At 63.7% G+C, this 56519-nt stretch carries 52 protein-coding genes and 1 pseudogene (1 of these 53 cut by a window edge); 32 read left to right on the top strand and 21 right to left on the bottom strand.

What is annotated here, in order from left to right; translation table 11 throughout:
* Positions 1-661 precede the first annotated feature (661 nt).
* From ACFR9U_RS08730 to ACFR9U_RS08745, 4 genes are all read left to right on the top strand, one after another.
* The gene (locus ACFR9U_RS08730; protein ID WP_247375285.1) at positions 662-1069 is read left to right on the top strand and encodes a hypothetical protein; all 408 of its coding nucleotides are present in this window, start codon (positions 662-664) and stop codon (positions 1067-1069) included.
* 376 nt (positions 1070-1445) lie between these two features.
* Positions 1446-1895 (top strand): DUF5788 family protein, encoded by a 450-nt coding sequence (locus ACFR9U_RS08735; RefSeq protein WP_247375281.1) that lies wholly within the window; start codon positions 1446-1448, stop codon positions 1893-1895.
* Positions 1896-1959: 64 nt separating this feature from the next.
* The gene (gene polX, locus ACFR9U_RS08740; protein ID WP_247375279.1) at positions 1960-3699 is read left to right on the top strand and encodes a DNA polymerase/3'-5' exonuclease PolX; all 1740 of its coding nucleotides are present in this window, start codon (positions 1960-1962) and stop codon (positions 3697-3699) included.
* The gene (locus tag ACFR9U_RS08745) at positions 3699-4190 is read left to right on the top strand and encodes a Mut7-C RNAse domain-containing protein (protein ID WP_247375276.1); all 492 of its coding nucleotides are present in this window, start codon (positions 3699-3701) and stop codon (positions 4188-4190) included. The genes polX and ACFR9U_RS08745 overlap by 1 nt, the downstream gene beginning before the upstream one ends.
* A 65-nt stretch (positions 4191-4255) precedes the next feature.
* Here the strand turns inward: ACFR9U_RS08745 and ACFR9U_RS08750 are convergent, their stop codons facing one another.
* Positions 4256-5029: an enoyl-CoA hydratase/isomerase family protein gene (locus ACFR9U_RS08750; protein ID WP_247375272.1), complete on the bottom strand. Its 774-nt coding sequence runs from the start codon at positions 5027-5029 to the stop codon at positions 4256-4258.
* A 168-nt stretch (positions 5030-5197) separates the two neighbouring features.
* Between ACFR9U_RS08750 and ACFR9U_RS08755 the strand changes: the two genes are divergently transcribed.
* Positions 5198-5680 carry a DUF5797 family protein gene (locus ACFR9U_RS08755; protein ID WP_247375257.1) on the top strand — a complete coding sequence of 161 codons (483 nt, stop codon included), beginning with the start codon at positions 5198-5200 and terminating at the stop codon, positions 5678-5680.
* A gap of 6 nt (positions 5681-5686) precedes the next feature.
* On the opposite strand, the gene ACFR9U_RS08760 is transcribed toward ACFR9U_RS08755, so the two are convergent.
* Together ACFR9U_RS08760 and ACFR9U_RS08765 are read right to left on the bottom strand one after the other, a co-directional pair.
* Positions 5687-6751 carry a DUF5787 family protein gene (locus tag ACFR9U_RS08760; RefSeq protein WP_247375253.1) on the bottom strand — a complete coding sequence of 355 codons (1065 nt, stop codon included), beginning with the start codon at positions 6749-6751 and terminating at the stop codon, positions 5687-5689.
* 91 nt (positions 6752-6842) lie between these two features.
* On the bottom strand, positions 6843-7268 hold the full coding sequence (locus tag ACFR9U_RS08765; protein WP_247375251.1) for a bis(5'-nucleosyl)-tetraphosphatase: 426 nt from the start codon (positions 7266-7268) through the stop codon (positions 6843-6845).
* A gap of 106 nt (positions 7269-7374) precedes the next feature.
* Here ACFR9U_RS08765 and ACFR9U_RS08770 point away from each other — a divergent pair, with 106 nt between their 5' ends.
* Together ACFR9U_RS08770 and ACFR9U_RS08775 are read left to right on the top strand one after the other, a co-directional pair.
* Positions 7375-7698 carry an uS10/mL48 family ribosomal protein gene (locus tag ACFR9U_RS08770; protein WP_247375248.1) on the top strand — a complete coding sequence of 108 codons (324 nt, stop codon included), beginning with the start codon at positions 7375-7377 and terminating at the stop codon, positions 7696-7698.
* 46 nt (positions 7699-7744) lie between these two features.
* Complete coding sequence (locus tag ACFR9U_RS08775; protein ID WP_247375245.1) at positions 7745-9031, top strand: amidohydrolase; 1287 nt, start codon at positions 7745-7747, stop codon at positions 9029-9031.
* 75 nt (positions 9032-9106) lie between these two features.
* Here ACFR9U_RS08775 and ACFR9U_RS08780 read toward each other — a convergent pair whose 3' ends face one another.
* On the bottom strand, positions 9107-9652 hold the full coding sequence (locus ACFR9U_RS08780; RefSeq protein WP_247375243.1) for a type IV pilin domain-containing protein: 546 nt from the start codon (positions 9650-9652) through the stop codon (positions 9107-9109).
* Between the two features lie 235 nt (positions 9653-9887).
* On the bottom strand, positions 9888-11300 hold the full coding sequence (locus ACFR9U_RS08785) for a geranylgeranyl reductase family protein (RefSeq protein ID WP_247375240.1): 1413 nt from the start codon (positions 11298-11300) through the stop codon (positions 9888-9890).
* A 188-nt stretch (positions 11301-11488) separates the two neighbouring features.
* On the opposite strand from ACFR9U_RS08785, the gene ACFR9U_RS08790 reads away from it, so the two are divergent.
* On the top strand, positions 11489-11824 hold the full coding sequence (locus ACFR9U_RS08790; RefSeq protein ID WP_247375237.1) for a 2Fe-2S iron-sulfur cluster-binding protein: 336 nt from the start codon (positions 11489-11491) through the stop codon (positions 11822-11824).
* A gap of 8 nt (positions 11825-11832) precedes the next feature.
* Here ACFR9U_RS08790 and ACFR9U_RS08795 read toward each other — a convergent pair whose 3' ends face one another.
* The 3 genes from ACFR9U_RS08795 to ACFR9U_RS08805 form a co-directional block, all read right to left on the bottom strand.
* Positions 11833-12990: a DUF5305 domain-containing protein gene (locus tag ACFR9U_RS08795; RefSeq protein WP_247375235.1), complete on the bottom strand. Its 1158-nt coding sequence runs from the start codon at positions 12988-12990 to the stop codon at positions 11833-11835.
* Between the two features lie 136 nt (positions 12991-13126).
* Entirely contained in the window at positions 13127-14263 is a 1137-nt protein-coding gene (locus tag ACFR9U_RS08800; RefSeq protein ID WP_247375232.1) for a signal peptidase I, read from the bottom strand.
* A gap of 200 nt (positions 14264-14463) precedes the next feature.
* Positions 14464-15048, bottom strand: coding sequence for a hypothetical protein (locus ACFR9U_RS08805; RefSeq protein WP_247375228.1), 585 nt, complete (start codon positions 15046-15048; stop codon positions 14464-14466).
* A gap of 538 nt (positions 15049-15586) precedes the next feature.
* On the opposite strand from ACFR9U_RS08805, the gene ACFR9U_RS08810 reads away from it, so the two are divergent.
* From ACFR9U_RS08810 to ACFR9U_RS08840, 7 genes are all read left to right on the top strand, one after another.
* Positions 15587-16216 (top strand): DUF7344 domain-containing protein, encoded by a 630-nt coding sequence (locus tag ACFR9U_RS08810; RefSeq protein WP_428222010.1) that lies wholly within the window; start codon positions 15587-15589, stop codon positions 16214-16216.
* Entirely contained in the window at positions 16213-16707 is a 495-nt protein-coding gene (locus ACFR9U_RS08815; RefSeq protein ID WP_247375223.1) for a hypothetical protein, read from the top strand. Before ACFR9U_RS08810 ends, ACFR9U_RS08815 begins: the two co-directional genes overlap by 4 nt.
* Before the next feature lie 242 nt (positions 16708-16949).
* Positions 16950-18641 (top strand): AMP-binding protein, encoded by a 1692-nt coding sequence (locus ACFR9U_RS08820; RefSeq protein WP_247375219.1) that lies wholly within the window; start codon positions 16950-16952, stop codon positions 18639-18641.
* A gap of 173 nt (positions 18642-18814) precedes the next feature.
* A complete protein-coding gene (locus tag ACFR9U_RS08825) occupies positions 18815-20092 on the top strand; it encodes an MSCRAMM family adhesin SdrC (RefSeq protein WP_247375216.1) in 1278 nt (425 codons plus the stop codon).
* A gap of 152 nt (positions 20093-20244) precedes the next feature.
* On the top strand, positions 20245-21264 hold the full coding sequence (locus ACFR9U_RS08830; protein ID WP_247375212.1) for an ABC transporter permease: 1020 nt from the start codon (positions 20245-20247) through the stop codon (positions 21262-21264).
* A gap of 43 nt (positions 21265-21307) precedes the next feature.
* Positions 21308-22018 (top strand): ATP-binding cassette domain-containing protein, encoded by a 711-nt coding sequence (locus ACFR9U_RS08835; RefSeq protein ID WP_247375209.1) that lies wholly within the window; start codon positions 21308-21310, stop codon positions 22016-22018.
* Between the two features lie 110 nt (positions 22019-22128).
* Positions 22129-23085: a ferritin family protein gene (locus ACFR9U_RS08840; RefSeq protein WP_247375206.1), complete on the top strand. Its 957-nt coding sequence runs from the start codon at positions 22129-22131 to the stop codon at positions 23083-23085.
* On the opposite strand, the gene ACFR9U_RS08845 is transcribed toward ACFR9U_RS08840, so the two are convergent.
* Complete coding sequence (locus ACFR9U_RS08845; RefSeq protein WP_247375204.1) at positions 23082-24548, bottom strand: amidase; 1467 nt, start codon at positions 24546-24548, stop codon at positions 23082-23084. The two genes, ACFR9U_RS08840 and ACFR9U_RS08845, sit on opposite strands and share 4 nt — an antisense overlap.
* Before the next feature lie 187 nt (positions 24549-24735).
* Between ACFR9U_RS08845 and ACFR9U_RS08850 the strand changes: the two genes are divergently transcribed.
* Complete coding sequence (locus tag ACFR9U_RS08850) at positions 24736-25419, top strand: hypothetical protein (protein ID WP_247375201.1); 684 nt, start codon at positions 24736-24738, stop codon at positions 25417-25419.
* A gap of 76 nt (positions 25420-25495) precedes the next feature.
* Here the strand turns inward: ACFR9U_RS08850 and ACFR9U_RS08855 are convergent, their stop codons facing one another.
* A complete protein-coding gene (locus tag ACFR9U_RS08855; protein ID WP_247375199.1) occupies positions 25496-26524 on the bottom strand; it encodes an NAD(P)/FAD-dependent oxidoreductase in 1029 nt (342 codons plus the stop codon).
* 234 nt (positions 26525-26758) lie between these two features.
* Between ACFR9U_RS08855 and ACFR9U_RS08860 the strand changes: the two genes are divergently transcribed.
* Positions 26759-27358 (top strand): DUF7110 family protein, encoded by a 600-nt coding sequence (locus tag ACFR9U_RS08860; protein ID WP_247375195.1) that lies wholly within the window; start codon positions 26759-26761, stop codon positions 27356-27358.
* Positions 27359-27418: 60 nt separating this feature from the next.
* Here ACFR9U_RS08860 and ACFR9U_RS08865 read toward each other — a convergent pair whose 3' ends face one another.
* A complete protein-coding gene (locus ACFR9U_RS08865; protein WP_247375193.1) occupies positions 27419-27670 on the bottom strand; it encodes a hypothetical protein in 252 nt (83 codons plus the stop codon).
* Between the two features lie 145 nt (positions 27671-27815).
* Between ACFR9U_RS08865 and ACFR9U_RS08870 the strand changes: the two genes are divergently transcribed.
* On the top strand, positions 27816-28784 hold the full coding sequence (locus tag ACFR9U_RS08870; RefSeq protein WP_247375190.1) for a phosphoadenosine phosphosulfate reductase family protein: 969 nt from the start codon (positions 27816-27818) through the stop codon (positions 28782-28784).
* Positions 28785-28948: 164 nt separating this feature from the next.
* Here ACFR9U_RS08870 and ACFR9U_RS08875 read toward each other — a convergent pair whose 3' ends face one another.
* Genes ACFR9U_RS08875 through ACFR9U_RS08885 form a run of 3 tightly spaced genes read right to left on the bottom strand, consistent with a single transcriptional unit; the run spans position 28949 to position 31364 of the window.
* Complete coding sequence (locus ACFR9U_RS08875) at positions 28949-29341, bottom strand: DUF8147 domain-containing protein (RefSeq protein WP_247375187.1); 393 nt, start codon at positions 29339-29341, stop codon at positions 28949-28951.
* Between the two features lie 44 nt (positions 29342-29385).
* Positions 29386-29805 (bottom strand): VOC family protein, encoded by a 420-nt coding sequence (locus ACFR9U_RS08880; RefSeq protein ID WP_247375185.1) that lies wholly within the window; start codon positions 29803-29805, stop codon positions 29386-29388.
* A gap of 59 nt (positions 29806-29864) precedes the next feature.
* Positions 29865-31364: a DUF790 family protein gene (locus ACFR9U_RS08885; protein WP_247375182.1), complete on the bottom strand. Its 1500-nt coding sequence runs from the start codon at positions 31362-31364 to the stop codon at positions 29865-29867.
* An 89-nt stretch (positions 31365-31453) separates the two neighbouring features.
* On the opposite strand from ACFR9U_RS08885, the gene ACFR9U_RS08890 reads away from it, so the two are divergent.
* On the top strand, positions 31454-31870 hold the full coding sequence (locus ACFR9U_RS08890) for a hypothetical protein (protein ID WP_247375180.1): 417 nt from the start codon (positions 31454-31456) through the stop codon (positions 31868-31870).
* Between the two features lie 61 nt (positions 31871-31931).
* On the opposite strand, the gene ACFR9U_RS08895 is transcribed toward ACFR9U_RS08890, so the two are convergent.
* The gene (locus ACFR9U_RS08895; RefSeq protein WP_247375177.1) at positions 31932-33266 is read right to left on the bottom strand and encodes a DEAD/DEAH box helicase family protein; all 1335 of its coding nucleotides are present in this window, start codon (positions 33264-33266) and stop codon (positions 31932-31934) included.
* Between the two features lie 112 nt (positions 33267-33378).
* Between ACFR9U_RS08895 and ACFR9U_RS08900 the strand changes: the two genes are divergently transcribed.
* The 8 genes and pseudogenes from ACFR9U_RS08900 to ACFR9U_RS08935 all read left to right on the top strand — a co-directional run bounded on the left by ACFR9U_RS08900 (position 33379) and on the right by ACFR9U_RS08935 (position 43242).
* Positions 33379-34116, top strand: coding sequence for a nucleotide exchange factor GrpE (locus tag ACFR9U_RS08900; RefSeq protein ID WP_247375173.1), 738 nt, complete (start codon positions 33379-33381; stop codon positions 34114-34116).
* A gap of 180 nt (positions 34117-34296) precedes the next feature.
* Positions 34297-36213: a molecular chaperone DnaK gene (dnaK, locus tag ACFR9U_RS08905; protein ID WP_247375170.1), complete on the top strand. Its 1917-nt coding sequence runs from the start codon at positions 34297-34299 to the stop codon at positions 36211-36213.
* A 552-nt stretch (positions 36214-36765) separates the two neighbouring features.
* Complete coding sequence (locus ACFR9U_RS08910; RefSeq protein ID WP_247375153.1) at positions 36766-37164, top strand: DUF5518 domain-containing protein; 399 nt, start codon at positions 36766-36768, stop codon at positions 37162-37164.
* A 152-nt stretch (positions 37165-37316) separates the two neighbouring features.
* Positions 37317-37772, top strand: a pseudogene (locus ACFR9U_RS08915) (bacteriohemerythrin); the annotation flags it as partial.
* 75 nt (positions 37773-37847) lie between these two features.
* Positions 37848-39362: a globin-coupled sensor protein gene (locus ACFR9U_RS08920; RefSeq protein WP_247375130.1), complete on the top strand. Its 1515-nt coding sequence runs from the start codon at positions 37848-37850 to the stop codon at positions 39360-39362.
* A gap of 82 nt (positions 39363-39444) precedes the next feature.
* On the top strand, positions 39445-40599 hold the full coding sequence (gene dnaJ / locus ACFR9U_RS08925) for a molecular chaperone DnaJ (RefSeq protein ID WP_247375111.1): 1155 nt from the start codon (positions 39445-39447) through the stop codon (positions 40597-40599).
* 257 nt (positions 40600-40856) lie between these two features.
* Positions 40857-41561, top strand: a complete 705-nt coding sequence (locus ACFR9U_RS08930; protein WP_247375109.1) for an acyl-CoA synthetase family protein — start codon at positions 40857-40859, stop codon at positions 41559-41561.
* A gap of 169 nt (positions 41562-41730) precedes the next feature.
* The gene (locus tag ACFR9U_RS08935; RefSeq protein ID WP_247375106.1) at positions 41731-43242 is read left to right on the top strand and encodes a globin-coupled sensor protein; all 1512 of its coding nucleotides are present in this window, start codon (positions 41731-41733) and stop codon (positions 43240-43242) included.
* A 21-nt stretch (positions 43243-43263) separates the two neighbouring features.
* On the opposite strand, the gene ACFR9U_RS08940 is transcribed toward ACFR9U_RS08935, so the two are convergent.
* Positions 43264-45276 carry an AMP-binding protein gene (locus ACFR9U_RS08940; protein ID WP_247375103.1) on the bottom strand — a complete coding sequence of 671 codons (2013 nt, stop codon included), beginning with the start codon at positions 45274-45276 and terminating at the stop codon, positions 43264-43266.
* 229 nt (positions 45277-45505) lie between these two features.
* Positions 45506-46369, bottom strand: coding sequence for a DUF7551 domain-containing protein (locus ACFR9U_RS08945; RefSeq protein WP_247375100.1), 864 nt, complete (start codon positions 46367-46369; stop codon positions 45506-45508).
* Between the two features lie 119 nt (positions 46370-46488).
* Between ACFR9U_RS08945 and ACFR9U_RS08950 the strand changes: the two genes are divergently transcribed.
* Positions 46489-47070, top strand: coding sequence for a GNAT family N-acetyltransferase (locus ACFR9U_RS08950; protein WP_247375096.1), 582 nt, complete (start codon positions 46489-46491; stop codon positions 47068-47070).
* Positions 47071-47086: 16 nt separating this feature from the next.
* Here the strand turns inward: ACFR9U_RS08950 and ACFR9U_RS08955 are convergent, their stop codons facing one another.
* Positions 47087-48814 carry a sensor histidine kinase gene (locus ACFR9U_RS08955; RefSeq protein WP_247375094.1) on the bottom strand — a complete coding sequence of 576 codons (1728 nt, stop codon included), beginning with the start codon at positions 48812-48814 and terminating at the stop codon, positions 47087-47089.
* Positions 48815-48952: 138 nt separating this feature from the next.
* On the opposite strand from ACFR9U_RS08955, the gene ACFR9U_RS08960 reads away from it, so the two are divergent.
* Together ACFR9U_RS08960 and ACFR9U_RS08965 are read left to right on the top strand one after the other, a co-directional pair.
* The gene (locus ACFR9U_RS08960; protein WP_247375090.1) at positions 48953-50632 is read left to right on the top strand and encodes an acyl-CoA mutase large subunit family protein; all 1680 of its coding nucleotides are present in this window, start codon (positions 48953-48955) and stop codon (positions 50630-50632) included.
* An 82-nt stretch (positions 50633-50714) separates the two neighbouring features.
* Entirely contained in the window at positions 50715-51236 is a 522-nt protein-coding gene (locus tag ACFR9U_RS08965; RefSeq protein WP_247375088.1) for a hypothetical protein, read from the top strand.
* Positions 51237-51248: 12 nt separating this feature from the next.
* Here the strand turns inward: ACFR9U_RS08965 and ACFR9U_RS08970 are convergent, their stop codons facing one another.
* Positions 51249-51977, bottom strand: coding sequence for a GNAT family N-acetyltransferase (locus ACFR9U_RS08970; RefSeq protein WP_247375069.1), 729 nt, complete (start codon positions 51975-51977; stop codon positions 51249-51251).
* Positions 51978-52191: 214 nt separating this feature from the next.
* Between ACFR9U_RS08970 and ACFR9U_RS08975 the strand changes: the two genes are divergently transcribed.
* Together ACFR9U_RS08975 and ACFR9U_RS08980 are read left to right on the top strand one after the other, a co-directional pair.
* The gene (locus ACFR9U_RS08975; protein ID WP_247375066.1) at positions 52192-53400 is read left to right on the top strand and encodes an Nramp family divalent metal transporter; all 1209 of its coding nucleotides are present in this window, start codon (positions 52192-52194) and stop codon (positions 53398-53400) included.
* Between the two features lie 111 nt (positions 53401-53511).
* Complete coding sequence (locus ACFR9U_RS08980) at positions 53512-54213, top strand: maleate cis-trans isomerase family protein (RefSeq protein ID WP_247375047.1); 702 nt, start codon at positions 53512-53514, stop codon at positions 54211-54213.
* A 39-nt stretch (positions 54214-54252) separates the two neighbouring features.
* Here ACFR9U_RS08980 and ACFR9U_RS08985 read toward each other — a convergent pair whose 3' ends face one another.
* A complete protein-coding gene (locus ACFR9U_RS08985) occupies positions 54253-55860 on the bottom strand; it encodes a hydantoinase B/oxoprolinase family protein (protein ID WP_247375025.1) in 1608 nt (535 codons plus the stop codon).
* A protein-coding gene (locus ACFR9U_RS08990) for a hydantoinase/oxoprolinase family protein (protein WP_379814343.1) crosses the window boundary here: on the bottom strand, positions 55857-56519 show its 3' end. It continues 1383 nt past the right edge of the window; only the last 663 of its 2046 coding nucleotides appear in the window; its start codon lies beyond the right edge, outside the window — the gene reads right to left on this strand; it ends in the stop codon at positions 55857-55859. The genes ACFR9U_RS08985 and ACFR9U_RS08990 overlap by 4 nt, the downstream gene beginning before the upstream one ends.

Raw genomic sequence — 56519 nt, forward strand, 5'->3', positions numbered from 1 at the left:
AGCTCCGCTCTGACGGCGAACCGCGCTCACTGCGTCGTCGGACTACGTTCGACTGCCTGCGGGACCTTCGGTCCCGCTCCGTTCGCGCGGATGCTGGTGGTCAGTACAGTTTGTCAAGAGAGCAATCTCGTATAGTAAGTTCGGAGGCCCAGGCCTCGTGGTCATGATTGGTCTTAGCCTACGGGGTCCGCGAGCGTCCGATCACACCCGGCGTGGTTCATCAACCGCGAGATGGCTATCACCTGGCTGCGGGCGAATCGGTCGGCTCGTCACACCCGGAACGGACGCCGATTTCTCCCTTGACGTCCGTCCCGTGTCCTTTTGGCCGGCGTAACTGAAAGTGAGTCCCCTCACCTGTAATGTCGACAGAAATAATTTATATCTCGGTTATACTTTAGGGAGTATGTCCCCTCCACTTTCACGACGAAGATTTTTCATTGGAATTCCTCTGGTAGGACTGGGTCTTTCGGGCTGTCAACGACCGGATCAATCTAATAATAACACAAACCGTACTGTGTCTGAGACGCATAATACACCGACAATGACCCCGGTTCCACGTTCCAAGTTTTCATTCGACTGGAGTGCGGCCCTTCTTCACCGAGCGGACGAATCACACCCTGCTCGAATCAGACTCAAATTGGGCAATTCAGCCGATTTCCCAGTGGAGCTTGAGTTTGGGCCGACACCTCCGTTCTCGTCGGCATTGTCTGATAGCTCAGGGTCTTCCGATCAACTGTTCCTCTATCATCCAGAGATGGGGTCAAATACTCCGCCATCAACCCCGGTTGATGGCTGTTGGCAACTGGAATCTACCCGGGAAAGAATAAAGATTGACTCTATTGCCACACCGTCGAACCTTGGGCCAGGCGATGCTGTCAGTAACAAATACGATATCTACAATATGCCCGAGAACGGGGCGTGTTTCCCAGATGGGAAATACGTCTTCGAGAGTTGGGCGTTACTCCCCCAATCAGACTATCCGTATCTGAAGCTCCGGCTCGTAGTAACTATAGAACGAAACAAGCTAGAGTCAATATCGACAAAGGAACCGGTAATCGAGGGAAGGTAATTCAACAGCTGAATATCATAACTTCGGCTACCTAAACCCGGTCGACGTCGGGAGCGCTGGACAGCCGGCCGGGGGAACTGCTCGGTATGCACGCACAATGAGCACCGGGTCTGCTGCCCGCTCGGTCAGTGCAGGTGAGCTATTAAGCGGCAAGCATTCGCGCGAACAGCGAGGGACCGAAGGTCCCTCTGGAAGCCGGCCTATGGCCGGCGACGCAGTGAACGCGATTCCCTGAACGCGTGGCGAAGCCGAGCGTTCAGCCTTTTTAGCGTAGCTTTTTGCGGCGAGTGGTGCCCGCAGGCCGGAGGCCGAGGACACCCGAGCCGGAAAAAGGTACAGCGAGGGAATTTTGCTCCTGGGACGCTCACGGTGATGTGTGAAGGAGTACGAGCGCAAACAGCTCATCGAGCGCATCGATAAGGAGGGTGCGACGGTGGGCGCGGACATCCCGGAGTCCATCGACGTGCAGGGCGAGGAGATCGACCTCCGGGAGTTCGTCTTCGAGATCAAGCGACGCGACACCGTGCCGTCCGGCGAACGCGACCGCGTCGAACAGGCCAAGAAGAACCTCCGACGCGAGCGCCTGCAGCGCCGCCAGCGGATCGAGGACGGCGACATCACCTTTGCGGAAGGTGAGGAGGTCGCGACGGCGATCATCGGCATCGATCGCGCGCTGAACGCGCTGAACAATCTCGGTCCGACCGACCTGGAGCGCGAACAGCAGGCCCAGCAGGCCGCCGACCGCAAGCGCTGGATGAAGTTCCTCAAGAAGGCGCTCGGGAACGAGGACAGCGAGAAAGGCATCGGAACCGGCCGGGGTCGCTGACAGCGAGAGCCAGACAGATGACTGCACGCTATGTCCACCGCCGAACGGCGAGCACAGGTGTACCATGAGTCGTAACGAGGAGATCGCCGGCCTGCTCGAAGAGTTCGCCGACCTCCTCGAGGCCCAGGACGTCGAGTACAAACCCCGTGCCTACCGGCGGGCAGCGGAGAACATTCGTGGCTCCCCTGCGGACGTCGAAGGCCTCGCTATGGACGGCGAAGCCGCCGTCAAGGACGTCGAGGGCGTCGGCGACGCCATCGCCTCGAAGGTCGTCGAGTACGTCGAGACCGGCGAGATCGAGGAACTGGAAGAACTCCGAGCGGAGCTCCCCGTCGACATGGGCGCCCTGACCAGCGTCGAGGGCGTCGGTCCCAAGACCGTCGGAACGCTCTACTACGAGCTCGGCGTCGAGACGCTCGAAGACCTCGAGACGGCCGCACGAGCGGGCGAGATTCAGGAGGTCAAGGGATTCGGCCCCAAGACCGAACAGAACATCCTCGACAACATCGCGTTCGCCCGCCAGGCGCACGACCGGGAACTGCTCGGTGAAGCCCGTCCGTACGGCGACCGTGTCCGCGACTACCTGGCGGACGTGCCGGCGGCCGAGGAGGTCGAACTCGCCGGCTCGATCCGGCGCTGGCGGCCGACCATCGGCGACGTGGACGTGCTGGTCGGGACGAACGACGCCGAGGCCGTGATCGACGCGTTCACGGACTGGCCACAGGCCGATACGATCATCGAGGCCGGGACGAGCAAAGCCAGCCTCCGTGCCGACGGCTTTCAGGTCGACCTCCGCGTGGTCGTCCCCGAGGAGTTCGGGGCCGCCCTCCAGTATTTCACCGGGAGCAAGGATCACAACGTCACGTTGCGCAACCGCGCTATCGACCGCGATCTGAAGGTCAACGAGTACGGGGTGTTTGACGTGAGCGAGGTCGACGCGGACGACGACCAGCGAGCGGGTGAGCGCATCGCCGGCGAAACCGAGGAAGGAATGTACGACGCCGTCGGCCTCCCGTGGATTCCGCCCGAAATGCGCGAGGATCGCGGGGAGATCGACGCCGCTGCCGCCGGCGACCTGCCGGCCCTCGTCGAGGAGGACGACGTTCGCGGCGACCTCCACACCCACACGGAGTGGTCGGACGGCCAGAACACGATCCGGGAGATGGCCGCGGGCGCCGTCGAGAGAGGGTACGACTACCTCGCCGTGACGGACCACGCCACCGGTCCCGGGATGGTCGGCGGCGTGGGCCTCTCGGACGCGGAACTGTCCGACCAGATCGACGAGGTCCGCGCCGTGGACGAGGACGTCGAGATCGACCTGCTGGCGGGCGTCGAGGCAAACATCGGCGCGGACGGCTCGGTGTCGGTCGGCGACGACGTGCTCGAAGCGCTCGACGTGGTCGTCGCGTCGCCCCACGTCAGTCTGGACGGCGACGGCACGGACCGACTGGTGACCGCGATCGAACACCCCGAGGTGGACGTCATCGGGCATCCGACGGGACGGCTGCTGAACCAGCGGAGCGGGATCGACGTCGACGTCCAGCGGGTCGCCGAGGCTGCAGCAGACCACGGCGTCGCACTGGAAATCAACAGCGATCCGCGGCGACTGGACCTCGACGGCGGCGCCGTCAAAGTCGCCCTCGAAGCGGGTGCGACGATCGCCGTCGACACCGACGCCCACCAGCCGGGCACGCTCTCGTACGTCAGGTATGGGGTCCACACTGCTCGACGTGGCTGGGCAGCAGCTGACGACGTACTCAACGCGAGCGAAACGGCCGAACTCCGCGACTTCCTCGATTCGTGATGGGCCACGAGCAGACGGACGAGGCCGACACGCCGGTCCGAGCGACCGACCGACTCTTACTCGACGTGATGCTCGGGAAACTGGCGCGGTATCTGCGGATGTGCGGGTACGACGCCGCGTACGCGCTGGATCGGGACGAAGAGGCAGACGACCGCTTGCTGGCGATGGCCCGAAGTGAGGGGCGCACGCTGGTGACTCGCGACCGGGGACTGGCGAACAGGACCAGCGACTCAGTGCTGCTGACGGCGCGCGACGTCGACGATCAGTTGCGCGAACTCAGCGACGCCGGGTACCGTCTGGCACTCGCTGACCGGCCGGCGCGCTGTGGTCAGTGTAACGGGATCGTCGAACGCGTCGACGATTCGGAGGCGACGCCGGGGTACGCGCCAGACACCTCGGAGACCGCCGTCTGGCGCTGCGTCGACTGCGGGCAGTACTTCTGGAAAGGCAGTCACTGGGACGACGTCGGAGAGACCCTCAGGACGTTGTAAATTCCCCGGTCGTCACCACCGACGCTCCCGACGCGTTCTGTGACTCACGGGCCGTCCAGCGTGTGTTACTCGAACTCCGGTTCGCGGTCCTCGACGAACGCTGCCATCCCCTCTCGCTGGTCGTGAGTGCCGAAGAGACCGCTCCACAGGCGCTGTTCGTACTGGAGCCCGTCATCGAGGTTCATCCGCTGGGTCTGGTTGAGCGCTTCCTTCGCGGCCTGGAGGGCGAAGGCGGGTTTCTCGGCGAGGTCTTCGGCCATCTCCTGGACGAACGCGTCCAGTTGGTCGTGGGCGACCACGTCGCCGACGAGCCCGTACTGGTCGGCGTCCTGCGCGTCGATTCGCTCGGCGAAGAAGATGAGCCGGCGCGCGAGTTCGTCGCCGACCAGGCGGGCGAGTCGCTGGGTGCCGCCCCAGCCGGGGACGATGCCCAGGTCGACCTCCGTCTGGCCGATGACCGCCCGTTCGCTCGCGACCCGGAGGTCGGCCGCCAGCGCGAGTTCACAGCCGCCGCCGAACGCGTAGCCGTTGACCGCCGCGATGACCGGCGCGGGGAACGTCTCGACGCGGTCCATCACCTCGTGCCCGAGCCGGGCGTACTCCTGGGCCTCGGGTACGGTGAGGTCCTGCATGTGTTCGATGTCTGCCCCGGCGACGAACGCGTCGTCACCGGCTCCCGTTACGACGAGCACACGCGTGTCCCGCTCGGCGGCTTCGTCGAGTGCCTCGTCGAGTGCCACGAGTGTCTCCCGATTCAGGGCGTTCAGCCGGTCCGGACGGTCGACGGTGATCGTGGTGATACCCGCGTCGTGATCGAAGGAGACTGTGTCCCAGTCCATGTCGGTGACTGCGACGAGCGAGGGGATAAACGCTGGCCTGGGTGTCGGTACCCTCATGGGAGGTCCCGGTCGTCTCTGTCGGTGTTCCCCTGACGTGACCGCGGGGCCGACTGTCACCCCTGGTGAGATTCAGAACACCGAAATACGTGCTTGTTGTACCCCGGACCGATGACCCTCTCGGATGAGGCCCGTGAGCGGCTCGAGGACATCGTCGCTCTCCAGCCGACGAAAAACGCGGAGCTACAGGACCGGTGGGAACTCGACAGCGGGAGCGAGGTCCACCAGTACCTTGAATCGGAACTCAAGGAGTACTACTACCGCAACGAGAACAGCCTCATCTGCGCCACGGAGGAGGCTGCCGCGCTCGTCGGCGCGGAGACAGAAACCGAGGAGGGCAAGCGCATCGTCCGCCTGCCGGAACTCCAGGCGGCGATCCTCGACGCGATCGCCGGGCCGGACGACGACCCAGAAAGCGTCGTTTCCGTCCTCCACTCGCTGCAGGAGGCCGGTCTCGATCCCGACGTGGACGACGTTCGATCCGGTCTCCGGAGCCTCTCCGACAAGGGTCTCTGCGAGCGCGTCCAGCGCACCGTCCCGACGTTCCGTCTCGCCGTGTCGCGCGACGAGCTCGCCGTCGAGGAACTCGACTGAGTTACGCTACTTCTCCAGGCCAGGTCGCTCGCGGTGGCGCTGTCGGTCGAGCAATCGTTTGATCGCTTTTCCCGGCCCGCCCTCGATCGGCCAGCCGCGCTGTCGCCAGGTCGGCGGCTCGGGTTCCCACGCGGAACAGGACCCGGAACACTCGGCCGCAGTCGGATGACAGCCTTTCGCACCGCACCACGGGAGCACGTCACCGTCCGCCGTCGCGAGCTCGAAGTGACGGCAGTCCGGTCGCATGGTGTCGGCGTAGGCGCGCCACCCGCGCTCGTAGGCTCGCTCGGCGATTTCGAGTCGCTTGTCGGTTTTCCACTCCGGGTCTGCGTACTCGAAGCGGGCCGCGGAGGCGTCGTGGTCGCCGCCGGACGGCCGCTCGGTGATGCGCGTCCCGGGGTCCTCGACGGTGAGCGTCCGTGGATTCCACGCGACCTCGGCCGTCGACCGCTCTGCGTCGACGGTCAGGATGCCAGCCTCGACGGGGATGTCCTCCAGCAGTGCCGGTTCGACGGTCGAGCCAGTGGCAGTGGTGGCGACCCACACTTCGTCGGCGAGCGCGAGCGCCACGTCGCGTTCGAGTTGCGGCGCGAGGTTCCGTGCCGCGCTGGCGTCCAGGTCCGGTTTGTTCTCGATAGCGACGATCCGTTCGACCCAGTCCGGGTAGCGCCAGTTCCGGCGGAGTTCGATCCGGCCGTTAGCGCCGCGCCGCGTCTCGACGATGCCGCGGTCGCTCGCCCGGTGGACCGCTTCTCGAACGTATCGCCACGGGTACCCGGGATACGGGAGCGCGTCGCGGTACCACTCCCAGTCGGCGGGCGCGTACCGGACGACGTCGAGAAGGTCCGAATCCAGTGCGTCGGCGCCGAAGTTGGCGCGCTGCCGAAGCGCGTCACGGTCGGCTTCGATGACGATGGTGTCCCAGCGACGGCGCTTGACGCCGAGTTGGCGGGCCACGATCGCGGTGGTGTCCGCGTCGAGCGAGTCCGCCGGTGGCCACTCGCGCTCTGCCCACTGGCAGACCTGCAACTCGAAGGTGAACTCGCTTTCCGCCGGGGACGATCGAGTCACGTGTGGATCTGGAGTGCCCGGGTTGTAACGTTTTCCGGCGCGGTCGCTAGCGACCGCGGGCGGTCACGCCACGAGTCGACGGTCCGAGCGGCTAGAACTCGGTCTCCTCGTCGATGAACTCGTGGGCTCGCTCCAGGATGGCGCGCGGGCCGTCCTGCGTGACCGTGTTGATGGCTTGTTCGTAGTCGCGCCACTGCATGTCGCGGTGTTCGTTCGAGAGTTCCGCGCTCGCTTCGAACGACTTGGCGATGAACAGGTGGACTGTCTTGTGGATCGTGTTCCCGTTGGCTTCGAACACGTAGTCGTAGTCTTCACGGAAGCCGTCAATGAGCCGGAAATCGCTGATTCCGGCCTCCTCTTTCACTTCGCGGATGGCGGTCTGCTGCAGTTCCTCGTCGCCCTCGACGCCGCCCTTGGGAAACTCCCAATCGCCGGGTCGGCTCTTGAGCAGGAGGTACTCGCGTCGGCCACGCGTATCGCGAAAGAGGATGGCTCCCGCGCTCGTGGCCTCTATCATTATCCCAATCTATTCGCGGGTTACTTAAGAGAATGTCGGAGGCCACCGTGGGCCTGTAGTCGGCAAAAGAATCCTTTTTGCCGACGGGCGTTCTCGGTCGTGGTAGATGCCGTTCGTCACCAAGCTCACGCTCAAAAGCGGCGATCGCCACAGCCTCGACGACGTGGTCGACACGATCAAGGAGTCCGCCGCGCGCAAGGGCGTCGAACTGAAAGGGCCACACCCGCACCCGCCCGACGAGAAGAACGTTCCGCAGCTCAAGGGACTGGTCGACGAACACGCGCAGTTCGACTCCTGGAACTACACCGTCTACACTCGGACCATCGAGATCGTCGGCCACGACGAGTTCGCCCGCTCGGTCGCCGGCCGGGAGTTCCCCGACGGCGTCCACGTCTCCGCCGAGATCGAACAGCAGCGCCAGATGAACTGAGCTTCCGGGGCGAACCGTTACCTTCCTGCGCTCGCTTCCCTCTCCTATGACTCCCGAGACCGAGCGCCTCGTCTCTCTGCGCCGCGAGTTTCATCGCCGACCGGAGCCCGCCTGGCGCGAGTTCTGGACCACCGCGCGCATCGTCGAAGAACTCGACGCCATCGGCGTCGACGACCTGTTCGTCGGGCCCGACGTGCTGGACGCCGAGGCCCGTATGGGCACGCCCGACGCGGACGACCTCGAGGCCTGGATCGACCACGCCCGTGAGGCCGGCGCATCCGACGACCTCCTCGACCGTCTGGCCGGGGGGACAACTGGCGCCATCGCCGTCCTCGACGGTGAGGACCCGGAGGGCGGGCCGACGATCGCCCTTCGCGTCGACATCGACGGCCTGCCCAGAGCCGAGTCCGACGCCGGCGACCACGTGCCAGCAGCCGAAGGATTTCGCTCTGAAAACGACGGCGCGATGCACGCGTGCGGGCACGACGCCCACGCGACCATCGGGATCGGCGTCATCGAAGCCCTCAAAGAAAGGGGATTCACCGGTCAACTCAAAGTCCTGTTCCAGCCCGCCGAGGAGGTCGTCGGCGGTGCCGCGCCGATGGCCGAAAGTGGCCACATAGACGACGTGGACTACCTGCTCGCGGTGCACATCGGACTCGACCACCCCACTGGGGAGGTCGTCGCGGGAATCGAGGGGTTCCTCGCCGTGAGTCACTTCCGTGCGGAGTTCGCCGGCGAGCCGTCCCACGCCGGCGGCCACCCGGCACAGGGCCGCAACGCCGTCCAGGCCATGGCCGCTGCCGTCCAGAACCTCTACGCGATCCCCCGCCACGAGGCGGGTGCGACCCGCGTGAACGCCGGCGACGTCGGCGGCGGGACGGCCGCGAACATCGTTCCCGAAGACGCCTACATCGAAGGCGAGGTCCGCGGCGAGACGACGGCACTGATGGAGTACATGCGCGAGAAAGCCGACCGCGTGCTCCGAAACGCCGCCGAGATGCACGACTGTTCGGTCGAGATCGAGACGAAAGGCGAAGCGCCGAGCGCGACGAACGACGCAGCGCTGGTCGATCTCGTCGAGGCCGTGGCTGGCACCACCGACGGCGTCGAGTCCGTGCTTCGCCACGACGACCTCGGCGGGAGCGAGGACGCGACCTACCTCATGCGCCACGTCCAGGAACAGGGCGGGAAAGCCGCCTACGTCTGCGTCGGGACCGATCACCCCGGCGGCCACCACACGGCGACGTTCGACGTGGACGAGGCGTCGCTCCCGATCGGTGTCTCGGTGCTCGCTGACGCGATTCGGCAGGTCGGTGAGCACCGTCCCTGACGACGCATCACTGGCTGAATGCGGCGACCAAGCTTCTTCTCGCCGACCCGATCGACGGCGAACTGCGAGCCAGTCTCAGGCCGTCGGTGACGTCCAGTCCGCCAACGTGAAGGATTTGCTGTCGTCCGGGTCTTCCCAGACGACCTGTGCCGAGGCGTGCTTCAGCGAGAAGGCCTCGTCGTCGAGGCTCTTACTGTACTCGCTGTCGAGGCTCTTTGCGGACACGTTCACCGCCATCCCAGCGGAAACGTCGGAAACGGAGCCCTGCTGGAGATCGTTCCATCCCACCCTCGGGTCGACAACTCCGACGCCCCCGTCAGCTGGCTTCGGAGTCGAGACGTCACTCACGGCGATCGCGATGGTGTCCGCGTTCACCGTGTCGCCGCCGTTGTGCTCTATTTTCAACGTGTGATACGGTACCTCGTTGCCGCCGATCACGTCCGTGTCCGCAGTGTACTCGAACGTGATCGCTGCCTTCGGTGTACTCGTGTTGTCGCCCGCCAGCCCCAGGAAAAACGACCCTGCCGTCGCCGCGAGCAACACCGTAATCGCAACCATGAGGATGACGCCAACGACTGGCGACACCGCTGTATCGTCTGTGATGAGTTTCGTGATGTCCATCTTCCTTCCCCCAACGTACGACCGGGTCGGCGACCCCCGTCGCCCTCCCGACCTGCGTTGCTGCGATTGCAGCACTGGAGCCGCGTTCCCCGCCGTATGTCTACTACGATAACGCCTCTCTACGTCGGTAAGTTTTGAGCAGTGTCATCCCGGCCCTTTATCCACGTTACACGTCTCGACACGGGCGCAACTTTTAATACTGAAAACAGGAACCCGAGCGTTCTCTGGTGGATTTTCAGTACTTCGGCTCTGCACCAGTGGTTTCGTAGATCTGATCCATCAGGTCATCCCGCTGCGACTGCCAGGTCTCGAATCCAGCGGGGCTGTCCGGGTAGTCGCCGTAGTGGTCGAGCAACTCGTCGGCGAGTTGCTTCGTCTGATAGAGGTCGTAGATGGTCTTCCAGTGACCGAAGCTCTTGATCGCCGTTTTCAGTTTCAGGAACGGTCCGATCTCGGCCGACCCCGAGTAGAGCGCCTCGGAGATCTGCTCGGCCGGCATCGCGGACATCAGCGCCATCAGATCGTCGAGCTCGTAGGCCGTCGTGAAGATGTTGTAGACGTCGAGCGCGGCGTAGCGGCCGCCGAAGTGATCCATGATGCGGGTGTTGTAGTCCCAGACGGCTTCCTCGGTCACGGCGCCGTCGCTGAGCGCGTCGATCGCTTCTTCGGCGGCGTACTGCCCGGCGTAGGCCGCGCCAGCGATGCCCCCGCCAGTGGTCGGGTTGACGTGTGCGGCGGCGTCCCCGACGGCGATGTAGCCCGGTGCGACCGCCGAGTCGTAGGGCCGTCGGGTCGGCAGCGCCGCGCCGAGTTTGTCCTTGACCGTGGCGTTCTTGAACTCGGGTCGGTTCCGGATGTCCCGTTTGAGGTCCTCGACCAGTTCCATCGGCTCTTCGTTCATCTGGAAGCCCAGGCCGACGTTGATCTCCGTGGGCGTCCGCGGGAAGTACCAGAGATACCCCGCCGACCGCTGGGTCGGCTTGAACACGAGCGCGTCGGACCACTCGACCGGTTCGTCGACCTCGACGACTTCGCGGTACGCCGAGGAGAACTGGGAGTAGCTCACGTTCGTGTCGAAGGTCGCGTCTTCGAAGTCGACCTTGTCCTGGAGCAGCGACAGCGACCCGGCCCCGTCGATGACGACGTCTGCTTCGTAGGTCACCGGCTCGCCCTGTCTGACGGCCTCGATCCCGGTGACGCGACCGGTTTCGTCCTGGGTGACGTCCTTGACGACGGTGTCGTAGTGGAACTCGGTGCCGGCCTTCTCTGCGCCCTCGATGATGAGGCGACCGTACTTCCAGCGGTCGATGACGGCGAGTTCGCCCGGCACTGGGATGTCAAGGACGGCGTTCTCTGCCGGGATCTCGAAGCGACCGTGGTCCACGTCCGTGTTCGTGAACGCCGGCTCGATCTGCGATTTCGGGATGCTTTTCGGGAAGTTGGATGCACCTTTCAGCGCGTCGCCGCATGCGATGTGCCCTGCCTCCGCTTCCGGTTTCCGTTCGACGATGACGACGTCGAGGCCCTCGTTGGCGATGGTGGCCGCGGCGTAACACCCCGAGGTCCCAGCGCCCACGACGACGACGTCGTACGTGCGGGTCCCGCCGCCGGCAGTCGGCGTGCCAGCGTCGGTCTCCTGTGTAGCCATGTCGAGTTCTGGTAACCCCATGGAGAAAACTCTTTATTTGCCTGGTCGCCCCCGAACGCGTGCCCGTTACGGCCGGCTGTTCACGGAAGAACGGCGACGGACCCGGTGATCGCAGTCGATATTCTGTCGCAGTTTATAGGTCAAATCGGGAATAAAGAGTTTTGTTTGGGCCTGTCATATCGCTCGCCATGACCGACTACTCCGTCGAGTTTGTGGGGACGGGCGAGACGATCACCGTCTCCGACACAGAGACGATCCTGCGCCGATGCATCGAAGAGGGGATCGCGCAGGAGTACTCCTGTCGCGTGGGGATGTGTCTCGCGTGCTCAGCGAAGATCGTCGAAGGTGACGTCACGCAGCCGGCCGCACACGGGCTGACCGACCAAGAGAAGGAAGAGTACGCGCTCACCTGCATGGCCCGACCCCAGTCCGACCTGAAACTCGACCGCGGGAAGTACCCGCCGAGCATCGAGGACGACGTCCCCGAAGCGAGCGCCGACGAGGCCGCCGCGGCCGACGACTGAAGCGATCTTTAGTTCTTTGTTCCGTCTGTCGCACCCTCTTGAGTGGTGTTTGTTACGTCGTTGGGCCCGTCTGCGTCGTTTTCTGCTTCATCGGTCCTTTTTTCCCATGCTTCACGGGAATCGTCAGTTCGAAGCTCATATCCTCGACGTTCGTACGATGACCACGACGCCGACCCCGGTTCGGGTGGTGCGCTGTAGCGGTACACCAGGTCTTCGACGGTGACCACGTACTCGCCGTCACCGTCTTCGATGACGCGACGGTTGCTGTCGATGGCGATGTCGACGAGTCCTTCGAGCGACTCCACGGGGACCACGGTTCCGTCGAGCGCATCCGCCGGTAACTGCGCACGCGTGATCCAGTCCTCGAACTCGGCACGGGCGCTCTCGTAATCAAGGTACGCCCGTTCGTGCTCGTCCAACTCTAACATCCCCCGGAACCGGCCAATTCCGAGAACGAGCAGGCCACTGAGGCCGACGACTGCCAGAGCCGGGCCACCGAGACGACGGAGCGGTCCTGGTGTTTTCGTCACCGTGACCGTCCGTTTCTGTTGCGTGGTGTTCGTGACAGTTCCCGGGTCCGCGATACGATAGATCCCTCCGTCCGGTGAAATACCGAGCGTATACTGCTGTTCGCGGGCAATCTGTTTTCCATTGACTGTGCCGTCGGTTTCAATATCGGCGACGACTTTCGTCTCAATGGTACCAGGCGTATCGCCGACCATCTTATCAAACTGTTCAGACCTGTTCGCCACCTCTGTCACGTTCTCGGAGAAGGTGAGGTTGAGAGACTCTCCCGGTGCGAGTGATGCGGTCCCCTGATCTAGTTGTTGAGTGTCCCGCCAATACTCAACAGTCGTATCCTCGGACTCGGAGTCAACGGATGCAATGATGAGTGTGAGTGTGCCGTCGACAGTCACGTTCCCGTCTCTCGATGCGGTGTAGCGGTAGCTGAACGTCCCGTTGAGTGTCGGCGTGAGTCTGCTGAAGTAGACACTTCGATTAGACAGCGTCGCCCCCTGCGGGAACACTGGATTCGACCGATTAACTGTTGCCTGGTGCGTAAATTCTCCAGTGTAAGTGGCTTCCGACCCTGGTTTCTGGTTAATTTCCGTCCCCTGTTCACCGTATGCCGTGTAGGTTATCTCTGCCCCGACGGTCGCGACCATAAACAAGATGATCGCGATGGTCGCGAACTGCGAGTCAAGGACTGCCCGTATTCGTCTCCCCCACCTGCCCATTGTTCATGCTGTATATGAATGTTCATATTGTTAACTTATTTTGTTCCCTCATCGTTCCTGATGCTTAGTCAAGAAGGTCTCTCGTTGGTGAGTCAGTGCGTGCCCGAGATCGAAGACGACCGGTTCCGAGAACGGCGATTCCGCCAAGGTAGAAGCCTCCCCCAAGAATTCCATCGATAACGAGGATCGGAAGCCACGGATGAATCCCGTACAATGTCCGGATGGTTGGCGCTGGAAGGATAGCGAGATAACGGTGCTGGACGAGGAACTCCCGGTAGTAGCCCGTCTCCGGTGGTGTCGAAAGGGTCACTGAAGCATTGACAGTCGTCTGCGGCGAAAGTTTGAGCTCTGTTGGTTCCACGGTGACTCCGTCGGTTGCTGATTCGAAGAATACCATTACTGGAATCAGTCCCGAGTTCGATACTTGGTAACCGACAGTTTCGTTCGTCCCCTGTTTGATGACACTCGGTCCTGGCGAGTCTGATTCGGCACTTACGATGCCGAATTTCTCTTGTCCAGCGGGAATGACCATCGCAGCCGTCGCTGAAATCACGATCAAAGCTGCGAACACTGCAATAAGGAGCTGCACACTTGTTCCCGAATTTCTGGACCGTTGTCTTTCTCGCGGCCGCTCCTCACTTCCACCGAGCCACAGATCTAGTAAGTAAGCGACGACCGATATTCCGAGCAAGATATATGCGAGTCCCTGGGTTCCGAGCAGTGATCTGGTTCCTAAAGCTGCGGCCAGTTCTCTCTGAACTGTTTCCAGTACTGTTTGTGAACTGGTGATGAGTGTTCCAAGATGTGGGATTGAAACCACTCTTCCACCCGACTGCCAGACAACTGCCACAACTTGTGCATTTTTAACGGGTGGCTCTTCGTTGTCTTGATCCGTGAACGGGTTGCCATCACCCTTAGTAATATATCCCTCTTTAGTCTCCCTGACAACTCGATGGGTTGTGAGCCCGCCATCGTGGAGTTCTTCGGCCTGAAAGACGACAACATCACCTTTCTCAATGTCGCCTACAATCGCTGAGGGTATCGCAATGAAGCCATCTCCCGGATTTAGTGTTGGCTCCATGCTTTCGGTCTTCACAAAGCTAAGCAGTACCGGCTGGCCAAGTATCTGGCCGACGAGTAATGCAGCTACGAATACAACTATGCACAGCTTCAGTGTGGCCCCCACCACCTCCCGTACCATGATCACATAATTCAATCAGCGCTCAAAAACCACTTACGGTTGATAAGATAACTCGTCAAGAAATTTTTCGCTCATCTCTATTACAGGCGACGAGATGCTTTCGATGCTAAGGAGTCTTCTCGCTACCTTGCGCAGGCTGACTTCAAAAGAAAAAGCTTAACAAAACGTTACCACCGAGTGAGTCTCAATTGATTAATAGACTAGCTCTCGCTCCCAAGAGGGTTGTCCTCATCTGTGACGGCGAATGTGATTTCTCCACCGGGCAAGTGAGCCTTGTCGCGAGTATCAATCATAACACCCACAAGTGTTGATTTACCCGACTCAAGACCCCCTCCACTTGCGTTGGTACTATCGTATCCCCCGAAGTCATCCCAACTGGGGTAGAAACTGTCTTCGGGATAATTACCACTGTATTCTTCGTACACCTCTTTTGGAACAAATTCCCATCTGTTGGGATTGTTCAGTCCGGTCTTATCGATGGTAATGTCAATGTCGTTCGGACCGTTATTTGTCATTCTGAACACTCCGTTAAAAGTGGTCACAGCATCTGCGTTCACGCCCTCACCACCGTTATCATTGTTAGCGAATTTCAGTTGAAGCTGTTTACCGTTGACTTGGGCGTACGGAGAGGTACCCTCGAGGCCGAGGTACGCTGACTTGTCGCCAGCAACATTAACTTGAACAGATCGGGTTGCTTCAACGCTCCCCCACGCACCTGTCCCTACTGCAGCTGCCGAACCGGCAGCGAGCGATCCTGCGCCAATTAGGAATTTGCGTCGTTCCATAGTCGTACTCTCACGCACCCACCCCCAAGGCGGGCTGCGCTCACCATGCTATCCGACCGGGATGGTGATTGTATTAACACGATTGAACACCGTTCAAAACGTGGCGGAAGCTCTTCTATGGTGGCCTATCTGTGTTCTGGCACAGCTATCGCCTCTGCAAAACCGGCCAGAGGACACCATAACATCCAATTACACTGCTATAGGTGGGGAATAACTCGACTTCCAGGAGAAACTAAGCAGTAGTATCGTATCACCGGCCGAAAAACGACCGCCTCTATATCTGAAATCAATTAGGGACTTGATTATTTTCCTGAATTCGCGCATCTAAGCCGTATGAATCCCCTCAAACCTCTTTTTCAGGTCAAACTATCGAAGGGTATATCAATGCTGTTGGATTACTAACTAGTCGCGAACGATAGTAGGTGGCATCCAAGGGTAGTGATGGGGCTCCGATAACAGCTGGCTATGTAGCCACTGCTGGCCCCATCGTCTCAGAGGGGAGGTTCCGACCGACTCATCGGTCGTGCAGGAGCTAGAAATGGGGGTAACCGTGAGTGACGCAGTACTGGAAAAAACAGGGACAGAGGGTGAACCGACGTTACAAGCCGAGGGCGCTCGTACGGCGGGCGAAGTCGTTTCGACGGACGAGGCGTTCGAGCTGTTGAGTAACAGGCGCCGTCGGTACACGCTCCACCATCTAAAACAGAGTGGTCCGCGCGTGCAGCTAGGCGACCTGTCAGAACACATCGCTGCCTGGGAGAACGGAACGACCGTCGAGGAAATAAGCGCAAACGAACGCAAGCGCGTGTACACGTCGCTCCAGTCACATCACCTGCCGAAGATGGCTGAGCGCGGGATCATAGAATACGACTCTCGCGCGGGCGTCATCGAACTGACCGACCAGGGCGACGAACTGGACGTTTATCTTGAGGTGGTCGCCGGACGTGACATCCCGTGGAGTCAGTACTACCTCGGACTGTCAGCGGTCAATGCGACGATAGTCGCCGCCGTCGCCGTCGGAGTCTGGCCGCTGAGTCTGTTGTCAGATATCGCCTGGGCAGCGTTCATCGTGACGACCGTGTTGGTGTCCGCGATCGCACACGTGTATCGTGATTCGTCGATGCAACTCGGGACGAACGAGAAACCGCCAGAACTCCGAGACACATGATCCGACTCAAACGCCTCAGTTTCGTGCTGATCCTCTCCGCCGCTCTGCTCACAGTGGGGACAGGCGGGTTCAGCGCCACGAGCATCGACCGCAGCACCGATATCTCGGTCGTCGAAGACGAACGCGCGTTTCTCGGACTCGAAGCCCACGGACGGGAACTCCCTTATGGCACCACGAGCGAGGAAACGACCCACTCGGACGTCCGACTTCTCACCATCGAAAACCAGTTCGAGAGCGACATCACCTCCCTTACGGTAACAGACGCGTCCCACGGGACGCCTCACGTTATAGGCTCGATAGAGACTCCAAACCGTCTTGAAGTTGGGTCCTCAACGACGATTTCCGCTGCTGTGGTCTGTAGCGCCAGCGGTGACGGGACCGTCGATCTTTACATCAAAGCGAGCACTGGTTCGACGACAGTCGAAAAGACGAAATCCGTCTCGGTCACCTGTTCGCTGCAACAGACGCCTGCGAACGCGAGCGAAAACTGATATTATCCAACAGACATGCACGTGAAGACGCAAGATAACTGCTTGTAGGTCGACTAGTCGCTGCTGTCCACGTGGTACTACTAACGACAACTAGTTGTATCCATACTCGGCCGGTGGGTGCGTCTGGAACCCTGGTGAAAATTCAAATCGGCATTTATCCGCGGCTTTTCGAGTAATATGCGTGGTAAATGGTGACGGAACCAACCAGGTTTAAGCAGTAGGATTCACGACATTATAGACAGATGTCAGACGCATCCGAGATACCGGAGCAGCCGTGGTTCAAGGAATACGAGCAGTTCGGGGTACCGAAGACGCTCGAGCCGTATCCCGACGAGCCGGTTCATCAGTTCCTCTACGAGACAGCCGAGGAACATCCCGACCAGGGCGTGGTGCAACTTGGGGAAAAGCACCCGTACACCGAGGTCGTCGATCACGTCGACCGACTCGCCACGGCGCTCCGCGAACGTGGGGTAGAGAAGGGGAGCCGTGTGGCAACGGTACTTCCGACATCAGCGCAGTTCATCATCGCCGAGAACGCCATCTCGCGAGCGGGCGGGGTGCACATTCCGAACGACTTCCTCGACGCCGAGGAGGACCTGATCTATCGGCTCGAACAGGGTGACCCCGAGGTGCTCATCGGGCAGGACAAGCACCGCGACCTCATCCTCTCGCTCAAAGACGAACTCGGCCTCACTGACGTCATCCTGACCGAGGTCGAGGACTACGGTCCGAACCCGCCGGCAGAGTACGACGAGGTCGAGGGCGTCGAGTGGCTCACCGAGGTCATCGTGGACACCGAGCCGAACCCGCCGGACGTCGAGTTCGACGTCGAGGAGGACGTCCACACGCTGCTGTTCACCGGTGGGACGACCGGACTCCCGAAGGGCTGCCAGCTCACGCACAGGAACCTCGTCGCCAACACGCTGCAGGGCGTCGCCGTTCAGTCTCGGATGGCGGACATGATGCGCGGCAGCGAGGCAGCGGTCATGTCGCTCCCGATGTACCACGCCTACGGCTACTCCGTGGCGCACTCGCTGGTCGAACTCGGGCTGGACCTCCTGCTCGTGCCCGACGCGCGGGACACCGAGATGATGACCGACCTCATCGAGGAGTACGAGCCGCTGGTGATGCTCGGGGTCCCGACGCAGTTCATGAACATCGTCAACGAGGACTTGGAACAGGACGTCATCGGCCTGTCCGGGTCCGCGCCGCTCGCCGACGAGACCAAAGAGGAGTTCGAAGAGAAGTCCAAGGGCATCTCGCAGGGGTACGGGCTCTCGGAGATGTCGCCGATCACGCACTTCAACGTCCGCGGGCTGCAGGACATGCTGCTCGGGCAGGACACGGCCGAGGAAGGCTTCGACAAGCCGACGATCGGCGTCCCGGCGCCCGACACGGAGATCAAACTCCGCGACGTCGACACGGACGAGGAGATCCCGATCGAGGACGCCATCGAGGAGGAACGCGAAGGCGAACTCCTCATGAAGGGGCCACAGCGCATGAAGAGCTACCTCGATCAGGACAAGGACCCCTTCGACGAGGAGGGCTACGTCTCGACCGGTGACGTCGCCAAGGTCGATCCGATGGGTCGGTTCTACATCGTCGACCGCGTGAAGAACATGATCAACGTGTCCGGCCTCAAGGTCTACTCCGAGGAGGTCGACGAGGTGCTGTTCTCCCATCCGGGCGTCCACCGGCCGGCGACCATCGGCGCGCCCGACCCGGACCGTCCCGGCAGCGAGATCGTCGTCATCTACGTCGAACCCGATCCGGACTACGACGGCGACCTCACCAAGGCGGACATCGAGGCGCACCTGGAAGGAAAGGTTCCGCGTCAGGCTATGCCCGAAGAGGTGCACATCGTCGACGAGATCCCGCTGACGGACATCGGCAAGACGGACAAGCAGCAGCTCAAGGAACGACACGAGGACTGAGCGCGACGCTCGCGCGTCGCGGGTTTCGCCCGTTATATTTCGGCAGTAACATCTTTATTCGTCCACATGCAGCTATCAGGTATGCAGCACATCCGTTTCTCAGATACGTTTGCCGTCCCGTCCGCTCCCCACCCGCAGTGGTGTGACGCTCGCTTCCGAACGGAGGTGGCGTGATGGCGATCACCGAGACGCTCCTCGCGAATAAACTGCAGGTCGTGATCGCTGGCATGGTCGTCATCGGCGGTGCCGGGGCGACGTACGTGGTACTCGACGGTGACCTTCCGTTCCTGGGTGAAGACCAGATGGCCGACAAAGTCCCCGAGGACGTCGACGTGGTGATGTACATGGATCCCGACGTCGCCGAAGACCAGACCACGAAGGAACTCGTCAACAGTCTCATCAACATGTCGAAGGAACAACAGGGTGAGCTGTACACGGGGCCGGACAGTTACGAGGAGATGATGGCGAACACCTCCTCGAACACGTCGCTGGAGATGGACAAGCTCAACAGCGTCATGATGTACGGGAAGTACCCTGACGCGAGCGAGTCCGCGAGTACAGGTCTCCCCGACGACAGCTACGCCGGGTTCGTCATCGACTCGGAGTGGAGCGAAGAGAAATTCATCGACGAGACCGATTCGAACGGCACCGAGTACGCGGAAGACGACTACGAGGGCTACACGATCTACAAGCAAGAGAACGTCTCGGAGGACGAGGACCGGGGCTGGATCGGCGTGCTCGCAGACGGCCAGTACGTCGTCGGATCGGAGGACGCGGTCAAGGACGCCATCGACGTGGACCGCGGTGAGATGGACGCGTTCGACGGCGACCTGCGGACCGCCTACGACGACACGCAGAGCGGTGAGAACACGTACATGAAGTTCGCTGCGACGTTCCCGGACGAGGAGAAACTGAACCAGACTGGAACGGGCGTGACGAGCGACCAACGGTTCGAGTCAGTCAAGAGCATCTCGGTCGTGTCCGGGTCGTACTACACGGCAGAGGACGATATCGGGATGCAGATGCGCATGGAGACCGGCGACGAGAGCGACGCTGACGACGTCGCCGCTCTGGTCAAGGCCGGCGTCGTCGGAGCCGAACAGTTCACACAGTCAAACGAGACAAAAGCCCTCCTCAACGACGTGAACGTCGAACAGGACGGGACGGCAGTGAAGATGACCTTCGAGAGCGACGTCGACACGATCGTCGACGCGTGGAAAGCCGCGATGGAGGAGTGGGGCGGGATGTACGGGAGTAGCTACGGAACCGACTTCGACACCGACACTGACTCCGGCTACGACTACGAAACCGGCTCGGAGTACGACCTCGACTACGGCTCTGACTCCGAGACCGATTCCAGCTACGAGAGCGAATCCGACTACGGATCTGAGTCCGGGTTCGGCGACGACGTCCCGACGGAAACTGCCACGCCTGTCGGGAGCGGGACCTAAGTGACACGGGTTCGGGTCTGCCGCGATGGAGGCGCCCGGTCCTGATTCCGAGCGCAACACCAGGCTGAAGTCCCCTGGCTTCGTCCCCAAGCGTAGTCTCGATGAATATTCTGTCGCTCTTACGGAAGGAGGTGCTCTGGAGCCGGCACCGAATGGTGACGCTCCTCTTTTTGCTCCTCTTGCTGCCGGGCTTTTTCGCTCTCACGACCGTCGTCTTCGAGACGGTCGTCCCCGAGGACGCCCCGATCGCCGTCGTCCCGGAGAACGAGACCGTCTCCGAGGACGGCCTGACGATCATCGAGGGTGGCGCAGCCACGTTCTCCGACCCGCAGCGCTACGAGAACAAGTCCGCGGCGATGACCGCACTCCGACGGGAGTCGGTGTACGCGGTCCTGGAGGTGCCGCCCGGCATTCTGGACGAGAACACGGAGAACGCCACGTTTTTCCTGTACATCGACGGGAGCATGGTGCCGTTCAAGGAGCCGTCGAAGGCCATCCGGAGTATCATGGCGTTCTATCTCGACCGGAACCTGCCGGCCGACATTTCCGTCGAGCGGGAGGTAGTCGGCCAGCAGCACACGCTCTCGGAGTATCTCGTGCCCGTGTTCTTGATGGGGATCGTCATGCTGTTCGCGTTCACGTACCTCCCCTACAACCTGGCCAGGGAAGCCGACGTGCTCGAACGGTTACTGGTCGAAACCTCGATGGACGCGGTGGTCGCGACCAAGATCCTCTACATGACGCTGCTCATGCTGGTCCCGATCTCGGCGTTCTACGGGGCGGCGTGGCATCTGGGCTACACCGTGACGTTCCTGTCGCTGGCGGTCGTCGGCGTCTTCCTGTTGACGTTCGTCTACCTCTCGGCGATCAGCGCGAGCATCATGATCCTGAGCGACTTCAGCACGCTCGGTCGGTTCGTCAACGTCGCGGTCATGTTCGCGTTACTGACCTTCTCCAGCATCGTCTACCCGGTCGGGTTCTTCTCGCCGCTCCGCAAAGAGATCGCTCGCCAGATCCCCCTGCACTACTCGATGATCGTCGCGCGAAGTCTGACGCTGAAGGACCTGCACGTCGGACTGTTCGCGGACTGGCTGCTCGCGCTGCTGGGGTTCACTGCGGTGACTGTGCTGCTGTTGAAACTCTCCATCGAACGCTACAAACGGACGATCTGAACATGGGAGACGAGCTACCACCCCCGAGAACGGAGGTCGTGCAATGGCAGTAGTCGAACTCCGGAACGTGACCAAGCGCTACGACGACGTGACGGCCCTGACGGGGGTGGACCTCACCGTGCAGCAGGGCACCTTCCACTGCCTCGTCGGCCCGAACGGGTCCGGGAAGACCACCCTGTTTCGGACGGTGTTGGGACTGACGACGCCAACGAGCGGCGAGGTGTCGCTCCCGGACGGACGGATCGGCTGCGGGTTCCAGCGGGCGAACTTCTACCGGGGACTGACGGTCGCGGAGAACCTCTCGGTGTTCAGTGCGCTGGTCGGCGCGACCGACGACGCGTGGCGGGCGGAACTGGTGACGACGCTCCGGCTGGATCGCGTCATGGATCGGAGCGCGGCCGAGCTATCCGGGGGGTTCGCGAAGAAACTCGACCTGGCGCTGGCGCTGCTCGACAAGCCGGACGTGCTCTTCCTGGACGAACCGCTCGGCGACCTGGACGACGTGTCGAAGAACCGCTTGCTCGACTTCCTCGGCGAGTACCGCGACGCCGGCAACGCCGTCGTCGTCTCGACGCACCATCTCACCGAGTTCGACCCGCTGGTCGACCACCTCACGGTGCTCTACGACGGCGACGTCGTCGTCGACGCCGACCGCGACGCTCTCTCGCTCGGCGAGCGCGACACGCTCCACGAACTGTACGTCGATCGCATCATGGCACTGGAACGCGGCGAGTCCAGCGCAGACAGCGAGTGACGGCCGCAGTCACGTCTCCTCACTGATGCCTTTCTTCGACGGAATAAATGGCCGTAATTTTTAGGGGGTAACAACTACCCTGTGGCCGTGGTGTTTGTGGACGACCCACAATGACACAGGTGGAGGACACCAGTCGATCGATGCGACTGGACAGGGAGTCGTTCGCACAGGGGTACTTCGAGAACGCGGTGTATCGGCACTGGGGCCCGTACGAGGACGTCCCGGAAGCGGATCTCGAAGCGGACCTGGAGAAGTTCGTCGAGGACGAACCGACCGAAGCGGAGTTCGACGAGTTCAGGACGACCATCGCGCTGTTCGGGGCGGGCGAGGAGGCGGTGACGGAGGACCTGATGCCGCTGGGGCTGGCGCTCGACGACATCGACAAGCAGATGTTCGTCTCCAGCCAGATCTACGAGGAAGCCAAACACACGCAGTTTTTCGATCGGTACTGGCGCAACGTCATCGACCCGGTGGCCGAAGAGCTGGGGTACGAAGTGACGTCGCCGACCGACCAGCGCTACTTCGGCGAAGCCTACGTCAAACTCTTCGACAAGAACGAGGCGGCGATGAACAGACTGCTGGAGGCGGACACGCCCGAGAACCGCGCGAAGGCGTACTGCCACTACCATCTCGTCATCGAGTCGGTGCTGGCTCAGACGGCCTACTTCGGACTTCAGTCGTCGTTCAGCGACTCGGGATCGGACGAGGTGGCGCTCCGGGAGTTCCCGAACTTGAACGGTCTCGTCGGCGGCATCACGAAAATTCGCAGCGACGAGGGCCGCCACGTCGGCTTCGGGATGAACGAGGTTCGGCGGCTGATCCACGACGAGGGCGTCGATCCAGAGATCGTCCAGGACACGCTCCAGAGCCTGATGCCCCACGTCGCCGGCATCGTCCAGAGCGCAGCGAACGTCGCGACCGACCCCGTGCCGCTCGTCGAGTACTCGCGAGACAAACTCACCCGGCGCGTCGAAATCCTGACCGAGTCGGACGCGGCGGTCCCGCCGGTCGACGAACTCGTCAAGATCGAGGGCGCCGACGACGCCGGGGCCGCCAGCGACGACTAATTCCCTCGGGCGCCCGGGTAGTCGTCGGCCCAGGGATTCGCTTCCTCGAACGCGGCCGCGATGGCGAGGAGGTCGTCCTCGGCGTACCGCGAACCGACGAGCTGGAGGCCGATGGGCAGTCCGTCGTCGGTCAGTCCAGCGGGCACTGACATCACCGGGTGACCGGTCATGTTGAACGGCCAGGTGAGTCCCCAGTCCATCGGGAGCCCGCCGGCGGACTCGCCCTCGATCTCGGTTGGGTAGGGTTCGTCGTGCGTCAGGGGCGGCGTCGCGAGTGCCGGCATCACCAGCGCGTCGTGGTCGGCCAGCACTGCCTCGACGGCGTCGTAGAGTTCCGTCCGAATCGTGTTCGTGTCCAGGTACTCGTCGGTGTCGTAGCCCTGCCCCATCGTGACCGTGCTGACGAACGAGGGAGAGAGGTCGTCGGCGGCCGCGCCAGTCACGTCGATCCCGTGTTCTCTTTTGAGGATGCGGGCGCCGCGGGCGAACTGCGGAGCGGCGGTCGTTCCGTACGCATAGGTCAGGTCGCCCTTGTCCGGCCCTCCGAACGTGATGTCTGCGACCGAGACGCCGGCGTCGGCAACCGCATCGACGGCGTCGCGGCAGACCGCCCGGACTGACTCGGCCACGGGAAAGGTGTCGAGGTCGGGCGTGAACGCCAGGCTGTACTCGTCGGCTGGCCGGTCGGTCGCGGCCTGGTAGTCCACGTCGGGGGCCGGGACGCTGAAGGGGTCGACGTCGTCCTTGCCGACCATCACCGAGAGCATGAGCGCCACGTCGTCGACCGTCCGGGCCATCGGGCCGAGCACGCCGAACGGGGTGTGGGAACTGAATGCGTCCGGACGGTCGTCGTGCGGAACCAGCCCGTAGGTCGGTTTCACCGAGACCACGTGACAGCAGGCCGCCGGATTGCGGAGCGACCCGCCCATGTCCGATCCCGTCGCCAGTGCACAGAGTCCGTCTGCGAGGGCGGCCGCGCTCCCGCCCGAGGACCCGCCAGCGTTGCGTTCTCCCTCGGGATCGAACGGCGTCGGCGTCGGGCCGAGGAGTTCGTTGTCCGTGCGCATCGTATGGCCCAGTTCAGGGGTGTTCGTCGTTCCGAGGACGATCGCCCCCGCGGCTTCCAGCCGCTCGACGACGAGCGCGGTTTCGGTCGCGACGTTGTCGGCCAGTGGTTTCAGTCCCTTCGTGTTCGGGACGCCCGCTTTTGGCTGGTGAAGGTCTTTGATCGCGATCGGGACGCCGTGGAGCGGTCCGAGGTCGGCCCCTTCTTCGATCGCCTGTTCGGCTTCACGCGCCCGTTCGCGCGCTTCGTCCTCTAACACGGTAACGTAGGCGTTCAATTCCTCGTTTCGGTCGGCGATACGGTCGAGGTACGCGTCGACGAGATCGACGGGCGAGCGCTCCCCCCTTCGGACGGCCCCGGCGAGGGCCGTCGCGGACTGGAACTGGATGTCCGTCATGCTGCTAGCCCGGGCGTGGGTCATTGTAATCGTTACCCAACAACAGACTCGTTTGCGCCAGTTCCGAACGCGAGGTTGCCGATCTGTTTCTCGCTGGTGTCCGGTCGTTGTAATAAACGTCCTTCGATAGGAGGGGTTGGTTCAAACGTCGTTCTCCTGGAAGAAACTGACACGACGGGGAACGATAATGTACGATACGGGGATCTTCGCGAAAAGCACTGGTGCATCGCTCGGTGTCGTTGCTGTCGTAGGAACGCTCTTTCTGAGCACGGGCGTGGCGTTTGCAGTCCCGATCTCGGGCATCGGCGGGTTCCGAATCCAGGCAGACAGGATCGCCGGCGACGACTTCATCCTCTACCCGGGAAGCGGCGACGCCGAGAACCACTCGAACTATCCACAGGGTGTCGCGGAACTCCGCGAGGTCGAGATCGAAGAGTTGCGACTCGGCAAGCGATTCAACCTCGATCAGTACGGCATGCGGGGGAACGCGCGCCTGGTGATAACCGCCGGGTCGGACGGCGCCAACGTGACGACTGGCCAGTTGCTCCTCAAGACGCCGGCGCTGAGCGCGGAGACCGTCGTGTTCAACGGTATGACCGTGTCCGAGCGGAACGTGCCGGACAGCAGGCACGGATTCAGCCGGATAATCACGCTCCGAACGCACGACGAACCGACTCGCAACGGGACGAACGCCGACCTTCCTGGTGGCACGCGACAGATCGAACTGACTGGCGGGTCGAATCCCGGTCTCCAGATGCGATACGCGGACATCCGCGCGACCTACCTGGCGACCAATCGGATTACGCTCCCGAACCTCGGACTCGAAGTCCAGTACGACCCCGACGAGGACCGCATCTACGAGTACGGGTGACGTGCGGACAACTTCGAGTTTCTCGTGGTCTCTTCACACTGACCATCGGTCTGAGACGGAAGGAGAGAACGGGTGTTTAGTCGTCCGCTGACGCCTCGCTATCGCGGCGGTGGGCGCGCGCTCGGCCGCGGAGTCGATCGGACATCCCCGGTGCGTCGGCGTCGTCGATCCCGCCCTGTGCTTCGATTTCGTCGAGCGACATCGGGAACGTTCGGAGGCCGTAGTGGATGTCGATGCCGGCCTTCGCACCCTGGCCCATGGCGACCGGAATCTGGTTGTGGCCGGGGACGACGTCACCGACTGCCCAGACGCCGTCGACGCTCGTCGCGCCGTGGTCGTCGACTGCGATCGTTCCGTCGTCGTTCAAGTCGACGCCGAGTTGCTCGGCGAGGTCGGTGTTGTACTCGGAACCGTACATCGCGAAGCCACCGCGATACTCCTCGAAGGTCCCGTCCTCGAAGACGAACCCTTCGAGCCAGCCGTCGTCGCCGTTCTCGACGGCCTCGATGTCGGCGTCGAACACCTCGACGGGATGGGCTTCGACCTGCCGTGCGGTCTCCTCGCTCCAGGTCGGCTCGTGCCCGCGCGTGAGGATGTCGACCTCGTCGGTGAAGTTGAGCATGATCATCGCGACCTTCGCGGCGGCCTCGCCGTGACCCATCACGTAGACGGGCTCGTCGACGAACATGTAGGCGTCGCAGTGGAGACAGTAGTGGAGGCCGCGGCCCGTGCGCGGGAGCGGCGGCTCGGGGCGCTTGTCGCTGAATCCCGTCGCGAGGACGACCCGGTCGGCGACGGCGGTGACGTTCCCGGCTTCGAGCCGGAACCGACCGTTTTCGGTCCGTTCGGCGCTGGTCACGAAGTCCTGGTGGTAGTCCGCGCCGTAGCCCTCGATCTGGTCGATCGCTGCCTGGAGCAACTCGTTGCCCGAGACGTCCTCGGTCGTGCCGATGACGTTGTGCGTCTCCTGCATCATCGCCGCGCGTCCGCCACCGCGGTTGATGACTGCCGTGTCGTGTCCCAGCCGCGTCGTGTAGAGTGCCGCAGTCAACCCGGCGGGGCCTCCACCAACGACGACGACCTCGTACTCCTTGGTATCGGTCATACGTATCCTAGAACGGTGGCCGTACTAAACTTCTCCCGTAACCTGCACGTTACCGCTTTCGCTACCCCTGGTCGACTCCCCTCGAGGCCACCGAAAACAGGGCCTCTCTGTGTGGCTGGAGTTAACACGATACACAGTTTACAGGCTTCACAGGAAGGACAGGCCATATATGGTAGGGGTGCGTATATCCCAGTGAACAGCCCGGTGTCAGCCGACCGCCACTCATTCCAAATCATGACCAGCCGCGTATACAGACTTCATTCGACACTTGAATTGCCGCTGGAAGACGTCTACGAGTATTTCGAGGATCCTGAACTCCCCGTGGAGATGCAGGACATCGACATCACTCGTCGCAACAACACGCTCATCATCAGTGCTGTCGCAGCCGACGAGAGCATGAGCAAGTACACGCCGACGGCACAGCTCAAAGCCAGCATCACAGAAAATCGGGTTTACGAAGAGGAACCCGAAGACGGTCCGGGCGGTCCGGGTGGTCGGAGTGGTGGTGGCACAGGCCCGCAGTGGGGCACGCTCGAAGAGGAAGAAGAGGAAATCGAGTCAGAGCTCGTCGAGTACGCTTGCTTCAAGGGCGATCGCGAGACCGTCCTCCAGAACACAGCACTTCAGTACCCGATGTTCGAGGTCCTCTGTGGTATCGCAACGATCGCAGAGAAAGGGACGCTCACGGCCGTTTCCGCCGTCGATGGCGAACTCCGAGCCACTCGCATCGTCGACGGCGAGAGACGACCCGCCTCCATCAACGTCGTCGAGGAACCGAAAGACGACGAACAGGGCGGCGGCGTCAACTGGCGCGACAACAAGTTCATCAGCTAACTGCAACGGACTGATCTCGTCCATCTTCTGTGCATCAAGAGCCCCAGCGGTGGCGCTCGCTCAGGAAGGCCGATGCCGGAAGGAGACCACTGTTCCCATCCTGTCCTGCCCGTCGACGGATTCGGTGGTGACGTTCAGCGCGAGCATGTCCTCGTCGTCGACGACGGCCGTCGCGATCGAGCGCAGGGCCGACGCCTCGGCGTCCTCGTCGAGCACGACCACCCGGATCGTCTCGCGATTCGCACTGATCTCGGCGACGTCGTACCCTTCGTCTTCGTAGGCCGTTCGCAGCTCGTCGTGCAACTGGCTCATACCCAGAGTGACTATGGCTAGTGCCTAAAACCCACAGGCCGACGTGGGGTCCGGGACTGCCGAGACACTCGTGTCGTGCGATAACACGGCACTCGACTGGCAGGCCGAAAAACACTTACCGCACCTAATTATATCTCATTACACCATGTCAGAGTTCCCGGAGTACCTGGACGTGGATTACGAGGACGGCGACGGCGAAGACCCGGCCGACTATCCGACCATCCAGGACAAAGTCGAGAAGGCGATCGAAGTCACCCGCCAGGGACTCGAACAGTACGAGAACCCGGCTGTCATGTGGACCGGTGGGAAGGACTCGACGCTCACGCTGTACTTCATCAAAGAGGTCGCCGAGAAGTTCGACCTCGACGTCCCGCCCGTCGTGTTCATCGACCACTTCCAGCACTTCGACGACCTCCACGACTTCGTCGAGAAGTGGGCCGACGAGTGGGACCTCGACCTCATCTACGCGCGCAACGAGGACGTCGGCGAGTACGTCGACGAGCACGACCTGACGCCCGGCGACGACATCGAGATCAGCGACCTCTCCGAACACAACCAGCACCACATCCGCGACCTGCTCGAGTACGAGGAGGACACGTTCCCGTTCCTGCTGGACACCTACGTCGGCAACCACCTGCTCAAGACGGTTGCGCTGAACGACGCCCTCGAAGAGTACGACGTCGACGGCGTGATTTCGGGCGTCCGCTGGGACGAGCAGGAAGCCCGCGCCGACGAGACGTTCTTCTCGCCGCGCCACGACCCGGACATCTACCCCCCGCACGACCGCATCCAACCGATCCTGCAGTTCGCCGAACCGGACGTCTGGGACGCCTTCTGGCACTTCGTCGTCCCCGACACCGTCCCCGAGTTCCCGGACGACGGCTACGTCCCGCAGGCCGACGACGACCTGCCGAACGACCTGACCAAAGACGACATCCCGGTCAGCCCCAAGTACTTCGCCGGCTTCCGCTCGCTCGGCAGTGAAGTGAGCACCGACAAGTCCGCCGAAGAGCCTGCCTGGCTGCAGGACATGGAGAACACGACCGAGCGCGCGGGCCGCGCCCAGGACAAAGAGGACCTGATGGAGCGCCTGCGCGACCTCGGTTACATGTAGTACCTTTTTACTTCAGGGGGTTTCCTCGCTCGGCCTTAGGCGCTCGCTGCGGGAACCCCCTTCGTAAAAATCTACGCTAAAAACTGCTGCCGGTTCGTGCCTCCGGCACTCACCGGCAGTGAACCGGCGCGCTTCGCGCGCCGGATGCTTGCTGACGACAGCACCTATCGGCCGTGAGCTACAGCACCATTCGCCTGTCCGCTGTCGAACCAGAAATACGCAGCCGTGGCTGCGACGAGGCCGACGATGACACCGGCGACCAGAGCGATGACTGTCCCGGTGCCGAAGCCGCCCGCTGCACCAAAGAGGACGACGAGGAAGGCGACGCCGAAGGTCCCCAGCGAGAGGGCGACTCGACGGCGTCCGGGTCCGGCCGCGGGACCGAGCCCGAGGGTGACGACGGCTGCCGTCGTCACGCCGGCGACGAGCCCAACCGGAATCCCGACGAACAGCGAGAACTCGACGTACGGGGCGGCGAGTTCGGTCGCGAGGACGCCGACGACGAGGAACGCGGCGATGCCGCTCGCCACGACGAGCGCAACGTTACGGAGGCGCATACAACGGATAGACAACGCGCAACAATGACGTTTTGCCTGCGGTTCTACGTTTCCAGTATCTCCACGAGGTTCTCGTCCGGGTCGCGGACGAACAGGATGCGCGTCCCGCTCTCCGTCGTTTGCGGCTCGCTGATCGTCTCGACTTCGTCGGGCAGGGTCTCGTAGAACGCGTCGAGGTCGTCCACCGCGAGTCCGACGTGTTTCGCGCCGGGTTGGTTGACGTCGCCGCCCGTCGCGTCTTCACCTTCGGGCTCGTACTCGACGAGTTCGATGCGGGCACCGTCGCCGTCGAGGTGGGCGAAGTCCGCGCTGGCGTTCGCGACGCCGACGCCCGTCGCGAACTCCTCGCCACCGACGCTGAAGCGGGCGAGTACGTCGAGTCCGAGCACGTCACGGTAGAACGACACGGCGCGGTCGAGGTCGCTGACGGTGATGCCGACGTGGTGTGCGCTGAGGTCCTGCATATCTGTCCCTCCCGGGGAAAGCCGGAAAACCACTTCGTCTCCACTCGCCGCGGCGATACCTACTTCTCCCGGACGGTCCCACCGCTGAGACCCTCCCACTCGACGCGGTACCCGAGCTGAGCGAGCACCGCGCTGGCGTCGTCGATACCGTATTCGTCGAGCGTCGCCTCGACTGTTCCGAGATCCATTCCCGCCTCGATACTGTCGTCCAGTGCGTCCAGCACGGCCGGCTGAATCAGGGTTCTGCCGACCACCTCGTGCTCGGGAAAGTTCTTGCCTTCGAGGGCACTTTCACTGACGCCGAGGCGGTCGGCCAGCGTCTCGATGGCGATCGCGTCCGCGTCGGGCGTCACGTCGGCCGGCAAATCGGCAGCAGCGTGTGCAGCCAGTTCCTCTTCGTACTGTCGGAGCGCGTCACGGACGTCTTTGAGACGGACGCGTCCCGAGTACGGAATCGCACGGTGATCGCGGGCTTCGATGTCCTCCCCGACTCCGAGGGTCTCGTCGACGGCGACCAACATCTCGACGTCCTCCAGGTCGGCCAGCCGCGCGAGTTTCTTCTCGACGTACTCGGGCGTCCAGAAGCCCATGATCTCGAAGTAGATGCGAAAGTCGGCGTGTCGGTAGTCGAACGCGAAGTCCGGGATGACGACGTGCGCGCCGGCTTCCAGCGGTTCGGGCTCTCGCACGAGATCCCAGTCGAGGTCGAGCGACTGGAACCGCGCAGCGAAGTCGGCCTCGACGTCGCTGTCGTAGGTCACCTCGGTCACCGGTTCGACGCCCGGCACCGACACGTCCGCGTCGGTAAGCGTCATCTCCCGTTCGGTTCCGCGGTCGTCGATGGTCGCCGTCAGTCGCCAGTCGGCAGTCTTGGCGACGGTCCGGAGCAATCTGGCGAATCGGGTCCCGTACCGGCGGGTTCGACGAAACAGTGCGTCGGGTCCTGTCACCACGACCTCGCGGTCGCCGTCCGTCCGTCGGATCTCGTACAGCAACCGGAGTCGCTTGACCGCCGAGACGACTCCCTTTGGATCGGACGAGCGTACCCGAACTTCGGTCGCGTCAAAGAGGGCGGTCTGGGCCAGCGAGAGGTTGTACTGGGCGAGCAGTTCGTCGGGGCTCCAGCGCACGTCGAGACTCGTGAGGACCTGCCGCTGTTCGCGATCGGCGTAGAGGGCCGCTGCCACGTCACTCGCCGCGGTGCCGAGCCGGTCGGCCGCCCGTGAGAGTGCCTGCTCGCGGTCCGTCTCGGACGCGACACCGACCGACTCGGCGGCTGTGAACGCTGCTTCGCGAGCACGTCGCGGGTCGACGGGGGCCCGCGTCTCGAACGTCGCCTCGCGGTCGAGCAGTTTTGCGAATCCGCGGACGAGTTTGAAGTCGTCGGCGTCTCGTTCGAGGTCCGTGAGCGCGTCGTCGAGGTCGCTTCGCGGGTGGTCGACGTGGCCCTGGTACGTACCGATGACGCGGGCGGCGAGCGGGCGGTCGCTGTCGCCGGCGAACTGCGGCTGAAAGCCACCCCCCGCGCGGGACACTCTGAGCAGGTCCTTCGTCAGCACGGGCGCTACTCGGGTCTCGACGGGCAAAAGCGGACGGAAGGCACACGCGAGAGAGAAGATTCATACCGTCGCCGCGACACCCCTGGCGTATGCAGCGTCGACAGGTCGTCCGCTCGCTCGGCCTTCTGGCAGCGGGGGTAGCGGGCTGTTCGGAGGCGCCCGCACCGGCGCCGTCACCGCCGACTGGGACGCCGGCTGAGCCCGACGACGACGGCGGTGGTGGCGGGCTGACGACGCGCCGTCCCCTCCAGGTCCGCAACGATTACGCGATCAGTGAGAGCGCCGACGGTAACGTCCGCATCGACCTCACCGTCACGAACCCGGCGTCCGTCGACCGCATTGCGACCATCCGGGTCACGGCCAGCCTGGACGGCGACGAGATCGAACAGGAACAGCCCCTCGACCTCGGGAGCGGCGAGAGCACTGATCTCTCCTTCGTGTTCTCGTTCGACTACGACGCGTGGCGAGACAGCGCCACGTCGCTCGATTTTGCCTTCGACTACTGACTTCCCTCACCGACGCCGCTCGGCCACTCTGCTCCCGGCCGACCACGTACTGTGAGCGTCTTCACCGACGCCGCTCGGCCACTCGCTCCTCCGCCGTCTCACGACTCACAACCTCGTACAGGAGCGCCCGCTTCCCGTCCGCCTTCGGCCGAAGAATCCGTCCGAGCCGCTGGGTGAACTCCCGCTCGCTGCCGCTCCCCGAGAGCACCACCGCCACGTTCGCGTCCGGTACGTCGACCCCCTCGTCGAGCACGTTCGCCGTCACGACTCGCGAGTACTCACCGGCCCGGAACCGCTCGATGATCTCTCGCCGCTCAGCGGTCGGCGTCTCGTGCGTGATCGCCGGCAGCAGGAACCGCTCCGAAAGTCGATACACCAGGTCCGTCGACGCAGTGAACACGATGATCCGATCCTCGCGGTGCCGGGCGAGGATCGACTCGAGTTCCTCGACTTTCCGGTCGGCGCTCAGCATCACGTCCCGCGCCCGCTGCTTGGCGAGCAGCGCCTCTCTCGCCCGCGGATCGGTGCCCGACCGCTTGACGAGTTCCTGGTAGTCGCTGCCGCTCCGGAGCTGGATGTTCGACTGCGCCAGGTAGTCGGTGAACACCTCCTGATTGCGCTCGTACTCCGCGCGCTCCTCGGTGGTGAGCGACACCTCGATCCGCTTGATGTCGTAGTCCGCCAGGTGCTCGCCGGCCAACTCGTCGACGCCCACGCGGTGGACCAGTGGCCCGACGAGGTCTGCGACGGCTTCGTGGGCGTCGTCCGGGCGCTCGAAGGTGGCGGTCAACCCCATCCGCGCGGGTGCGGCGAGCAGCCGTGCGATCTCCCGATAGCCCTCGCCACCGAGGTGGTGGACCTCGTCGAAGAGCACGAACCCGAACGTATCACCCACCTCGTCGGCTCGCAGGTACGCCGAATCGTACGTCGAGACCGTGACGTCCTCGCGGCGCTGCTCGCCGCCGCCGAACTGCCCGATCGGGACGTCGAACTCCGCTTCGAGTTCTCGTCGCCACTGCTCCAGGAGGTCGATCGTGGGGACGACGACCAGCGTCGGCGTGGCCAGAGACTCGATGGCTTTGATCCCGATGACTGTCTTCCCGCTGCCGGTCGGAAGTTCGAGCACTCCCCGCTCGTCGTTGTCCCGCCAGGTCGACAGCGCGGTCTGCTGGTACCCCCGGAGTTCGTACGTCGAGGCGAGGTCGAGCGGTGGGAGATCGAGGACGCGGTCCTCGTAGGGGACGCCGCGTTCGTCGAGAGCGTCGCGGATGTCGCGATAGCGGAACCCGGGCGCACGGGCAGTTTTCGATCGCGGGTCGCGTTCGACGCCCGGTAGTCCGGTCGGCACGTCGCCGGCGAGACGGATGGTCCCTTCCTCGTAGGCGAGCCTCAGCACGCCCGTTCGTTCGGGAGTCGGTCAGATGAGTGTGTCGAGGTCCGCCGCGTACCTGCCAGTGGGAAGAGCCGCTTTCTGAACCCTTTTACCCGTCCCGGGCCTTCCCGGGAACATGAGCGAGCCGGACGCCTCCGAGACGGCGGACGATCAGACGGAGCCCGACGACGACGGTACAGCGAACGACGAGCAGTCAGCTGCCGAGGCGTCTTCCGGAGATGCGGACGCGCTCGACGACATTCTCGACGACGCGGACGTTCCCGAGGACGCATCACTCGACGAGATCGCTGACGCGGACGCCGCTGCCGACGCGGACCTGATCGAACGCATCCAGGACACCGACGCCGAGCAGTTGGCGACTGAGATCACCGCACTCCGGACGAAAGTCGCCTCGCTGGAGCAACAACTCGACACGACCGAGCAGGAAAAGGACGACCTCGAATCCCGGCTCAAGCGCACGCAAGCGGACTTCCAGAACTACAAGAAGCGGATGAAGAAACGCCGGGAAGAGGAGAAACAGCGCGCCACCGAAGACCTCGTCGAGCGGTTGGTCGAAGTTCGCGACAACCTCGTGCGCGCGTTGGACCAGGACGAGAACGCCGACATCCGCGACGGGATCGAAACGACGCTCCGGCAGTTCGACGAGGAACTCGAACGCGAGAACGTCGCCGAGATCAAGCCCGAACCCGGCGAGGAGGTCGACCCCCAGCGCCACGAGGTGCTCCTCCGCGTCGAGAGCGACCACCCGGAGGGAACGATCGACGAGGTTCACCGCCCCGGCTACGAGATGGCCGAAAAGGTAATCCGGACCGCACAGGTCACAGTTAGCGACGGGCCTGGATCGGACGGTTAGTCGGCCTGGAAACCGACGCCTAGCGGTCCGAAGAACGATTGATTTGCGGTACCTAATATAAGTCCCGGTCAGATCGCTGGACGGCGGTCGAAAACGCCGGACACGGCCGAACTGGGCCGTGGTCGGTCGTCACGAATCTAGCAACTTTTAACCGATTCAGACCGGTAGGGGATGATAACAATGGCGAGCAACAAGATTCTCGGTATCGACCTCGGTACCACCAACAGCGCCTTCGCGGTGATGGAGGGTGGCGACCCGGAAATCATCGTGAACAGTGAGGGAGACCGGACGACGCCCTCGATGGTGTCGTTCACCGAGGACGGCGAGCGGCTGGTCGGCAAGCCCGCGAAGAACCAGGCCGTCCAGAACCCGGAACAGACTATTCAGTCCATCAAGCGCCACATGGGCGAGGACGGCTACTACGTCGAACTCGACGGCGAGGAGTATACGCCCGAGCAGATCTCGGCGATGATCCTCCAGAAGATCAAACACGACGCCGAAGAGTACCTCGGTGACGAGGTGGAGAAGGCCGTCATCACCGTTCCGGCGTACTTCTCGGACCGCCAGCGCCAGGCGACCAAGGACGCCGGCGAGATCGCTGGCTTCGAGGTCGAGCGGATCGTCAACGAGCCGACCGCCGCGTCGATGGCCTACGGACTCGACGACGAGTCCGACCAGACGGTGCTCGTCTACGACCTCGGTGGCGGGACGTTCGACGTTTCGCTGCTCGACCTCGGCGGCGGCGTCTACGAGGTCGTCGCGACCAACGGTGACAACGAACTCGGTGGGGACGACTGGGACCACGCCATCATCGACTATCTGGCCGACGAGTTCGAGGAAGAACACGGGATCGACCTCCGCGAGGACCGCCAGGCGCTCCAGCGCCTGACCGAGGCCGCAGAGGAAGCCAAGATCGAACTCTCCTCCCGGAAAGAGACGACGGTCACCCTGCCGTTCATCGCGGCCGACGACGACGGCCCGAAGGATCTCGAACAGAAGATCACGCGCGCGACGTTCGAGTCGCTGACCGAGGACCTCGTCGAGCGGACGGTCGGCCCGACCGAGCAGGCGCTCGAAGACGCCGGCTACTCCAAGGACGACATCGACGAAGTGCTCCTGGTCGGTGGCTCCACCCGGATGCCCCAGGTTCAGGAGAAAGTCGAGGAACTCGCGGGCCAGGAACCCCAGAAGAACGTCAACCCCGACGAAGCGGTCGCCCTCGGCGCGGCGATCCAGGGCGGCGTGCTGGGCGGCGAGGTCGACGACATCGTCCTGCTCGACGTGACGCCGCTCTCGCTCGGGATCGAGGTCAAGGGCGGCCTGTTCGAGCGGCTCATCGAGAAGAACACGACCATCCCGACCGAGGAGTCGAAGATCTTCACCACGGCCGCGGACAACCAGACCTCCGTGCAGGTCCGCGTGTTCCAGGGTGAACGCGAGATGGCCGAGGAGAACGAACTCCTCGGGGAGTTCCAGCTGACGGGCATCCCGCCGGCGCCGGCCGGAACGCCCCAGATCGAGGTCGGCTTCTCCATCGACGAGGACGGCATCGTCAACGTCGAGGCAGAGGACAAGGGCTCGGGTAACTCCCAGTCCATCACCATCGAGGGCGGTGCCGGTCTCTCGGACGACCAGATCGAGCAGATGCAGGAAGAAGCCGAGCAACACGCCGAGGAAGACCAGGAGCGTCGCGAGCGCATCGAGGCGCGCAACGACGCCGAGGCTGCGGTCCGCCGCGCCGAGAAGCTCCTCGACGAGAACGAGGACGCCGTCGACGACGACCTCCGCGAGTCCATCGAGGACGCCATGGACGAGGTCGAGGAGACGCTCGAAGACGAGGACGCCGGCAAGGAGGAACTCCAGGAGGTCACCGAGAACCTCTCCGAAGAACTCCAGGAGATCGGCAAGCAGATGTACCAGCAGCAGGCCCAGCAGGCCGCTGGCGGCGCAGGCCCCGGCGGTGCCGCGGGCGCTGGTCCGGGCGGCGCTGGCCCCGGTGCCGGAGCAGGTCCGGGCGCGGGCGCAGCGGGCGCCGGTGCGGGTGACGAGGAGTACGTCGACGCCGACTTCGAGGACGTGGACGACGAGGACGAGTAACGCAAGTCGTCTTCGTCGGCTCGGAAGACGAACGCAGTGACGTCTTCCGGTGTTTCGAAAACCGACCGAAGGGAGGTTTTCGAGGGAAACGAAGACGAGGACTGAACGGACGAGTCTTCGTCGGCTCGGAAGACGAACGCAGTGACGTCTTCCGGTGTTTCAGAAAGCGAGCGTGAGCGAGCTTTCTGAACGGACGAGAACGAGTAACGCGAGTCGTCGCTCTCGTCGGCTCGATAGACGAGCGAAGCGAAGTCTATCGGCGTCTCGAAAACCGACCGAAGGGAGGTTTTTCGAGGGAATTGAAGACGAAGAGTAACAGACGAGTCCTCGCCAACACGTCAGAGATTCGCTCTGACGGCGTCTCGGAAAGTAACGCGACCGGAATCGCGCGCCCTATCTCTCTGCGCCTAACGGGCCGTGATGCGCCGTAAGTAACTGACTGCTTTTGGTAGCGTCGTCGAGCCAACCTGCCGCGCTCGTTACGGCTGACTGGCTGGCAAAACTATCAATTTAAAAACAATGTCTTTTGCTTGGCGGGTGGTATCGTCGCCCATGGACATCAACTGGCGTGCGGTGTTCGTCGGGTTCCTCGTGGCCGTAACGCTCGGACTGATCGTTTCGTGGCTGGTGCCGCCCACACAATCGACCGCGTTCGTGCACGTACTGCCGGGGTTGATCGGCGGCGCGGTCGCCGGATACATGGTCGCCGGGGTGGGTGACGGAGCCCTTCACGGCGGATTGGCGACGGTCTTCGGTGGGCTGCTCACCCTCGTCGTCTTGACCGTGTTTGCGGCCCTGTTCACTGGCCTGGTCTTCACCCTGGGGGCGTTCATCGTCGGTCTGGTCGTTCTGTTCGGCCAGGCGATTCCCGGTGCGATCGCCGGTGCCTTCGGTGGCTGGGTCAGCGGTCGGGCCGAGGCCCGCGAGACCCCGGCGACCGAGGCACGCTGAAGGAACTGAAGTCGCCCTTCGCGATCTCGACGAGACCGGCCGGAGCAATGGCACTCAACTCTCGCGCCGGGGTGGACGGCGTCGACTGCGTCGAGCAATTCTCACACTTTGAAAATCGGCCTCATTCACTATGGTCTGTATCTCCGACTGACCTGTCGAGGGATCTATCAGTGGCGCTCATCGAGTGGAACGAGACGAAGTACAGCACGGACATCGATCGCTTCGACGACCAGCACAAGCGACTGTTTTCGCTGCTCAACGACCTCCACGAGGCCATGGAGGAGGGGCGTGCCCAGGAAGAACTCGGGGACATCCTCAAGGAACTCGAAGAGTACACCGAGTATCACTTCGGGGACGAAGAGGAGTTCATGCAGGACTGTGGGTACGCGCGGGACTGCTCGGAGTGTTTCCACAACCACGAGGAGATGCACCAGAACTTCGCGTCGAAGGTGACCGAACTGCGAAAGAAGCACGAAGACGGCGAGTTCATCACGATGGAGGTACTGGAGTTCGCCCGCGACTGGCTCGACAGCCACATTGCGGGCGACGAGCAGGATCAAAGCTACGGCGAGTACTTCCAGCAGGAAGTCGACGAGTACGAGTTCGAGTGACGGATATCGAGTGGCTTCGAAGCCGCGTACGACCCCAGAAATACAACGACAGCAGGAATTTCTGTTCAATCTATGGAACAATCCTCAGACGAGATGCACGTTTTCGGGCAGGGCGGGCTCAACGACGAGGTAGACGTCGACGACCTCGTCGACAGCATCGGACTCGACCCGGAAGAGATCGCGTGGCGAAAGGACTTCATCGACTTCGACGAGGGCGACGTGCGCCGTCTCCGTTCGCTCGAAGAGACGTTCCGTGAACACGACGACGAAATCGCGGACCGGTTTTACGACAACCTCTCCCAGTACGACCGGGCGACTGACGTGATCGGCCGCTCGCCGAAGGGGATCGAGGAGCTAAAGCAGACCCAGCGCGCTTACTGGACGACGCTCACGACCGGCGGCTACGACACCGAGTACTTCCAGAACCGCGCTCGCGTCGGCAAACTGCACGAGTTGCTCGATATGCCCGCGAACCTCTACATCGGGCAGTACGGCGTCTACTTCGATCTGTTGCTCTCCGTGTTGACCGAGCAGGTCCAGGAGAACGTCGCATCCCAACTCCGCGAGGCCGGCGTCTCCGAGGATACCATCGATGACGTCGCCGCGGAGATCGACGACGGATCCGACCGGGTCCTCTCGGCGCTCAAGATCATGAACCTGGATCTGCAGGTCGCGATGGACACGTACATCGACAGCCATTTACAACAGATCGAGGCGGAAGTCGAGCGTCGTCGCCAGATCGCCGAGGAAACCCAATCGGCGGCGCAGGACCTGCAGGAGTTCGCGACCGAGGTGTCCGAGAGTTCCCAGCGGATCAGCGATCTCACGAACACCGAAGTGGGGAACATGGACGAGATACGATCCGAGATGGCGAATCTGAGCGCGACCATCGAGGAGATCGCCGCCACGTCGAACGACGTCCACGAGACGAGCGAGCGAGCCCTCGACGCCGCCGCCGACGGACAGGAGTCGGCGTCAGCGGCGGTCGACGTGATGGAAGACATCGAGGACTCCGCCGCCAAAATCGATGCGAAAGTCAGTGATCTGGAGGCCCAGACTGAAGAGATCGGCGAGATCGTCACCATCATCAACGACATCGCCGACCAGACGAACATTCTCGCGCTCAACGCCTCCATCGAGGCCGCTCGCGCGGGCGAGGCCGGCGAGGGGTTCGCCGTCGTCGCCGACGAGGTGAAGAACTTGGCCGAGGAGTCCCAGTCGCAGGCCGATCAGATCGAGTCGATGATCTCCGAGATCAAAACCGACATCCAACAGACTGCGGGCACCATCGAAACGACGGCGACGGATCTCGAGACGGGCATCGAGCAGGTCGAGAACGCCATGGCCCAACTCGACGAGATCGTCACGGTCGTCGAGGAAGCGGCCAACGGCGTCCGCGAGGTCGCCGACGCGACCGACAGTCAGGCGGTCACGGCCGAAGACGTCGCGACGATGGTCGACGACGCGACCGACCGCATCAACGAGATCAACGACGAGATCGAGGAGATCGCGCGAGCGAACGAACAACAGACCGCCAAGGTGTTCAAGGTCACCTCGGATCTCAAACAGCTCAGTGAAGACATCTGACGCCCGTGATGAGCGTCAGTCGGCCGTCCGATGATCGACCCGTTCTTTTCAAGTACCTCAATCGAATATGGATCGGTAACGAATGAGCGAGGACTTCTACGAGGTACTCGGTGTCTCCCGAGACGCCAGTGAAGACGAGATCAAGCAGGCGTACCGGGAGAAAGCTCAGGAGTATCATCCTGACGTTAGCGACCACGACGACGCAGAGGAGAAGTTCAAGAAGATTCAGCAGGCCAAGAAAGTACTGACCGACGAGGAGAAACGGCAGGCATACGACCGGCTGGGCCACGACCGCTTCGAGCAGGCACAGAAGCAGGGCGGCTTCGACGGCGGTGGCGGCCGCCGCGGTGCAGGCGGCGGCAATCCCTTCGGCGGCGGTGGCGGGGGCGGCCCCTTCGGCGACATGGGCGACATCTTCGAGCAGTTCTTCGGCGGCGGCGGGTCCCGAAACGGGCCACGCCAGGGCGCAGACCTGCGAACGTCGCTGGAGATCGACCTCGAAGACGCCTTCAACGGCGCCGAGAAGGAGCTGACGCTCACGCGACCCGAGAGCTGTCCGGACTGTGACGGCAGCGGCCATCCCCCGGGCGCCGATTCGGAAACCTGTCCGGAGTGTAACGGACGCGGACAGGTCACGCAGGTGCAGCAGACGCCCATGGGACGGGTCCAGCAGACGACGACCTGTCGACGCTGCAGCGGGGACGGGACGCTGTACGACGAGACCTGTGACACCTGTCGCGGCGACGGGACGGTCCGCAACGAGGCGACGCTGTCGGTGGAGGTTCCCGCAGGAATCGAAGACGGCCAGACGCTTCGAATGGGCGGCGAGGGCGCACCCGGCGAGAACGGCGGTCCCAACGGCGATCTGCTCATCGAGGTGTCGGTGGCGGACCATCCGGAGTTCGATCGAGAGGGCTCCGATCTCTACTACCAGCACGCCATCTCGTTCCCCCAGGCGGTCTTCGGTGACACCGTCGAGGTGCCGACCATCGACGGGACCGTCGAACTCGAAATCCCGGCGGGGACACAGAGCGGCGAAGTGTTCAGACTGCAGGGCAAAGGGATGCCGCAACTGCGACGGCGCGGCCAGGGCGATCTGTACGTGCGCGCCCAGGTCGTCACGCCCGAAAGTCTCAACGAGGAACAGCGCGAGGCGCTGGAGGCCTTCGCCGAGGCCGGCGGCGAAGAGATCGACGTCGATCAGGGCTTCTTCGAGAAAATCAAAAACAGCTTCTGACCGCCGGTCCTCCGACCGCCAGAATTGAAAGGTTCCTGACTGGATTCGTTCCCCCGTCATACCGCCGAGAACACGTCTCGTCGCCAGAATGTATTATTTACCTTCAATTACGCTTAATATTATCGCGGCCGTATCTAAATTCGGCGCGGGGTCGGTATCGGTCGATCGACCGCTACTTGTAACCCCACCCCCTTCCCCTCGGCGGCCTCGCGCCGTTTTTCCGGGAGTATATGACCCTCGAACGGGTAGCCGTCGGTATGGACGTCATCGGGGACCTCGTCGCACGGGAGCGCCGTCGGAAGGAGCCGCTCGTGTACTCGGACGCCTCGCAACCGTACACTGCGCACAAGTTCTGCACGGACGCCTGGAAAGCAGCGAGCCTCTTCCGGTACCACGGCGTCGGCCCGGGCCGGCAGGTCGCGATCGTCGACGACGCGACGCCACAGACCCTGCTCGCGTTCTTCGGCGCCGCGTTGCTCGGGGCACCTGTCCGCTTCGGCGACCCGCTGGAGGCCGACGCCAGGCTGGTGATCGGTCCGGCAGCTACCGTCACCGACTGGGAGCCGACGCCGGGTACCAAACGGGTCGCGTACGGTGGCCAATCCGACGATCCGGAAGTGATCCACTTCGAGCGCGACGTCTGGAGCGAGAACCCGACGATGCCACCGGACCGGGTCGACGCTGACGCGGACCTGCTGGTGACTGACGGCGAGACCTACAGTCACGATCACCTCCTCGCCGCGACCGAGCAGGTCGTCGCCGAGACTGACCTCTCGGCAGACGACGAGGTAGCCGTCAGGTCCTCGCTCACACAGCCGGGAACGCTCGTCGCCGGGGTTCTCGCACCGCTGTCCGTCGACGCGACGATTCTCGTTCCGGGGGCGGACCGAACGGGGACGGTTGCCGTCACAGCGGACGACGCAGCAGAAGCACGGACGCTCTCCCCCGGAACTGTTCTCTGAATCCGGTCGCCTGTCAGTACCGAGTCACGTTCTCCTCCCCGGCCAGTGACGACGGTCGCGGGTTTTAGCCACTGTCTCGGCGGCGACCAGCGGTCCGATCCCAGTGCACGGGAAGATACCTAACTAGTCGGGGTAACCGCTTAGGTAGGGGTATCGAAACATCAATATCATGACGAGCGATATCACGGATCGGGCAACCGACGCCGGTGACGGGTACAAGATCTCGGCCGCGGATCGGCGAGGGGTCGACGGCGACGCGCTGGCGACGGAGATCGGCATCGACAGTACCGAAATCCAGTGGCGCAAGGCGTTCACCGGGTTCGACGAGGAAGACGAAGCGCAACTGGCGGCAGTCTCTCACGTGTTCGAGGACGTGGCCCAGGACCTGGTCGAGGAGTTCTACGCGCATCTCCAGTCGTTCGACGAGAGCGTCGCGATCCTCCAGTCCTCCTCGAAGGGCGTCGAGATGCTCAAGCGCGATCAAACGCAGTATCTCCTCGACCTCGGCGCGGGAACCTACGAGTCGGACTACTTCGCCCGCCGGGCTCGGATCGGGAAGATTCACGACATGCTCGACCTCGGGCCGAAGGTCTATCTCGGCGCGTACAGCGTCTACTACGAGGGACTGTTGGACGGACTGGCGGACGATGCGGTGTCGGAGTTCGTGCCACCGGGGGCCGCCGACGAGACGCGAGAGACGGCTCAGCAGGTCGCCGACGCTCTCTCCGAACGGATGGGATCGCTGCTGAAGCTGTTCCTGCTCGACCAGGGCGTCGCGATGGACACGTACATCGATTCGTACAGCAACGAACTCGAGAACGAACTCGACCGCCAGCGGGAGGTGGCCGAGACCGTCGATCAGGAGGTCACCGACCTGCAGGCGAAGGCCGGCGAGGTATCGGACCGCTCGAAGGAGATCGGCGACCTCTCGAACGAGCAGGCCGCGAACATAGAGGAGGTGGCGGCCGAAGTTTCGAACCTCTCGGCGACGATCGAGGAGGTGGCCTCGACGGCCGACGAGGTCGACGCACGAAGCACGGAGGCCACGGACCTCGCCGTCGACGGTCAGGAATCGGCGGAGGAAGCGATCTCGATGATGGAGACTGCTGCTGACTCGGCCGACTCCGTCCGAGCCGACGTCGACCAGCTGAACGACCGCGTCGGCGAGATCGACGAGATCGTCGACGTCATCAACGACATCGCCGACCAGACGAACATTCTCGCGCTCAACGCCTCTATCGAGGCCGCTCGCGCGGGCGAGGCCGGAGAGGGGTTCGCCGTCGTCGCCGACGAGGTCAAGAGCCTCGCCGAGCAGTCGCAGGAGTACGCCGGCCAGATAGAACAGCGGATCGAGAACATCCAGCGCGACACCGAGCAGACGGTCGAGAGCCTGGAGACGACGACCACCCAGGTCGACGACGGAATCGAGCAGGTCGAAGCCGCCATGGCGAAACTGACCGACATCGTCGAGAGCATCCAGGACGTTTCGGACGGCATCCAGGAGGTCGCAGCCGCGACGGACGACCAGGCGGCTTCGACCGAGGAAGTCGCGAGCATGATCGACGAGGCCGTCGAGCAGGTACACGACATCTCCGACGAGATCGGCGCCGTCGCGACCGCGAACGAGGAACAGACCCGCCGGATCGAGGAAATCAACGACTCGGTCCAGCGGCTCAACTGAAAGACTTCTGAGTCAGGGCGGTCAGCGAGCGTCTTCGAGCTCGTCGAGCGCGTCGGGATTCTCGATGCTGCTCATGTCGCCGAGGTCCTCGCCGGTGTAGGTCGCCTCGACGGCCCGGCGGATGATCTTCCCGGACTGGGTCTTGGGGAACTCGTCGACGAAGAGAATCTCGCGCGGCCGGAACGGCTTGCCGTGTTCGTCGCCGATCATCGCCCGGATTGCTTCGCGCAGTTCGTCGGTCTCCGCGACGCCTTCCTCGACGATGACGTACAGCACGACGGCGGTCCCGGTCGTGTCGTCGGGGACGCCGACGGCCGCGGCCTGGTTGACGGCGTCGTGTTCCATGGCGGCGCCTTCGACTTCGGCGGGGCCGACTTTGCGGCCGGCGACATTGAGCGCGTCGTCGGCGCGCCCGTGGAGGAACCAGAAGCCGTCCTCGTCTTTCTGTGCCCAGTCGCCGTGGTCCCACAGCGGCGGGTTCTCGAAGGACGACCAGTACTCCTGGAGGTAGCGGTCGTCGCCGCTCCAGAGAGATTTGGTCATCGACGGACAGGAGTCGCGCGCGACGAGATAGCCGCGCTCGTGATCCTCCTTGATGCTGTTGCCTTCCCGGTCGACGACGTCGATGTTCATCCCCAGTCCGGGCCCGCCGAGCGTGCAGGGTTTGAGCGGCTGGGTCGGCATCGGCATGAGGAAACAGCCCATGATCTCGGTCCCACCGGAGATGTTGATGATTGGCGTATCTCCCCCACCGACGTGTTCGTAGAACCACTGCCAGGATTCGGGGTCCCACGGTTCGCCCGTGGAGCCGAGCAGGCGCAGCGACGACAGGTCGTAGCCCTCGACCCACTCGTCGCCCTGCTTTCGGAGTGCGCGAATCGCCGTCGGAGAGATGCCGAACTGGGTGAGTTTGTGGCGGTCGATCATCTCCCAGAACCGATCGGGCTCAGGGTAGTCGGGCGCACCTTCGTACATGAAGATGGTGCCGCCGAAGGCGTGGTTGCCGATAAGCGTCCACGGACCCATCATCCAGCCGATGTCCGACACCCAGAAGAACCGATCCGAGGGCTTCAGATCGAAGCCGAAGTGGAGTTCCTTGGCGGCCTGCATCAGCGCGCCGGAGTGGGTGTGGACGATGCCTTTTGGCTTGCCCGTCGTCCCGGAAGAATAGAGGAGCATCGACTCCTGATCGGACGAGAGTGCTTTCGTGTCGTAGTCGTCGTCCTGGGATTCGACGGCGTCGGTCCACAGTTCGTCGCGGTCGTCGTCCCAGGGAATCTCTCCCGAACTCGCGAGCCCCAACCGATCGAAGACGATGGTGTGTTCGACGTGGCCGGCCTGCTCGATGGCTTCGTCGGCTGTCTCCTTGAGCGTGACTTCGCTGCCGCGGCGCTGGAAGCCGTCGCCGGTGAACAAGACGGAGCACTCGGGGTCTTCGATGCGCGTGGCGGTGGCGTCGACGCCGAAGCCGGAGAAGATGGGGACGGCGATGGCGCCGACTTTGAAACAGCCGTAGAGGATCGAGACGACCTCCGGCACCATCGGCATGTACAGCCCGACGGTGTCGCCAGTCTCGATGCCGCGCGCTTCCAGGGCGTTGGCGACTTTGTTGGCCTGGCGATTGAGTTCGTGGAAGGTGACTTCTCGAATCTCGCCGTCTTCGCCCTCCCAGATGCAGGCGACTTTGTTCCGGGTCTCGCTGTCGACGGCGGCGTGGCGATCCAGCACGTTGTGGGCGATGTTGAGCTCGCCGCCCGGGTACCAGTCGGAAAACTGTGGGCCGTCGCTGTCGTCGCGAACTTGATCGTACTCGTTGTAGAACTCGATGTCGAGGTAGTCGACGAGTTCGTCCCAGAACCACTCGACGCCCGACTCGGGTTCCCCGTCGACCTCGGTGGTCGTGCGCTCGATGAGTTCGTCGTAGTCGTCGACGTCGTACGCCTGCATGAACTCCCAGACGTTCGTCGAGTCGACGAACTCCTGGCTCGGTTCGTGGATCACCTCGTCTATCTCGGTCTGTGATTCTGACGCCATTGGTATCCCGTACGGACATTTGGACCGGACGGACAGTAGTGTTAAGGGTGTACTTGTAAACCACACCAGCCGTCAGCCGCCAGCCGTCACGTGCGTCCACGAAGGTGATCGAAGCAGTTGTCCACTGAGCTGTCCGTCTCGAACTGCCGATCTGCCCTTCTGCTGCGTGAAACGCTGGCCCCGCCACGCTGTCCGGGCGGTCTCGGTCGGGTGATCGCTGTCCGGGGAGTCACCCCGTCGCCTGCACCCAGGCCAGTCCGGTGGACGGTCCGTTCTCGCTCGCCGACACCTCGAATCGCCAGGAGCCGCCGTCGAGCTGCCTGACGTCACTGAGCGCGAGTCGCGCTCGTGGGAGGCGTCGCAGCAGGTCGATGACGATGGGGAGCGTCGGCATCGCGTCTGGTGCCGTCGGAAGCGCGTAGTCGTCGATGGTCACGGTCCAGGACTGCTGTCCCACCACCCACTCCGGGGAGCTCTCGACCGCGTAGTCCCCGATGATGGTGACGGTCTGTAGCCGTTCGAACGTCTGGGTCAGCGGCGTCCCGCCAGTGTTCGGTCCCGGGAACTCGCCGGCGGCGGTCCGCAGGACTCGGGCCTGTTCGGCGCTGGTCAACTGGGAATCGAACTCCGCCGCGAGCGTCGTCAACAGGTGGAGGCAGAGGTCGTCGGGGTCGTCGATGGCGTCGGCGGATTCACAGTACGCGTCCATGATTGCGGATTCGGCGTCGGCGAACCCTTCGGCGGAGAGCGCCTCGAAGACGGCGGCGGCGACGTCGTGACAGAACCCCGTCAGCGAGGCGTTCCGTCGTCCCGTAGCCGTTGCTCGCCGACCCGGCCCGACGCCCAGGCCCTCGGGGACCTCGCAGGCGATGAAGTCGTAGCAGGGCGCGCGCGGGTCCCACCGCCTGAGCACGGCGCGATATGTCGTCGCTGCTTCGGCCGCTTGCTCGGCCGTCGCCCGATCCTCGAACCGCGCGTCCGTGACCGGCACGGGGCGCACCCCTGTTCGCCCGCACAGGACGCAGAAGTCGCCGTCGTCTCTCGCCAGGGACTCGATTCGCGCGCGGAGCTTTCCGAGGGTCTCTCCGACCATTTTAGGCTACCCTAAAACAACGCCGTGAAAATAGGTTTCGGTCGGGGACGTTCCCTGCGGACGTTCGCGTCGTCTGAGTGCGATAAACCCTTTTCACTGGGGGCAGCCAAGAGACGAGTATGTACGTCCGGGACGCGAAAAACCGTGAGGAGGTCTGGCTGCTGGATCACATCGAGGAGATGGGCCTGGACGAGACCGCTTTCCGCTCGCGCGATTACGTCATCGCCATCGACGAGGAGACGAACGAGAAGGCGGGCTTCGGGCGCATCCGCATCCACAAGACCGACGACGGCGACGTGTGTGAACTCACGTCCATCGGCGTCCTCGACGACTGGCGCGAGCAGGGCGTGGGCGCACACGTCGTCGAGCGACTGATTCAGAAAGCCAGTGACGAGGGCTTCGAGACCGTGTACTCCCTGACCGACGCACCGGAGTATCTCAAGCAGTTCGGCTTCGACGGCATCCAGACCGGCAACCTCCCAGCGAAACTCCAGAGCCGACTCGACGAGAAACGCGAGATGAGTGCACCCGACGCCGTTCCGATGCAGTTGACCGTCGACGAGTTCACGATGCCTCGCAAGTTCCGCGAGGCGTTCAAGCGCGCCGACCCGAACGAGGGCGACGGGGAACCCGAGGAAGGACCGGAAGATTTCGGCATCGATCCGGACGAGGCCACCTACAAGTACGACACCGGCCGCTAAGGGTCGGGCGGCCTCGTCAGTTCGACGACTCGGTGACCGAGGAGCGTGGACCGTGCTCGTTGTTTCGTTCCTGCGGCTGCCGGTCTGTCAGTGACGCGATGCCGGTCACCTCGAACCGTGCGCCCCCCGACTCGCTTTCCGTGACTGCGATCTCCCAGCCGTGGGCCTCGACGATGCTCTCGACGATGGAAAGCCCGAACCCGGTTCCGTCCTCGTTGGTGGTGTAGCCGTCCTCGAACACGTCGTCGCGTTCGTCCGCGGGAATGCCGGGGCCGTCGTCGGCGACGTAGAACCCGTCTTCGGTCTGGCCGACGGTAACGGTGGTCGTCTCGCGGCCGTGTTCGATCGCGTTCCGGAACAGGTTCTCGAACGCTCGCAGGAGTCGAGACTCGTCGGCCGCGAACGGACAGTCGGCCACGACCTGCAGTTGTGCGTCGGCGGTTTCTACGTTCCGCCAGGCGCGAGTGGCCAGGGACTGAAGCGAGACCTGCATCCGGTCGTCGACCTGCTGGCCCTGGCGGGCCAGCGTGAGCACGTCGTCGATGATGCGGTTCATGCGCTCGTGGGCTTCCTTGACGTCCTCGAAGTGTTCGGGCTCGTCGTTGACCATGCCGAGTTCCAGTTTCCCGGACGCGACGTTGAGCGGATTGCGCAGGTCGTGCGAGACGACGTTCGCGAACTGTTCGAGCTGTTCGTTCCGGCGTTCGAGTTCCTGCTGGCGGCGCTTTTGCTCGGTGACGTCGTTGACCAGGAACAGCCGCCCGATGACGTTGTCGTGTTCGTCGGACAGCGGTGTGTTCTGAACCTGGTACGTGTTCGTGCCGAAGTCGACCTCGGCTTCGACTTCGTCTGTGGTGTCTGCGGCGTTCTGGAAGGTGTCACGGACCGCCGGGTAGCCGGCCAATGCCGCCGTCGCGTGGCGTCCGATGACGTCCTCGTTCTGCAGGTCCAGCAACTCTCGCCCTTTCGGGTTGACGTCCACGACGCGGTCGTCCACGTCGAGCACGAACACGCCAGCACCGATGTTGTCGACGACCGTGCTGCGGGCGATCGGGACGATGTTGAGGAAGTCCTGACTGAACATCGCCCACCACAGTGCTAACCCGGTGATGGCGAACGCCAGCGAGGTGATGTCCACGGAGACCGGTCCGAACAGGTACAGGACGTTGCCGATCCAGGGTGCGAACACGCCCACGAGGAATATGCCGACCTGACGCTGATAGATGTACTCCGAGCGGAACGCGAACGTGACGAACATGACTGCGGCGGCGCCCATCAACACGTACGAGTAGGTCGTGTGGACGAGGAACAGCGGCCCTTTGATGAACGCGTAGCCGAAAAACGAACTCGCGTCTCTCGCCCCGTACTGGACGAAGTGCTGTTTCAACGGCGGAACCCACACCGCGACGTTGGTGAGGACAGGATGGACGAGCAACAGCGCGACCGTCTTTCGCGTGATGTATCGCTCGCGACCGGTGTATCGGAGGGCGAGCAGGAACAACAGCAGCGTCAGCACCGGGATCGCGAGGAACTGCGACCGTGCGATCGGTCGCACGATCGGCGTTCCGGCGAAGTGGACGATCAACGACGTGGTCGCCATCCAGTAGACGAGCGTGGCGAAGATCCCGACCAGTAGCGTGGCGCCGCGTCGCTCGCGGCGTCGCCAGGCGTACACGCCGACTCCCACGCACAGCAGTATCCCGACCGCCAGAATACTGTGATACAGCATGGCGTGGGTACTCATGTCCCAGGTTTATTCACTGCCGATTTATATACTCATTGGCAAAATCGGCGGTTTCGGTCGCGGCGAGTTGGCTGGCTAATATATAAACTTCGATGCGCTCGAACAATGTTTATACGCTGCCGCCTCGGAATCGGAGATATGTTCGACGAGGAGGACCTCCGGGAGATTCGGTCCGCCAAAGCCGACTGGGAAGAGGAGTCGGTCGAGCCGACGGTCGAACGGTTCGGCGAGCGCAAAGACGAGTTCACGACCGATACCGGGGGCCACACCGTGGACCGGCTGTACACGCCGGCCGACGTCGAGGACCTCGACTACGGGGAGGACCTCGGGTTCCCCGGGCAGGCACCGTACACGCGCGGCGTCTACTCGACCGGGTACAGGGGTCGCCTGTGGACGATGCGCCAGTACGCCGGCATGGGGACGGCCGCCGAGACCAACGAGCGATTCAATTACCTGCTCGATCAAGGCCAGACCGGCCTCTCGATGGCGTTCGACCTGCCCACGCAGATGGGCTACGACTCCGACAACGCCATGGCCGCCGGCGAAGTCGGGAAGACGGGCGTCGCCATCGACTCGCTGGACGACATGGAGACGGTGTTCGAGGGCATCCCGCTGGACGAGGTCTCGACCAGCATGACCATCAACGCGCCGGCCAGCGTGCTGCTGGCGATGTACATCGCCGTCGGCGACAAGCAGGGCGTCGACCGCGAGGAACTGCGGGGCACCATCCAGAACGACGTGCTCAAGGAGTACATCGCGCGCAACACCTACATCTACCCGCCCGAGCCGTCGATGCGCATCATCACGGACATCTTCGAGTTCTGTGCCGACGAGGTACCGAGCTTCAACACCATCTCCATCTCGGGCTACCACGTCCGCGAGGCCGGCTCGACGGCCGCCCAGGAGATCGCCTTCACGCTCGGGGACGGCATCGAGTACGTCGAGGCCGCCCTCGACGCCGGCCTGGACGTCGACGAGTTCGCCCCGCAGCTCTCTTTCTTCTTTGCCTCCTACAACAACATCCTGGAGGAAGTCGCGAAGTTCCGGGCCGCTCGCCGCATGTGGTACAAGATCATGGAGGAGCGCTTCGACGCGGACAACCCCAAGTCCAAGCAGTTGAAATTCCACACGCAGACGGCCGGCTCGACGCTGACGGCCCAGCAGGTCGAGAACAACGTCGTCCGCGTCGCCTACCAGGCGCTCGCCGCCGTGCTCGGTGGCACCCAGAGCCTCCACACCAACGGGAAAGACGAAGCGGTCAGTCTCCCGACCGAGAAGTCCGTGCGGACGGCGCTGCGCACCCAGCAGATCCTGGCCCACGAGTCCGGCGCGGCCGACACCATCGACCCGCTGGCCGGCAGCTACTACGTCGAGAGCCTCACCGACGAACTCGAAGCGGAGGCGTTCGAGATCCTCGACCAGATCGACGACCGCGGCGGGATGCTCCCCGCGATTCAGGACCAGTGGGTCCAGCGGGAGATTCAGGACACCGCCTTCGAGCGCCAGCAGGAACAGGAAGCGGGCGACCGGATCATCGTCGGCGTCAACGAGTACCAGGTCGAGGAGGAGGAAGACGTGGACATCGAGGAAGTCGACGAGGAACTGGAACAACAGCAGATCGACAGCCTCGATTCGCTCCGCGCCGAGCGCGACGACGAGGCCGTCGAGGCCAAACTGGAAGCCGTTCGCGAGGCCGCGCGCGGCGACGAGAACCTGATGCCCTATCTCATCGACGCGGTCAAGGTGTATGCCACGACCGGCGAGATCTGTAACGCGATGCGCGACGTCTTCGGCGAGTACCGCGGCGGCGGCGTCTGAGCCGGCCGACGCTGGTCCTGGTCGGCGTTCTCGGCGCGGGTGCGCCACAATCGTTTAGTTTCCGAGGTCCTTCTCACCGGGAGTGACAACACGATCCGTCGCGCTCGGCCACCTCGTCGACGAAGATCGCCGATGTACGGCCGACTCAGTGTCCCTCTCGACGGACGCGGACGCCTGCGAACGCGTCCGGACGTACCTCGTCACGGCGGGGTCGGTCCGCGGGAGCGAAGCGACGACGTGGGTGTTCGGCCGTCGCGCCGTCGACGAACAGTTCGTCCTCGTCGAGTTCGGAGCCCGCGACGACCCGGCTGCGACCGCCTGCCTGCTGACGGACACCGGCCACCTGCTGTTCGACCGCGGCGGGCCGCTGGTGGCAAACGAGTACGTCGCAGCGTTGCTCGGCGGATACATTCAGTTCCACGACGGCGAGTTCGAACTCCACGCCGAACCGATCGGCGGGATCGACGCACTCCGGGCTGCACGGGACGAACTCACGGGGACGGGCCTTGTCGACGACGCCGGCGAAGGCAAAGGTCCGTTCGCCGACGGGCTCTCACGGTTGGCGACGGGTCTCGACGACGCGATCGCAGAAACGGAGGCCTGAGAGCGGCGACTCTCAGAGGGGAAGTTCCATCATCACTTCGTCGACCGGATCGCCGTCGATCCGGTAGTGCCCCTCTCTGACTGCTTCGACGGCGGCGCCGCAGGCCTCGAAGAACTCGATGGCGGCCGTGTTGGTCGCCGGGAAATTGTTGTAGAGCTTCGTCAGGCCCTCCTCGCGCGCCCATGCGAGGGCGCGCTCGATGAGGAGGCGGCCGATGCCGTTGCCGCGGTACTCCTCGACGAGGCCGATCGTGACTTCGGCGGTGTGGTCGAGTTTGTCCAGTTCGGGCACGTCGAGGTGCACCCAGCCGACGACATCGTCTTCGACCTCTGCGACGAAGAACACGCGCGACTCGAACTCGTTGTGCCGAAGCAGCGATCCCTCGTAGTCGAGCTGTTGAGCCACGCTCTCGGCCTCGATGTAGGTGCCCGCCTCGACGACCTGTCGGATGGTACCGACGATGCCACCGATGTCGTCCTGGCGGGCCGGGCGAATCGTCGCCGTGAACTCGCCCAGCTCGTACTCCTCCTCGTCGCCGGTGTCGAGGGCGATCTCGAAGGCGCCGTCGTGCCGTTCGAGATAGCCGTCGCGCGTGAGCATCGAGAGGTGGTGTCCGAGCCGTCTGGATTCGTACTCCATCGCAGTCTGCAGTTCGTCGCGGCTGACCCGACCGTGGCGCTCGACGTACTCGTAGACGCGTTGTCGTTCTGCTTCCAGGTCGACGGGCCCCAGCGAATCCATGTGGTCCCTGTCGGCGCCCCTGGAACTTAGTTTTTGACTCGTGGTAACATCGGTCGTGTCAGGGGAATACTCACAGTTGGGACACTGCCTCGATCTCTCGGCGCCGTCTTCATACTGAATCACATCCGGTGCCCCTGCCGTACACACCCCTCATAACAACTGTTATCTCCGTCTCATAGCAGGTTGAGAACAGTTAGCGCAGGTCAGTACACATATGAGTATTGTCGAACGAATCAAGGCAATCGGTCCCGGTGCGATGGTCGCCGCGGCGTTCATCGGTCCGGGAACTGTCACGACGGCGAGTGTAACGGGCGCGCGGTTCGGCTACGCGCTCATCTGGACGATCGCGTTCTCGGTGATCGCGACGATCGTTCTCCAGGAGATGAGCGCGCGACTGGGGCTGGTGACGCGCGAAGGACTGGGCGAAGCGCTCCGGGAGCGGTTCGACAACCCGCTGCCGCAGTTCGTGAGCATCGCCCTCGTCGTGAGCGCGATCGGCATCGGGACGGCGGCCTACGAGGCCGGGAACATCCTCGGCGGTGCGGCCGGCCTCGCGACGATCACCGGCGTCAGCCAGACGGTCTGGGGTCCCCTGATGGGTCTCATCGCCGGCGTCCTGCTGTGGACCGGGAACTACAAACTCATCGAACGCGCGCTCATCGGCCTCGTCGCCATCATGGGCGTCTCCTTTCTCATCGACGCGATCCTCATCGGGCCGGACGTCGGCGCCATCATGGGCGGGTTCGTCCCGCGAGTTCCGGACGGCTCGGCGTTCGTCATCACGGGCCTCATCGGGACGACCGTCGTCGGCTACAACCTCTTCTTGCACGCGAGCAGCGTCCAGGAACGCTGGAGCAGCGTCGAGGACCTCGGGGAGTGCCGGACCGACACGGTCCTCTCGATCGTCGTCGGCGGGTTCATCACGCTCGCGATCTTGACGACGGCGGCCGCCGCGTTCCCCGTCGGCACCAACATCGAGGACGTCGGGACGATGGCCCAGCAGCTCGAACCGCTCGTGGGCACGCACGCGAAGATCTTCTTCAGCATCGGGCTGTTCGCCGCCGGCTTCACTAGCGCGACCACGGCGCCGCTGGCCGGCGCGTACGCGACCGCCGGCGCGCTCGGCTGGGAACGCGATCTCACTTCGACGCGCTTCCGCGCCGTCTGGGGGACTATCCTGCTCGTCGGCGTGGTCTTCTCCGCGCTCGGAACCAGCCCGGTTCAGGCCATCCTGTTCGCACAGGTCGCCAACGGCATCCTGCTGCCGATCATCGCGCTGTTCCTCATCTACGTGATGAACGACCGGACGACGCTCGGCGACTACGTCAACACGACGCCACAGAACGTCCTCGGCGGCGTCGTGACAGTCGTCGTCGTCTGGCTCGGCCTCCGGACGCTCCTGTCCATCGCTGGCGTTATCTGAGTCTTCCACACACTCACTTCTCATGCACATCCGATTCGACGTCGACGGCGACCGTACAGACGCGCGACCGACAGACCCAGCCACTGTGACAGGCTGCCAGGAGGGACGGTTGTGACGACCAGACTCGGCGTCATCGTCCCCTCCTCGAACACGACCGCTGAACCGGAGTTCGCAGCCGCCTTCCCGGGGGTCGCGACCGTTCACACCGCGCGGATGCCGCTAGCTGACGTGACGGCTGACGCACTCGACGAGATGGCCGACGGCGCCGCCGACGCTGCCGAGCGCCTCGCCGACGCCGACGTCGACGGCGTTGCCTACGCGTGTACGTCCGGCAGCTTCCTCCACGGCGCGTCGTTCGCGCGCGAGCTGGAGTCGCAACTCGCGACTGCGGTGGACGCGCCCGCAGTCGTGACGGCGCTGTCCGTCCGGCGAGCCCTCGACGCCCTGGACGCGAATGCGGTGGCCGTCGTCACGCCATACGTCGACGACATCAACGAGCGCGAACGCGACTACCTGGACGACGCTGGGTTCGCGGTCGAGACGCTTGACGGACGCGGCATCGTCGACAACACGGTCATCGGCGAACTGACGCCGGACGACGCCGTCTCACAGGTGCAGGCCGCGGTCGATCCCACCACCGTCGACGCCGTGTTCGTCTCGTGTACGAACTACAATACCCTGCCGGCAGTCGAACGGCTGGAAGCCGATCTCGGGGTCACCGTCGTGACGAGCAACCAGACGACTGCCTGGGACCTCTGTCGGGAACTGGAACTTCCGACGACGGCAATTCCCGGCAAGCTGGGCGACACCTAACGGTCGCGCCGACTCGTTTTCGAAAAAGAACTGCGATCGTCAGTCGTCGCTGACCTTCTCGTCCGCGCGATCGCTGTCACGTGCCGCCTCGTCGCGGTCAGCCGGGTCGCCGTAGCCGCCACCGCCCGGTGTGCGGATGGTGACGGTGGTTCCGGCCGGCGCGTCCTGCGTGGTCTTCGCCGGTACTGCGTCGTCGTCGATCAGGTTCTGGCCCGTGGCTCCGTCCTCGCCGCCGTCGACGCCGGCCGGTGCGTGTCGTCGGCGTTCGGTCAGCAGTGAGACCACGGAGTCGGTCTCGACGGTGATCGCGCGTTCGAGGCCGAGACCGCCGCGATGCTCGCCGTCGCCGCCGCTGTCGGAACGGAGCGCGTAGCGATCGACGCGGAGCGGGTACTCCGTCTCGATGGACTCGACGGGCGTGTTGAGCGTGTTGGTCATCCCGACCTGGACGCCGTCCATCCCGTCGCTGTCGGCGCGGGCACCGAACCCGCCCGCGATGGTCTCGTAGTAGGTGTAGCCGTCGGCGTCCCGGCTGCCGATGATGAGGTTGTTCATCGTGCCCTGGCCCTGGGCGGGGACCGTCTCGGGGACGGCGTCGGCGAACGCGTCGAGGACAACGTCGGTCACCCGCTGGCTCGTCTCGACGTTGCCGCCGACGACGGCCGCCGGCGGCGTCGGGTTCAGCAGTGAGCCTTCGGGTGCCTCGACGCTGATGGGGGCGTAACAGCCGTGGTTCGGGGGGATCTCGGGGTCAGTGACGGCTCGGACGACGAAGTAGACCGCGCTCTTGGCGACTGCCAGCGGCGCGTTCATGTTCCCGTTGACCTGGTCAGCCGTGCCGTCGAAGTCTACCGTGACGCTTTCCCCGTCGATCGTGACCGTCGCCGCGATAGGGACGTCGTCGTCGGTGACGCCGTCCCCTTCCATCACGTCCCTGGCGTGGTATGTTCCGTCTGGAACGTCGGCGAGTTCTGCGGCCACGCGGTCGTGGGAGTACTCGATGACGGCCTCGAAGGCCGAGGCGAGTCGGTCGCGGCCGTGCTCGTCGACGAGTTCGCCGACGCGCTCGGCGGCCCGATCGTTGGCCGCGAGCTGTGCCCGGATGTCCGCACGGCGCTCGTCGGGGTTGCGGACGTTCGCGAGCACCACGTCCAGCACGTCGTCGACGACGTCGCCGTCGGCTCGGAGCCGCACGCCCGGCAGTCGAAGCCCCTCCTGGTAGATCTCGGTCGCTCCGGCGGGCATGCTCCCCGGCGTCATGCCACCGATGTCGGCGTGGTGTGCCCGCGTCACCGCGTATCCCACAATTGTGCCTTCGTGGGCAATCGGGGAGACGATGGTGACGTCGGGGAGGTGCGTTCCGCCGGCGAAGGGATCGTTCAGGAGGTAGGCGTCGCCGGGTTCGGGATCGCGGTCCCGGATGGCGTCGACGGCTTCGGGCATCGCGCCGAGGTGGACCGGGATGTGCTCGGCCTGGGCGACCAGTCGCCCGGTGGCGTCGAACAGCGCCGCCGAACAGTCCTGGCGCTCCTTGATGTTCGGGGAGTAGGACCCGCGGATGAGCACGTGGCCCATCTCCTCGGCGATGCCTTCGAGTTGGTTGCGCAGGATTTCGAGCGTGATCGCGTCGATGTCGGATTCGGTCATTGGTCGCCCTCCGTCGTGAGCACCATCGTGCCGTCCGCTTGCACTTCTCCGGTCCAGGCCGGGGGCACGACGGTGGTGCTCTCTTTCTGTTCGAGAACCGCCGGGCCGGACACGGTCGCACCCGGCGGGAGCGACCGCCGGTCGTAGATGGCGGTCTCGTAGGCGTCGCCGCCGAAGTACGACTCGCGCGTGCCGAGGCGTGCCTCGCCTGCGGCGTCGTAGGCGGTTTCGGCGATGCCTCGCTCGACGCGTGCGGTCGCCCGCAGGTTGACGAGTTCGATCGCCTCGTCGATGCTGTAGCCGTACGCGCGCTCGTGGGCGGCGTGGAACCGCTCGCGGAGCGCGGCCGCGTCGAAGTCGTCGTCGATGGGCACCGGCAACTCGAAGCTCTGTCCCTCGTAGCGGAGGTCCGCGACGGTTTCGACGGTCGCGTCGGCCGAGTCGGCGACGTCGGCGAGGACTTCGGCAGTCAGTTCCTCGAGCGCATCGTCGACCGTCGCCGGCTCGGCGTCGGCCAGCAGCGTGAGGTGCGTCCGGACCGCGTCGTACTGCTCGTCGGCGTCGAGCAGGCCGTACGCCGAGAGGACGCCGCCGGCCATCGGGACGATGACCGACTCGATGTCGAGGTCGGCGGCCAGTTCCGCGGCGTGCATCGGGCC

Source organism: Halorientalis brevis (assembly GCF_042678165.1).
Lineage (GTDB): Archaea > Halobacteriota > Halobacteria > Halobacteriales > Haloarculaceae > Halorientalis > Halorientalis brevis.

What these genes read in the sequence shown, in the direction of transcription:
- polX (WP_247375279.1), top strand. Translation starts at nt 1,960, where the DNA reads ATGAGTCGTAACGAGGAGATCGCCGGCCTGCTCGAAGAGTTCGCCGAC.
- ACFR9U_RS08745 (WP_247375276.1), top strand. Translation starts at nt 3,699, where the DNA reads ATGGGCCACGAGCAGACGGACGAGGCCGACACGCCGGTCCGAGCGACC.
- ACFR9U_RS08750 (WP_247375272.1), bottom strand. Translation starts at nt 5,029, where the DNA reads ATGGACTGGGACACAGTCTCCTTCGATCACGACGCGGGTATCACCACG.
- ACFR9U_RS08755 (WP_247375257.1), top strand. Translation starts at nt 5,198, where the DNA reads ATGACCCTCTCGGATGAGGCCCGTGAGCGGCTCGAGGACATCGTCGCT.
- ACFR9U_RS08765 (WP_247375251.1), bottom strand. Translation starts at nt 7,268, where the DNA reads ATGATAGAGGCCACGAGCGCGGGAGCCATCCTCTTTCGCGATACGCGT.
- ACFR9U_RS08770 (WP_247375248.1), top strand. Translation starts at nt 7,375, where the DNA reads ATGCCGTTCGTCACCAAGCTCACGCTCAAAAGCGGCGATCGCCACAGC.
- ACFR9U_RS08775 (WP_247375245.1), top strand. Translation starts at nt 7,745, where the DNA reads ATGACTCCCGAGACCGAGCGCCTCGTCTCTCTGCGCCGCGAGTTTCAT.
- ACFR9U_RS08780 (WP_247375243.1), bottom strand. Translation starts at nt 9,652, where the DNA reads ATGGACATCACGAAACTCATCACAGACGATACAGCGGTGTCGCCAGTC.
- ACFR9U_RS08785 (WP_247375240.1), bottom strand. Translation starts at nt 11,300, where the DNA reads ATGGCTACACAGGAGACCGACGCTGGCACGCCGACTGCCGGCGGCGGG.
- ACFR9U_RS08790 (WP_247375237.1), top strand. Translation starts at nt 11,489, where the DNA reads ATGACCGACTACTCCGTCGAGTTTGTGGGGACGGGCGAGACGATCACC.
- ACFR9U_RS08795 (WP_247375235.1), bottom strand. Translation starts at nt 12,990, where the DNA reads ATGGTCGCGACCGTCGGGGCAGAGATAACCTACACGGCATACGGTGAA.
- ACFR9U_RS08800 (WP_247375232.1), bottom strand. Translation starts at nt 14,263, where the DNA reads ATGGTACGGGAGGTGGTGGGGGCCACACTGAAGCTGTGCATAGTTGTA.
- ACFR9U_RS08805 (WP_247375228.1), bottom strand. Translation starts at nt 15,048, where the DNA reads ATGGAACGACGCAAATTCCTAATTGGCGCAGGATCGCTCGCTGCCGGT.
- ACFR9U_RS08810 (WP_428222010.1), top strand. Translation starts at nt 15,587, where the DNA reads ATGGGGGTAACCGTGAGTGACGCAGTACTGGAAAAAACAGGGACAGAG.
- ACFR9U_RS08815 (WP_247375223.1), top strand. Translation starts at nt 16,213, where the DNA reads ATGATCCGACTCAAACGCCTCAGTTTCGTGCTGATCCTCTCCGCCGCT.
- ACFR9U_RS08820 (WP_247375219.1), top strand. Translation starts at nt 16,950, where the DNA reads ATGTCAGACGCATCCGAGATACCGGAGCAGCCGTGGTTCAAGGAATAC.
- ACFR9U_RS08825 (WP_247375216.1), top strand. Translation starts at nt 18,815, where the DNA reads ATGGCGATCACCGAGACGCTCCTCGCGAATAAACTGCAGGTCGTGATC.
- ACFR9U_RS08830 (WP_247375212.1), top strand. Translation starts at nt 20,245, where the DNA reads ATGGTGACGCTCCTCTTTTTGCTCCTCTTGCTGCCGGGCTTTTTCGCT.
- ACFR9U_RS08835 (WP_247375209.1), top strand. Translation starts at nt 21,308, where the DNA reads ATGGCAGTAGTCGAACTCCGGAACGTGACCAAGCGCTACGACGACGTG.
- ACFR9U_RS08840 (WP_247375206.1), top strand. Translation starts at nt 22,129, where the DNA reads ATGACACAGGTGGAGGACACCAGTCGATCGATGCGACTGGACAGGGAG.
- ACFR9U_RS08845 (WP_247375204.1), bottom strand. Translation starts at nt 24,548, where the DNA reads ATGACGGACATCCAGTTCCAGTCCGCGACGGCCCTCGCCGGGGCCGTC.
- ACFR9U_RS08850 (WP_247375201.1), top strand. Translation starts at nt 24,736, where the DNA reads ATGTACGATACGGGGATCTTCGCGAAAAGCACTGGTGCATCGCTCGGT.
- ACFR9U_RS08855 (WP_247375199.1), bottom strand. Translation starts at nt 26,524, where the DNA reads ATGACCGATACCAAGGAGTACGAGGTCGTCGTCGTTGGTGGAGGCCCC.
- ACFR9U_RS08860 (WP_247375195.1), top strand. Translation starts at nt 26,759, where the DNA reads ATGACCAGCCGCGTATACAGACTTCATTCGACACTTGAATTGCCGCTG.
- ACFR9U_RS08865 (WP_247375193.1), bottom strand. Translation starts at nt 27,670, where the DNA reads ATGAGCCAGTTGCACGACGAGCTGCGAACGGCCTACGAAGACGAAGGG.
- ACFR9U_RS08870 (WP_247375190.1), top strand. Translation starts at nt 27,816, where the DNA reads ATGTCAGAGTTCCCGGAGTACCTGGACGTGGATTACGAGGACGGCGAC.
- ACFR9U_RS08875 (WP_247375187.1), bottom strand. Translation starts at nt 29,341, where the DNA reads ATGCGCCTCCGTAACGTTGCGCTCGTCGTGGCGAGCGGCATCGCCGCG.
- ACFR9U_RS08880 (WP_247375185.1), bottom strand. Translation starts at nt 29,805, where the DNA reads ATGCAGGACCTCAGCGCACACCACGTCGGCATCACCGTCAGCGACCTC.
- ACFR9U_RS08890 (WP_247375180.1), top strand. Translation starts at nt 31,454, where the DNA reads ATGCAGCGTCGACAGGTCGTCCGCTCGCTCGGCCTTCTGGCAGCGGGG.
- ACFR9U_RS08900 (WP_247375173.1), top strand. Translation starts at nt 33,379, where the DNA reads ATGAGCGAGCCGGACGCCTCCGAGACGGCGGACGATCAGACGGAGCCC.
- dnaK (WP_247375170.1), top strand. Translation starts at nt 34,297, where the DNA reads ATGGCGAGCAACAAGATTCTCGGTATCGACCTCGGTACCACCAACAGC.
- ACFR9U_RS08910 (WP_247375153.1), top strand. Translation starts at nt 36,766, where the DNA reads ATGGACATCAACTGGCGTGCGGTGTTCGTCGGGTTCCTCGTGGCCGTA.
- ACFR9U_RS08920 (WP_247375130.1), top strand. Translation starts at nt 37,848, where the DNA reads ATGGAACAATCCTCAGACGAGATGCACGTTTTCGGGCAGGGCGGGCTC.
- dnaJ (WP_247375111.1), top strand. Translation starts at nt 39,445, where the DNA reads ATGAGCGAGGACTTCTACGAGGTACTCGGTGTCTCCCGAGACGCCAGT.
- ACFR9U_RS08930 (WP_247375109.1), top strand. Translation starts at nt 40,857, where the DNA reads ATGGACGTCATCGGGGACCTCGTCGCACGGGAGCGCCGTCGGAAGGAG.
- ACFR9U_RS08935 (WP_247375106.1), top strand. Translation starts at nt 41,731, where the DNA reads ATGACGAGCGATATCACGGATCGGGCAACCGACGCCGGTGACGGGTAC.
- ACFR9U_RS08940 (WP_247375103.1), bottom strand. Translation starts at nt 45,276, where the DNA reads ATGGCGTCAGAATCACAGACCGAGATAGACGAGGTGATCCACGAACCG.
- ACFR9U_RS08945 (WP_247375100.1), bottom strand. Translation starts at nt 46,369, where the DNA reads ATGGTCGGAGAGACCCTCGGAAAGCTCCGCGCGCGAATCGAGTCCCTG.
- ACFR9U_RS08950 (WP_247375096.1), top strand. Translation starts at nt 46,489, where the DNA reads ATGTACGTCCGGGACGCGAAAAACCGTGAGGAGGTCTGGCTGCTGGAT.
- ACFR9U_RS08955 (WP_247375094.1), bottom strand. Translation starts at nt 48,814, where the DNA reads ATGAGTACCCACGCCATGCTGTATCACAGTATTCTGGCGGTCGGGATA.
- ACFR9U_RS08960 (WP_247375090.1), top strand. Translation starts at nt 48,953, where the DNA reads ATGTTCGACGAGGAGGACCTCCGGGAGATTCGGTCCGCCAAAGCCGAC.
- ACFR9U_RS08970 (WP_247375069.1), bottom strand. Translation starts at nt 51,977, where the DNA reads ATGGATTCGCTGGGGCCCGTCGACCTGGAAGCAGAACGACAACGCGTC.
- ACFR9U_RS08975 (WP_247375066.1), top strand. Translation starts at nt 52,192, where the DNA reads ATGAGTATTGTCGAACGAATCAAGGCAATCGGTCCCGGTGCGATGGTC.
- ACFR9U_RS08985 (WP_247375025.1), bottom strand. Translation starts at nt 55,860, where the DNA reads ATGACCGAATCCGACATCGACGCGATCACGCTCGAAATCCTGCGCAAC.